The sequence below is a fragment of the Geobacillus sp. CAMR5420 genome (genome assembly GCF_000691465.1).
GTDB lineage: Bacteria > Bacillota > Bacilli > Bacillales > Anoxybacillaceae > Geobacillus > Geobacillus thermoleovorans.
In genome coordinates this window covers 57,672-115,342 of the sequence record NZ_JHUS01000056.1, presented here as the reverse complement: position 1 = coordinate 115,342, position 57,671 = coordinate 57,672, and the positions used below count along the sequence as shown (strand labels likewise).

Sequence of the window (57,671 nt, the reverse complement as noted above, 5' to 3'; positions counted from 1 at the left end):
GTCATCCGGGTCGTCCCACTCGAGCGGAAGCGCGACGGGTGAAAGCGGTTGCCAACGTTCGCGCCACTCATCCGGCAGCGGGCCGGACACATCGGCTTGTCCCGTCATCTCGAGCCAAAGGAGCGCCCATGCCCGCGGCACGACGCGCCAGATGTCATAGCCGCCGCCGCCGACGGCGATCCAGCGTCCGCCGCAATATTCATGCGCGATTTCGTGCGCGAGTTTCGGAATGGCGCGGTAGGTTTTCATCGTCACCGACAAATGGGTGAGCGGATCGTAATAGTGGGCGTCGACGCCGTTTTGCGTCACGATGACGTCCGGGCGGAAAAAGTCGGCGATTTCCCGAAGCGCGGTCGTATAGGCGGCGATCCATGATTCGTCTTCCGTGAACGCATCAACGGGAATGTTGAACGAATAGCCGTAGCCCGCGCCTAAGCCGCGCTCGTTGACATTTCCGGTCCCTGGGAACAAATAGCGCCCCGTTTCATGAATGGAAAACGTGCAAACGTTCGGATCGTCGTAAAACGCCCATTGCACCCCGTCGCCGTGGTGGGCGTCCGTGTCGACGTACAACACGCGCAGTCCGTATTTCTCCCTGATGTATTGAATGGCGACCGCGCTGTCGTTGTAGACGCAAAAGCCGGATGCTTTGCCGCGGAAGCCGTGGTGCAGACCGCCGCCAAGGTTGAGCGCATGCTCGGCCGCTCCGGAAAGAACCGCGTCGACGGCGGTGAGGGTGCTGCCGACCAAAAGAGCGCTCGCTTCGTGCATGTTTGGGAAAATCGGCGTATCCTCGGTGCCAAGGCCGTAGTTTTGCGCCGCCGCTTCCGACAGCTCGCCGCGCCCGGCCGCTTTCACCGCCTCGATGTAGGAGCGGTCGTGAATGAGCGCCAGCTCGTCATCGGTCGCCATGCGCGGGGCGACGATCTGGCGGTCTTCGAGCGCGCCGAGCGTGCAAAGCAAGTCGTATGTCATTTTGACCCGCAGCTGGTTGAACGGATGGTCGTCATGAAATTTGTACTGAAGAAATTGCTCGCTATAGACGAATGCGCAGTTTCGGCTCATGACGTAACCCCCGGCAAGTTCGGCCATAGCACGTGATAGCCGGCGTTTTGCAAATCGCGGATCAATGGAAGCGGATTCATCGTCTGCACGCGGAAAACTAAAATTTTCTCATTCGGATCCGGAGCTGGATACACCAAGACGCTGGCGATGTTCACATGGCGCTCGCTGATGATGGCCGCCGCTTTGCTTAACATGCCGGTTTCGTTCGGCACTTTGATCTCGATTTGCGACCCCGGCTGGTGAACGCCGGTCAATTCAATGAACGTGCGGAGCAAATCCGTTTGCGTGATGATGCCGACGAGTTTCCCGTGATTGACGATCGGCAGACAGCCGATTCGGTGTTCGTAAAAGAGCGCCGCCACCTCCTCGACGAAATCGAGCGGATGGCCGACGATGAGGTCGGTTTTCATAATCGTGCTGACCGGTTTTTGCAAGTCTTCAAGATGTTCATGAAGATGGAAAATGGACGGGCTCGCGTCGCGCAAATCTTGGCTCGTCACAAGCCCCAGAAGACGTCCTTCCTCGTCGACGACCGGCAGATGGCGGATGCGGTGATGTCTTAGCAGCTGCAGCGCTTCGGCGATTGTATTGGTGGCGCGAAGCGTGATAACCGGTGCTTTCATCACTTGTTCGACAAGCATCGTTCTCCTCTCCCCTTTGTGCGTGGCATTTTATGCGCGCCGCCCGCAACCGGCAAGGCGGGCGCAAACGTCCGGACAGCTGAGAATTTCAGCTAGTACATATAGCGGTTCATAAACCGAAGCCGGTCGAACCGTTGAATCGATTCGGCGTCGACCCGTTTGCCAATGCGGACCATGAGGCAGTTCGCCGGATGGGAGCAAATTTCCGGGTCGTCGGTCGCATACCAGACGAGCCCGCCGGCGTTCATCATTTTCTCCATCACTTTTCGGTACTCCCATACGTTCAGCCCCGTGCCTTTTAGATCCCAATGCCAATAATACTCCGTTGTAATGATGATATAGTCTTCCATGGCGTCGTCCATCATCGAGACGATCAATAAATTTTTTCCGACGCCAAACCCGCGGAACTCCGGAATGACTTCAATGGCGCCAAGCTCGAGCAAATTTTCCATGTTCCCTTCCGACCAACGTTCGAGAGGATCAGGATACAAAAACGTCACATACCCGACAATCACCTCGCCGCGGCGGGCGATGATGATCCGCCCTTCCGGCAGCTTGGCGATTTCGATCAACGCTTTGTGTTGTTTGGCAGGCGGGCGGAAGGAAGTGAGGTCATGGTGGAATTCATAGCTGGCCAACGCTTCCGGCGTCACCGGCCCTTCGATGAGGAGCGTTCCTTTCGGGGTTTTCAGCTCTTTGGCGTTATACGTTTTTTTATGTTCCATTCGTCCACCACCTGAATTGGTCGTTCTGCTTCCATTATACATAAAAACGGCGCCGGCTGGTGCGGTTCAAAAAAATTTCAAAAAAGTGGGGACGAGGAATATTTTAAAAATTGAGAAATGGTTTTCAATCGATTATAATAGAAATGTAATCACTTACATAAGGGGGATCGGAGAATGAACACAGAACGGCTTCCTGTCATACAAGGGGACTACAATTTGAAAAACTACGAAGAAACATATAAACAGTTTCAATGGTCGGAAGTGGAGAAAGAGTTTTCTTGGCATGAAACGGGCCGAGTCAACATGGCGTATGAGGCGATCGACCGCCATGCTGAGTCGTTCCGTAAAAATAAAGTGGCGCTCTATTACCGCGACGCGGTGCGGAACGAGAAATATACGTTCAAAGAAATGAAAGAGATGTCCAATAAGGTGGCGAACGTCTTAAAACAGGCGGCGGACATTCAGAAGGGCGACCGTGTGTTCGTGTTCATGCCGCGTTCTCCGGAACTGTACTTTGCGGTGCTTGGGATCATTAAAACCGGCGCCATCGTCGGGCCGTTGTTTGAGGCGTTCATGGAAGGAGCGGTGCGCGACCGTCTTGAAGACAGCGGGGCGAAGGCGATCATTACGACGCCGGAGCTTCTGCCGCGCGTGCCGGTCGGCGATTTGCCGGAGTTGAAGTACGTCTTTTTGGTCGGCGACGGCATTGTCGAGGAAGGGCCGTACATCGATTTGAAAAAGCGGATGAATGAGGCAAGCAAGCATTTCGACATCGAATGGGTCGACCGCCAAGACGGCTTGATTTTGCATTACACATCCGGTTCGACCGGCAAGCCGAAAGGCGTTTTGCACGTCCATAACGCGATGATTCAGCACTATCAAACGGCGAAATGGGTGCTCGACTTAAAAGAAGACGACATTTACTGGTGCACGGCTGACCCGGGGTGGGTGACCGGGACGTCGTACGGCATCTTCGGCCCGTGGCTGTGCGGAGCGTCAAGCGTCATCGTCGGCGGCCGCTTCAGCCCGGATGCTTGGTATCAAACGATCCAAGATTTCGGCGTCACCGTCTGGTACAGCGCGCCGACGGCGTTCCGCATGCTGATGGGCGCCGGCGATGAAGTCGTGAAAAAATATGATTTAAGCTCGCTCCGCCACATTTTGAGCGTCGGCGAGCCGCTCAACCCGGAAGTCATCCGCTGGGGGATGAAAGTGTTCGGCCGCCGCATCCATGATACGTGGTGGATGACGGAAACAGGCGGGCATCTCATTTGCAACTACCCGTGCATGGAAATCAAGCCGGGATCGATGGGGAAACCGATTCCGGGCGTTGAGGCGGCGATCATTGATGACCAAGGAAACGTCTTGCCGCCGTACCGGATGGGCAACTTGGCCATCAAAAAAGGCTGGCCGTCGATGATGAAAACGATTTGGAACAACCCGCAAAAATATGAATCATACTTTATCGGCGACTGGTACGTATCCGGCGATTCGGCCTACATGGATGAAGACGGCTACTTCTGGTTCCAAGGCCGTGTTGACGATGTCATCAACACATCCGGCGAACGCGTTGGGCCGTTTGAAGTCGAAAGCAAGCTCGTCGAGCATCCGGCCGTTGCCGAAGCCGGCGTCATCGGAAAGCCGGATCCGGTGCGCGGGGAAATCATCAAAGCGTTCATCGCGCTTCGCGAAGGGTACGAGCCGTCCGAGGAGCTGAAAGAAGACATCCGCCAATTTGTGAAAAAAGGGCTTGCCGCTCATGCCGCGCCGCGTGAGATCGAGTTCCGCGACAAACTGCCGAAAACGCGGAGCGGGAAAATCATGCGCCGCGTCCTAAAGGCGTGGGAGCTCAACTTGCCGACCGGCGATTTGTCGACGATGGAAGACTGATGAGCGAAAAGCGTCTGGAACATCCGCTGTTCCAGGCGCTGTTGTTCTTTTCAGGCTGGGGCCGAAGCGGGGCGGCTGCAAAGACGGTGATGGAACGGAAAACGCGGCCAACAGCGTGATTTCTCCATTTGAAAAACTTGATACATGCCCGTTTCCTCTTCGCTTAAGAACCATCCATTTGGCGAAAATCGTTGTGCTTTCCCCATCTTCACCAAACAAGAAGGGGTGTCCCAACAAGGATCGGGACACCCTCTTTTCGATCACCATATATACGCGCCAACTCTTTATTCAAAACGAATGGCATCTTCTAAAGAAAGCCAATCAAAGAAAGACAATCTTTTGGGTCAGCTCCTTGTCACTCTACGTCACCCGACGGCGGGGGAGAAGACGGCTCGCCGCTCTTTTGACGACCGGAATTGGGCGGCGAGGCGGACGGCAGCGAAACGAGGTTCGACGGCGCCGATTCCTGTCCGGCGATGTCCACAGCAGTGACGCAGTACGCGGCGCCCGGCTGCAGCGGCGAAAACGAGGCTGCCTCGTCCGCTTTAACAGCGGCGGCGAGGCGTCGTTCCCCCGTTTCGTTCACTAGATAGACGCGGTAGCCGATGACATCCGGCTCGTTATGGCGATTCCAGACGAGCTTGCCCCCTGCAAGCCGAGCGGCGGGTGGAGCCGGTGGACGGCCGTTTTCCTTTAATGTGGAGACGAGCGATGCATCGCCCGCCTGCCCTTCGCCGTTGATCCCCCAATCGGCGAGAAGCTTCGGATTCACGATCACTTCGCGAGTGACAAACTCTTCCGGCGTCGTCTCAAGCGCCACATAGCGGCGTCCGCCGATGACGACGACCCGGCTTTCCATCACTTCCTCGCCGCTTCCTTCCCGCGGTGCAAACTTCGTATTGTACAGATCGTAGCGGACGAGCCCGGCTTTTTCGCACGCGGCCGACGGGCTGAAGCCGCTCGCGGCGCAGTAAGCGCGGCGGACGATGCCGCCTGGCATGAGAAACCGCTTCGGCGGAGCGATGAGCTTCGGGTTTTCTTGATAGGCAGCATTGATCAACCGCGCCCATAACAGCTGGGTGCGCCGGCTGTAGGAAAGCCCTTTGTAGCGCGATTCAAGCGGCGCCGGCCGGTCATAGCCGATCCAAACGCCGAAGGTGACGTTCGGATTGACGGCGACAAACCAAGAATCGCGCTTGTCCTGCGATGTCCCCGTTTTGCCGGCCCAGTCCGCGGAAAATTTCAAGTAGCGTGGCACCGCCGAAGCTGTTCCGCCGCGAAGCACGTCGCGCATCATATCGATCATCAAGTACGACGTTTGCGGAGAAAACACCGGGACGGGCTTGCTTTGATGTTCGTAAACGATCTTTCCGTTCTTGTCGACAATCTTCTCAATCATGTAGGCGTCAACGAACGATCCGTAATTGGCGAACGTCGCATAGGCGTTGACGTTTTCTTCGACCGTGACGCCAATGTGCGTCCCGCCGATCGCCAAAGCTGGATTGGCCTCTTCTTGTTTGGCGACGCTCGTGACCCCCATTTTATGCAAATAGTCGATCGGATGGCGGGATCGAATTCTCATATACGTCCGAACAGCCGGAATGTTGAACGATTGCTGCAAGGCATAGCGCGCCGTGACGAGCCCGTGCGTTTTTCCGTCCGCGTTTTTCGGTGTATACGAACCGATCGAAAGCGGCAAGTCGGGAATGATCGTCGCCGGCTGGATGACGCCCATCTCCATCGCCGGCGCGTATACTAAGAGCGGTTTCATCGTTGACCCGTTGGACCGGTGCGCCTGGGTGGCGTGGTTCAACTGCTCGCGCCCATAATCGCGGCCGCCGACGAAGCTGATGATTTTTCCCGTTTTGTTTTCGATGAGCATCGCCCCGACTTCGACCGGTTGGCGATGGGGGATCATTTTTCCTGTTTTCTTGTCTTTGGTGTAATACACATTGTCGCTTCCGTAATACGGGTAGCGGGCGGCGATGCGCTGCATTTGTTCATAAATCTTTTTGTCGATCGTCGTATAAATCCGATATCCGCCTTGGCGCAACGCTTTTTCCGCCTCGCCGAGGTAGCGGCGGAAACGAGCGGGGTCGCGCTTCACCTCTTCCGGCTTATAGCCGTCGCGCTTGGCGAACGTTTCCGCCAGCACGTCTTTTGCCCGTCTCTCGATTTCCATCGTCAAAAACGGATACCGTTCAAACGGCGACGGCTTCGGGGCGGCGAAATGCTTCGCCACATCATAGGCAAGCGCTTCCTTGTACTGCCCTTCGGAAATATAGCCGGCCCGCTTCATCCGGTAAAGCACCGTTTTCATCCGCTTCAAGCCCGCCGAGATGTCCGGTTTGACGCTGCCGTCAGCGGCAAACGGGGTGTAGACGAACGGGTTTTGCGGCAGTCCGGCCAAAAACGCCGCTTGAGCGAGATTCAACTCTTTGGCGTTGACGCCAAAGACGCCCTGGGCCGCGGCTTGGATGCCGGCAATGTTGCGCCCCGAAGAATTGCGGCCGAACGGAACGACGTTTAAATACGCCTCTAAAATGTCCTCTTTGGAAAAAAATTTCTCCAGGCGAAGCGAAAGCAGCATTTCTTTCGCCTTCCGCTCGAACGACACTTCGCTTGTCAGCAGTTGATTTTTGACGAGCTGCTGCGTAAGCGTGCTCCCGCCGCTTTTGACCGGCGAGTTCGTCAGCTCTTGAAACATGGCGCGGATGACTGCCTTCGGAACGACGCCGTCATGTTCATAAAAATGTTCGTCTTCGGTCGCGATGATGGCTTGCACGACGTACGGAGACACGTCGGACAGGCGCACCGCCTCGCGGTCAAGGTCGGACCGGAACCGGCCTAAATATACGCCGTTGGCAAAGTACATGTGGCTCGTTTCGCCGTAATGGTAAATCTCCTTTTTCATCTCGTCGGGCGAGGGAACGGGCATATCTTTGACCAAAAAGGCAAAATAGCCGGCGCCGGCGCCGATGGCAAAGCAGACAAGGCAGAGTGCGGCGATGAGCAAAATTAAGATGACGTTCCAAACCACATCGTATGTAAGGGAAAAATAATGCCACGCTTTTTCAAGAGAAATGGAAAGTTGGTTTCGCTTCATGCCAGCCCCCCTATGCGGCAAGTCATTATATATCAGTATACCATAGGAAGGGGAGGCATTGTGGAATTTTGCTGATTTTTCGCTGTTTGTGCGAAAAGCGTTAGGGTTGACAGCGAGCGCATCGCTATGGTAATAAGAATGTATATATTTCATATGAGAAAGCGATGATGGGAACAAGTAGCGGCTGCCTCCCTGGTGCAGAGAGCTGGCGGACGGTGCGAGCCAGTCCACAGGCAGGCGTGAATTACCTCCCTGAGCAGCGATGGCGAACGTTTTTGGCACCTAGTAGCCATCCGCCGGCCGGCGCCGTTATCCAAATGAGTGAGAAAGCACCATGCTTTCTAAGTAGGGTGGTACCGCGACGAACACTCGCCCCTTCATCACGGGCGGGTGTTTTCTTTTGCATGACATTTATAGAGAGGTGAAGGACATGGATTTGCTTGCGGAATTGCAATGGCGCGGGCTCGTCAACCAAACGACGGATGAAGACGGGTTGCGCAAGCTGTTGAATGAGGAGCGGGTGACGCTCTACTGCGGGTTTGACCCGACGGCGGACAGTTTGCATATCGGCAACTTGGCCGCCATTTTGACGCTGCGCCGCTTCCAGCAGGCGGGGCACCGGCCGATCGCCCTAGTCGGCGGAGCGACGGGGTTGATCGGCGACCCGAGCGGGAAAAAAAGCGAGCGCACGCTCAATGCCAAAGAAACCGTCGAGGCATGGAGCGCGCGTATTAAAGAACAGCTCGGCCGCTTTTTAGATTTTGAAGCGGACGGCAATCCGGCGAAAATCAAAAACAACTACGACTGGATTGGGCCGCTTGATGTCATTACGTTTTTGCGCGACGTCGGCAAGCATTTCAGCGTCAACTACATGATGGCGAAAGAGTCGGTGCAATCGCGCATCGAGACGGGCATTTCGTTTACCGAGTTCAGTTATATGATGCTGCAGGCGTATGACTTCCTGAAGTTGTACGAGACAGAAGGCTGCCGCCTGCAAATCGGCGGAAGCGACCAATGGGGCAACATCACGGCAGGGCTTGAGCTTATTCGCAAAACGAAAGGCGAGGCGCGGGCGTTTGGCTTGACGATCCCGCTTGTGACGAAAGCGGACGGCACGAAATTCGGGAAAACGGAAAGCGGCACGATTTGGCTCGATAAAGAGAAAACATCGCCGTACGAGTTTTACCAGTTTTGGATCAACACCGATGACCGCGATGTGATCCGTTACTTGAAGTACTTTACGTTCCTGTCGAAAGAGGAAATCGAAGCGCTTGAACAAGAGCTTCGTGAGGCCCCAGAGAAGCGGGCGGCCCAAAAGGCGCTTGCCGAGGAAGTGACAAAGCTCGTGCACGGCGAAGAGGCGCTCAGGCAAGCGATTCGCATTTCTGAAGCGCTCTTTAGCGGCGACATTGCCAATTTGACAGCGGCGGAAATTGAGCAAGGGTTCAAAGATGTGCCGTCATTCGTTCATGAAGGAGGCGACGTTCCGCTTGTCGAGCTGCTCGTTTCTGCCGGCATTTCGCCATCGAAGCGGCAAGCGCGCGAAGACATCCAAAACGGCGCCATTTACGTCAACGGCGAGCGCCTTCAAGACGTCGGAGCCATATTAACGGCTGAACACCGCCTTGAGGGGCGGTTTACGGTCATCCGCCGCGGGAAGAAAAAGTATTATTTGATTCGCTACGCCTAAGAAAAAAGATCCGAAATGCATCGGCATTTCGGATCTTTTTTGCGCCTTAACGCGAGTAGAACTCGACGATGAGCGCTTCGTTGATTTCCGCCGGCAGTTCGGAACGTTCCGGCAAGCGGGTGTACGTTCCTTCCATTTTTTCCGGATTGAACGTCAAGTAATCCGGAATGTAGTTGTTCGCTTCGAGCGCTTCTTTAATCACTTGCAAGTTGCGCGATTTTTCGCGAACGGCGATCGTTTGTCCCGGTTTGACGCGGTACGACGGGATGTTGACGCGGCTGCCGTCGACCAAAATGTGGCCGTGCGTCACGAGCTGGCGGGCTTGACGGCGCGTGCGGGCCAACCCTAAGCGATAGACGAGGTTGTCTAGGCGCGATTCTAACAAAATCATGAAGTTTTCGCCGTGTTTGCCCGGCATTTTGCCCGCTTCTTCAAACGTTTTGCGGAATTGGCGTTCGTTCACGCCGTACATATGGCGCAGCTTTTGTTTTTCTTGCAGCTGCAAGCCATATTCCGACAATTTCCGCCGTTGCCCCGGACCATGTTGGCCAGGCGGATACGGACGTTTTTGCAATTCTTTCCCCGTGCCGCTCAACGAGATGCCGAGGCGGCGGGAAATTTTCCACATTGGGCCAGTATAACGAGCCATTCGTTGCTCCTCCTTACGCTTTTATTCCCGTAAAATAAAAGCAGATGTGCGCCAACAATTATGGCCATTTCGTTTTCATGCATCCTCGCTCTCGCAGCTAAGAGTTACACGATGCACCTCGGCGGGCCGAGGAACAAAATGGACCATAAAGGTGGGCACAAAGGCTGCTATATTTTACACAAAGGCTATTATATGATTTTTAGAGGATAAAGTCAACATTTTGTTTCCCTTCTTCTCTATTTGTATGATATAATAAAAGATGCAATTTTTAGAAAAAATTTGTCATCCCATTCTCTCATTTGGAATGATGATGCCGGTTTGGGTGGAAAAGGCGATGAACAAGGAAGAAATGAAGCGGTATGAATCATTTAAACAAAAATTTTTCCACTGGTTTTTAGCGTTTCAGGACGATGGGCCGTTTTCGGCGGCGGCGGGCGAGTTGCTCGCGCTGCTAAAAGAAGAGCTGGCGCTCGAGCAAGCCGTTTTTTATTTGTACGACCCGGTGCGGGCTGCCTTTTATCCGGAAGCGGCCGCGGTTGGGACGCCGGACGCTGGGCCGATCGCGGCTGATGGAGAACGGAAAGTCGCTGTTGTCGATGCCGGTGGGCCGCATATGGCGGCCCGGCTCTTTTTCATGCTTTCCGATGAGGCGCCGGCGATGGTCGAGCTGATGTATCGAAAAGACGGTGGTTTTGACGAACGGTTGTTGTGGGAGATCCGGGCGGATTTGGCGCGATTGTTTCGGAAACTTAGCGCGGTGCTGCAAGGGGCGGGCGAAGAGAAACGGTATGGACAGCTGCATCGCTTCGCCGCGAAAATTCATTCCTCGATGCGTATCGATGATGTGCTTGAAGAAATTATCCGCACGCTGCAAAACGTCTATCCATCGTTCACCTACCACCTTCTGTTGTCGCATGACAACCATCTGCGCGGAAATTTGCCGATCAAAACGCTTGTATTGGATGAAAGCGAAAAACAGACGGCGGCGTTGCGGGCGTTTTTGACTGGACAAGTGCAATGCGAGGAAATGGAGGCGCCGCCGCGCTCGATGCTGTACGCCCCGATTAAAGGGGTGCAGGCGGTGTATGGGGTGATTGAAATTATCGCTCCATACGCCGCGCCATTTCCAAAACGGGAGATTCATTTTATTTCGCTGCTGGCGAGCACGGCTGGAAGCGCGCTTGAGAACGCCAAATTGTATGAACAGTCGCGCCGGCTTGTCGCCGATTTGCAGCTCATCAACGACACGATGCGCCAATTGAACGCCCGGCCGCGGCTTCACGAAGCCATTGAGTACATGGTATCGCAAATCCAACAATCGTTCGGCGCAGACGAAGTCGGTTTTTTCTTGTTTGCCGACGGCAAGCGGGAGCTTTTGCCAGGCAGCACGCCGTTTTTTTTCGACCATCGGTCCGAGCCCTATATCGAATGGGTGGAAAAGCGACGCCAAAGCGGAAATGACATTTTATTTGCCGGCGATGTATGCGTGTCCGCTTTCGGTCCGTTTCGCTCCATCATGGCGGCGCCGATGCAGCAAAACAAAGAAACGAAAGGACTGTGCATTGCGCTCGCCAGCGAGCCATACCGATTTACGTTTGAGATGTTTAAGCTCTTGGAATCGCTCGTTCAACATTCAACGCTGGCGTTTATGAACGCGATGCTGCGCGAAGAGCTCGAGAAGCTGGTGATCACCGATTATTTGACAAAGCTGCATACGCGCCGCTACTTAGACGAGGTGATCCAAACATCCATGGAATCCGATGCATCAGGGGCGCTCATTTTGTTTGACATCGACAACTTTAAGCAAATCAACGATGTGTACGGCCATCAAACGGGCGATGGGGTGCTCGTCCAAGTGGCTGAGACGGTGCGCGCCAACATTCGCGATGGCGATGTGGCGGCGCGTTGGGGCGGGGAAGAGCTGGCGGTGTATTTGCCGAAAGTGCCGCTGTCTGAAGCCATTTCGATTGCCCGCCGCATCACAGAAAAAGTCAGAGAACAAACGATTCCGACGGTGACCGTTTCGTGCGGCGTGTCATGGTGGGAGCGCCATGGCTGCGAGGATGCAAAACAGCTGTTCAAACGAGCCGACGCCGCGCTTTATATGGCAAAAGAGACGGGAAAAAACTGCATTTTTGTGCACGATGACTGTCATTTGTATAAGGTGTAAAAAAGAGGAATCCGGGCAAGCGGATTCCTTCTTCGCGCTTGGTGCGCTTTTTTCGTCAGGCGGAAATGAGCACGCTGGCAAACTGCTCCAAGTAGCGGCGGTCGATGTCATCGAAGCGGTTTTTCACCGGGCTGTCGATGTCAAGAACGCCGATGACGCGGCCGTCTTTGATGAGCGGCACGACGATTTCCGATTGAGACGCCGCATCGCAGGCGATATGGCCCGGGAATTGGTGAACGTCAGGAACGACCACCGTCCGCCGTTTGGCGGCCGCCGTGCCGCACACCCCCTTGCCGAACGGAATGCGTACGCATGCCGGCAAGCCTTGGAACGGGCCAAGCACAAGCTCCTCGCCGTCTGCGAGATAAAAACCGACCCAGTTGATGTCGGTGAAAAACTGGTTGAGCAAGGCGGCTGCGTTCGCCAAGTTGGCGATGAAGTTGGGTTCCCCGGAAATGAGCGATTTCAGCTGTTCGATGACGAGCGCGTAATTTTCTTCGCGTGTTCCGTTGTAAGCCATGGGACGAAACATAGAACTAGCCTCCTTTTTCATCATGGTTGGAGCAGGACTCTGGCCTCAACATCCAGCAGGATGCAAGCAGGGAAATGGCTGATTCGCCTATTTTATGACGGCTGCGGGCGGTTGTCAACCGAAAGCGCCTCACGGTCCATCCTGTCCCGTCCTTGGTGCAAGTCGGCGGCGCGATGGGCGTCGGATCCATAGACGATCGGGATGCCCCGCCGCCGCGCCTCGGCGATCACGCCGCCCGGCGGATACGGCTCAAGGCAGAGCGGTTTGGCGGCGCCGGCGCCGTTGTAGTCCAATTCATAGCCGAACTGCTTGATGTCATCGAGAATGGCAACAATCCACTCATCCATTGGTTCCGAGCATGGGAAACGGCGTTGGAACTTGCGCACAAGGGTCATATGGCCGATGCGTTTCGGTTTGTAGCGGCCAAGCTCCGTGCGGATCGATTGCCGCACCGTTTCGTAGTAGGCGCGGTGGACGCGTTCGACCGATCCGAACAGGCGGACGATGTCGGCGAACATATCTTCGCTGTAATCAAGGCATACATATTGCCCCTCGTGGGCCAAAAAGTGAACCGATAAAATGCTGTCGTCAAGCAACGGGCCGACCTCGTCGAGCAGGCGGGTTGTTTCTTCCTCAAAGCCAGGAATAAAATCGACTTCGAGCCCGACACGGATGGCAATGTCGTTTCGGTAGCGGGCTTTCACCTCAGTGACGGCGTGCAAATAGCGCTCAAGCTGGCCCAGCTCCATCGAACAGTCTTGGTTGGGCGTCGGATCGATAAACCGCTCAGGAAGCGGGGCATGCTCCGTAAAGGAAATGTCGGTATAGCCCAGTTCGATCGCGCGCTCTACATAGGCCTCAAGCGGATCTTGGCTTCCATGCGGACAAAACGGCGTATGAATATGCCCGTCGCGCATGATCGATTTTCCTCCTTTCTCCCTTATGTATCATAGCAAAAATCCTGTAAAAAAAATAAAAATTTTGGTCAAAAAATGTCGTTAACATGGTATCATAAAAACATTGAAAAACATATATTTCTGCCTTCTCCGCTATTTTCGTTTGTTCGATAGAAGTAGCTTGAGTGCAAGGAGGGCATCAGCGGATGGGAATGGCATGGATCGTTCTGCTCCTCGGAGCGGGGGCAATCATATATAATCATGTGTACCGGAAGCGGATGTACCGGGAAATCGATCGGCTCGAGGAATGGAAAATCAACTTGATGAACAGGCCGGTGCCGGATGAGCTGGCGAAAGTGAAACAGCTGAATATGACAGGGGAGACGGAGCAGCTGTTTGAACGATGGCGCCAGCAATGGGACGACATTGTAGCCGTCAAGCTGCCGAATGTGGAAGAACAGCTGTTTGACGCGGAGCGGCTGCTCGACAAATACCGCTACCGGCAGGCGCGCCGGCTGCTTGGGCAGATCGCCGACGGATTGCGTCGTCTTGAGGAAGAAGTGCATGAAATCATTCATGAAGTGAATGAGTTGATCGGCAGCGAGGAACAAAGCCGGGCGGAGATCGAGGAGCTGCGTGCGGCTCACCGGGAAGCGAAAAAGGCGTTGCTTGCTTACCGTTATACGTTCGGTTCGGCTGCCGACTTGCTTGACGTCCGTTTAACGGAAGCGGAAAAGCAGTTTCAGCGGTTTGCCGAATTGACGGAAGCCGGCAACTATTTGGCGGCGCGCGATGTGGTTCTGACGCTGAAGGAAGAGCTCGGCCGGCTCACAGCTATGATGGAAGAAATTCCTAAACTGCTTGGCGAATGCCAAACGTCGTTGCCAGCTCAGCTCGCTGAGTTGGCTGATGGCTATCGAGAGATGGAAGAGCGCGGATACATCCTTGACCATTTGCACATGGAGCGCACGCTTCAGGAAAAGCGGGAAAAAATCGAGCAATGTCTGGCCATGATCCATGAGCTGCGCATCGAAGAAGCGAAGCAGATTGTCGCTGAGCTGAAAGAAGAGATCGACGCGCTCTACGATTTGCTCGGAAACGAAGTGCTCGCGCATCAATATGTGCAAACGGAAATGCCGCGCATTGGCAGCATGCTTCAGGAGCTCGCCGCCGAGGCGAAGGAAACCGAGGCCGAGGCGCTGTTCGTCCAGCAAAGCTACCATTTGGCGCCAAGCGACCTCGAAAAGTACCGGAGCATCGAAAAGCAGCTGCACCAGTTGCAAAAGCGGTTTTTTCTCATTCAAGGCCGCGTTGCCGAGGCGAAAACAGCGTATTCGCTCCTGAAAGAGGAGCTTGAGCAGCTTGTGTCCCAAATCGACCTCATGAAGGAAGAGCATGAACAGTTTCGAACGATGCTGCAGACGCTGCGCAAAGACGAATTGATCGCCCGCGAAAAGCTTGACGGCATGCGAAAAACATTGGCCGAGGCGCTCCGCCTTGTGCAAAAAAGCCGGCTGCCGGGGCTGCCTGAACCGTATGCGCTTGAATTGGCGGAAGCGAGACGCAGCTTGCAAGCCGTTGCCGCGCGTCTTGAAGAAAAGCCGCTTGACATGCCGGCGGTCGACCAAGCGTTGGAGGAGGCGAAAGCGGCTGTGGAACGGCTGTATGAGCGGACGGTGGAAATGATCGAACAGGCGACGCTGGCGGAGCGGACGATTCAATACGGCAACCGCTACCGCCGCCGCTATCCAGCGGTCCGCAAAGGGCTGGAAGAAGCCGAATTTTTATTTCGCCATTATGATTATGAGGAGGCGCTCCGGCAGGCGGTGGCGGCCGTTGAAGAAGTCGAGCCGGGCGCGTTTGACCGTGTGCAGAAATTATGGCAGGAGGATAACAGCCGGGAGCAGTGATAAACCACCCGATAAATGTCGGCTTTCACCGATATTTATCGGTTTTTTGGTGAATAATGTAAATGACTGTGTGTTTTCGTTGCCGATTGGCGCCTGTTTTGGTTAAGATGGACGATGGACAGCGATATTTTGCCGACAATGAGCGGAGGATGGAAGCGATGATTTATCTTGACAACAGTGCGACGACCAAACCATTTCCCGAGGTGGTCGATTCGTTCGTCGCCGTCGCAACGAACTATTTTGCCAATCCGTCGTCGCTCCATGGGCTGGGCATGAAGGCGGAGCGGCTTTTGGCGCAGGCGCGTGAACAAATCGCCGCCATGCTGCGCGTTAAGCCGAACGAAATCGTTTTTACCTCCGGCGGAACGGAGGCGAACAATTTCGCCATCAAAGGGGTCGCCTGGCAATATCAGCGGCGCGGCCGGCATATCATTACGACGGAAATCGAGCATCCGTCTGTCGCCGAACCGTGCCGCCAGCTTGAGGAGCTTGGTTTTGAGGTGACGTACTTGCCGGTCGACCGCGAAGGAAGGGTATCGGTTGAGCAAGTGGAACGCGCGCTGCGCGACGATACGATTCTCGTGTCGGTCATGCACGTCAATAACGAAGTTGGCACGGTGCAGCCGATCGAAGAAATCGGCGCCCTCTTGGCCCGCTATCCGAAAACATTGTTTCACGTCGATCGGGTGCAAGGGATCAGCAAAGTGCCGCTCGACTTGAAGCAAGCCGGCGTCGATTTATGCACGATATCGGCGCATAAATTTCACGGATTGCGCGGCGCCGGCTTGCTTTACGTCCGTGAAGGCGTCCGCTTGGCGCCGTTGATTGCCGGCGGCGGGCAGGAGCGGCAGCTTCGGTCCGGAACGGAAAATGTCGCCGCCATCGTCGCGATGGCGAAGGCGCTTCGCTTGGCGCTCGAGCGCTACGAGCGGGACATCGGCCGGCTTCAAGCATTGAAAGACGAGTGGCTTGAAGCGCTCTCTGCGATTCCAGACATCGAGATCAACACGCCGCGCGATGGCGCCGCTCCTCATATCATCAACTTTTCGTTAAAGCGCGGCGTGAAGCCGGAAGTGTTTGTTCACGAACTAGAAAAAAGCGGAATCTACGTTTCGACGACGTCGGCCTGTTCATCGAAAAAGAAGGCGCCGAGCAAGACGCTTTTGGCCATGGGGCTCGGCGAGGGCCGCGCCGAGCGCGGCATTCGCATCAGCTTGTCGTTTGACAATAGCCAGGAAGAAATCGCGCCAGCGGTGGCGGCGATCAAACAGGCGATCAAAACATTAAGCGAGGTAACGGAATAAGATGATGAACTATGACCGCATTTTGATCCGCTACGGAGAAATGACGACGAAAGGAAAAAACCGGAACATCTTCGTCCGGCGTCTTAAAAACAACATTGCCCGCAAACTGCAGGCGTTCGAGCGGATTCAGATTGAATATATGCGCGACCGAATGTACATTTTATTAAACGGCGAGCCGCATGAACCGATCATCGAAAAGCTGAAAACCGTTTTTGGCATTCATTCGTTCAGCCTGGCGATGAAGTGCGAAAACGATCTGGACGCCATTAAGGAAACGGCGCTCGCCGCCGTCCGCCAGCTCCCATACAAAGGAAAAACGTTTAAAGTGAGCGCCCGCCGCGTCGATAAGCAGTTTCCGTATCGAAGCGACGAGCTGAACTACGAGGTGGGGGCGCACATTTTGCGGCAGACGGACGGGCTTAGGGTCAACGTGCGCGAGCCGGATATTGACGTGCGCATTGAAGTGCGCCAAGACGGGACATATGTCACGTGCCGCGACATTTTCGGCGCCGGCGGCCTGCCGGTCGGAACGAGCGGCAAGGCGATGCTCATGCTCTCCGGCGGCATCGACAGCCCGGTTGCTGGTTATTTGGCGATGAAGCGCGGTTTGGAAATCGAGGCCGTCCACTTTTTCAGCCCGCCGTTTACAAGCGAACGGGCGAAGCAAAAAGTGATTGACCTCGTGCGCAAGTTGACGACATACGGCGGGAGAATCAAGCTTCACATCGTGCCGTTTACGGAAGTGCAGCAAGCCATTTATCAAGGAGTTCCGAACGAGTACTCGCTCATTTCCACTCGGCGGGCGATGCTTAGGATCACCGACGCGCTGCGCCGCCGCCAGCGGGCGTTGGCGATTGTCACAGGCGAAAGCCTCGGCCAAGTGGCGAGCCAGACGCTAGAAAGCATGTACGTGATCAATGAGGTGACCAACACTCCAATTTTGCGTCCGCTTGTTTCCATGGATAAGATGGAAATTATCGAGATTGCTAAACGAATCGATACTCACGATATTTCCATTCTTCCGTATGAAGACTGTTGCACCATTTTTACGCCAAGAGCGCCGAAAACGAAGCCGAAAAAAGAAAAAGTGCTCCATTATGAGAGCCAGCTCGACCTCGCTCCGCTTCTGGAAAAGGCAGTCAATGACACAGAAACGCTCGTCATTGATGAAGAAACAGGGCAGGGCGATGAGTTTGCCGAGCTGTTTTGAATCTCAAAATTTACCAAAAAGCATCGCTGCATATCGCCATCTGTTTTCACACATTCTATAGGTACAAGGAGGTGAAAACAGATGGCACGCAACAACAGCAATCAACTGCTTGTTCCGGGTGCGCAACAAGCGCTGGAGCAAATGAAATATGAGATCGCTCAAGAATTTGGCGTGAACTTAGGCGCTGACACGACTTCGCGCGCCAACGGTTCGGTCGGCGGCGAGATCACGAAACGTCTCGTAGCCATGGCGCAGCAACAATTGGGCGGCGCACGCCAATTCTAATTTCATAATGATGGCTTACGCGGCGGGGGCATTCCCCGCCGCTTTCATATGAGAAAAACGGTATTCAAAATAGAACGACTATTTTGTATAATAGAGATGCCGACCAAGGCGAAACAAGACAGAGGGGGAGAGGAACGATGAGGCGGGAAGACTTGATTGCTCCCGAGCGCTACAATTTAACATCGGAAATGGAACGGCATGCGGCCGCCGACCCGGACCGGATCGCGTTGAAATGGGAGAGCGAGCAAGGCGAAACGAAAGAGATTACATACGGCCGCTTGATGGCGCGCGCCAACCAAATTGGAAACGCTTTCTTATCACATGGGCTCGAAAAAGGCGATAAAGTGCTCGTCATGATGCCGCGCCTCATTGAAACATACGAAGTGTATATAGGGGCGCTCAAAGCCGGGCTTGTCGTCATCCCAAGCTCGGAGATGCTGCGGACAAAGGATTTGCAATATCGGCTCGTCCATAGCGAAGCGAAGGCGGTTGTCGCTTATGCGCCGTATACGGACGAATTTGCGCCGATTGACGGCATCGAACGTTTGACGAAGTTCGTCATCGGGGAACCCCGGGACGGATGGATTCCGCTTGAAGACGCCATGGCCAAAGAGAGCGAAACGCTTGAGGCGGCGGATACCTCGCGCGATGATATGGCGTTTTTGTCGTACACATCCGGCACGACCGGCAATCCGAAAGGGGTCGTCCATTGCCATGGTTGGGCGTACGCCCACTTGCGCACGGCTGCGAAAAACTGGCTGTGCATTGAAGAAGGAGACCTCGTTTGGGCGACGGCCGGACCGGGATGGCAAAAATGGATTTGGAGCCCGTTTTTATCGGTGCTCGGCTCGGGGGCGACCGGTTTCGTCTACTACGGCCGCTTTGAGCCGGAAACATATTTGCAGCTATTGGAAAAATACAACATCAATGTGCTGTGCTGCACGCCGACCGAGTATCGTTTGATGGCGAAAGTGCCGGACATCGGCCGCTATCATCTATCTCATTTGCACAGCGCCGTGTCCGCCGGAGAGCCGCTCAACCGCGAAGTGATCGACACGTTTGCCAAGCATTTCGGCGTCGAAGTGCGCGACGGCTACGGCCAGACAGAAAACACGCTGCTTGTCGGCGTCATGAAAGGAATGCCCATCAAGCCGGGTTCGATGGGGAAACCGACGCCAGGCAACCGCGTCGAAATTATCGATGAAAACGGCGAGCCGTGCCCGCCCGGACAAGTCGGCGACATCGCCGTCCATATCGAGACGCCGGCGCTGTTTAAGTATTATTACAAAGATCCGGAGCGGACAGCGATGCAGTTCCGCGGCGACTACTACATTACGGGAGACAAAGCGCGCAAAGACGAAGACGGCTATTTCTGGTTTGAAGGCCGCGGGGATGACATCATCATCAGCGCCGGCTATACGATCGGCCCGTTTGAAGTCGAAGACGCGCTTGTCAAGCACCCAGCCGTAAAAGAGTGCGCCGTCGTCGCCAGTCCGGATGAAGTGCGCGGCCATGTTGTCAAAGCGTTTGTCGTGCTGCGCGACGGGGTCGACAAAGACGATTCGTCTCTGATTCCGGCCCTGCAAGAACATGTGAAACAGTTGACGGCGCCGTACAAATACCCGCGCAAAATCGAGTTTGTCGACGATTTGCCGAAAACGGCGTCCGGAAAAATCCGCCGCGTCGAGCTGCGCGAGCGGGAAGCCCGCCTTGTCGGCCGGTCGTCGTAAGTAGAAAGAGCCGGTTGAGCTGGCCGTTGCCAGAAGCGGAGCGATGTCCGCGCGGCGACCAAACAAGAGGGTGTCTCGTTGCGAGACACCCTCTTGCCGCATGCGCGTCGAACGGATTCGCCATTTTAGATCCGGTGTTTCGCCGGGAGAACAGACACACGCTTCACAAAAAGACGCGTTTCACTTTATCCCAGAACGAATTGTCTTTTAGGCGCACCGTTTTGACCACCCGGTCGCTTAAACGAATGTCAATCCGCTCAATATGCTGGATGCTGAGCGCTTCATTGTCGAGGCCGATGATCGGAAAATGGCTTGTTTCTTCCGACATTTTCAGCGTCAACGTCCGCGAGCCGCTCAAAATGAACGGCGAGCCGAGCGTCCGATAGCGGTTGCTGTTGAGCGAGGCGAGTTCGCTCACTTGAAAGCACGGCAAGAGCGGATCGACGACCGCTCCGTGCACCGATTTATTGTAGCCGGTGCTGCCGGTCGGCGTCGAAACGATGATGCCGTCGCCGCGGAACGTCTCGAAATGCAAGTCGTCGATGAAAACGTCGATCGCCATCGTTTTAATGATTTGCGAGCGGATCGAACATTCGTTTAAGCAGAAAAACGAAGCCGCGCCGTCGATCGTCACTTCGATGATTGGGTAGCGCCGCACTTCGAGTTTCCAATTTTTCGCCGCTTCCACCATATGATCGATGTCGTCAATATGGAAATCGCAGTAAAACCCGCGCGCCGGCAAGACGGACACGCCGACGTACAAACGGTCAGGAAGAAATCCCGTCTGCCGCACCGCCTGCAAAAACGCGCCGTCATCCCCGATGCTGACGATGATGTTCGCTTCCCGATAGTCGTCGACGACAACAAACGGACCGCGCTCTGCCAGCTCAATGAGCGGCTTCACCCGTTCGATGAGCTTGTCGTCGCGCTTATAAAAAAAATAAAGACGGTTGCGTTCCATATCCATGTTTTGCGTCCTCCCGATGGCATCATCTAATCAATCGATGTACAATGAATATTGTACCACGTTTGCCAGGATTCTAAAAATATGGGCAGCCGATGCAGGGGGGAAGACGATGAATCGAAAACGATGGACCGCGTTGGCCATCGCCGCCGCCTTGTTTGTGATCTCGGTGCTTGTTCAAGCGGTTGGCGTTCTTTTGTCCGACAAGGCCGGCGGCTGGTCGGAAAGCTGGCTGGCGCTCATGGAGTCGCCATTTAGCGAAGAAGTCATCGCCGAGGGCGACCCGTTGAAAAAAATCGCTGTGTTGGAAGTGAACGGAGTTATTCAAGATGCGGGGGAAGCGGAGTCGCTTCTTTCCTCATCACAGTACAACCACCAAACGTTTTTGCAAATGATCAAACAGGCGAAAGAGGATCAAGACGTCAAAGCGATCATCTTGCGCATCAATTCGCCGGGCGGCGGTGTCGCGGAAAGCGCGGAAATTTACGATCAGCTGATGAAGCTGAAAAAGAAGACGAACAAGCCGATTTACGTATCGATGGGGGCCATGGCCGCCTCGGGCGGTTACTATATCGCTGCGGCCGGCGATAAAATTTTCGCCAGCCCGGAGACGATCACCGGCTCCATTGGCGTCATCATGCAAAGCGTCAACTATGAAGGGCTGGCAAAGAAGTACGGCGTGGAGCTTGTCACGATCAAAAGCGGGCCGTACAAAGACATCATGAATCCGGCGCGCAAAATGACCGAAGCGGAACGGGAGATTTTGCAGCGGCTGATCAATGATTCGTATGATGCGTTTGTTGATGTGGTAGCCAAAGGGAGAAAGCTGCCGGAAGACACGGTGCGCAAGCTGGCGGACGGCCGCATTTATGACGGGCGACAGGCGAAGGCGCTCCGCCTTGTCGACGAGTTCGGCTACTTGGATGACGCGATCGCTGCGCTCAAAAAAGAGCATCATTTAACCGGCGCTCAAGTCGTAAAATACGTGAACGATGCGCCGTGGAGCTCTCTCTTTGAGATGGTGTCGAACCGGATGAAGCCGGACAGCGAGGCGGCCGGGCTCATCCGCCTGTTGTCGCGCCCATCCTCGCCGCGGCTTATGTATTTATACGCCGAATAAAGGAGTGGAAACATGACGGACATGCAAATAACGGCGACGCTGGCGGATCATCTCCCGCCGGCAGAGCGCCCCCTCTGCTACGGCGGCTTTTGGCTTCGTTTTTGGGCGTATTGCCTTGATGTCATTGTTGTCTCAAGCCTCAACCGGCTCATCGTTTGGCCGCTTTTTCGCCTGTTCGATTGGCCGCTTGCGCAGGACGGTTTGTTCGCGCCAGCGGCGGTCGCGGCCGCCGTCGTCTTTTACGCCTATTTCGTGTTGATGACGAAAGCGTTTGGGCAGACGCTTGGCAAAATGGTGTTCGGCTTAAAAGTGGTCGATGAGCGCGGCGAGCCGCTCACCTGGCTGACCGTGTTGTTTCGCGAAGTCGTCGGCAAATTCATCGCGAAAAAATTGCTGTTCATCGGTTTTTTGTTTGTTGCGTTTTCCGAAAAGAAAAAAGGGATGCATGACCAGTTCGCGGATACGATCGTCGTCCGCGAGTAACAATTCGCCTGCATCAAGAACAGAACGTCAACCAATGTCCGCCTGCCGAAACGGCAGGTTTATTTTTTTTCCAGATGGCGACAATGTATGATGAAAGGGAGGGCGGACATTGAAAGCAGTCATCGCGGTCATCGCAACGGTTGTTCTTTTGCTTCTTCTCGTCGCCTGGATGAAAGTATCGGTGACGGTCGTGTTTCGCCATGTGAAAGACGACGATGAATGCAAAATCGTGGTGCGCACGCTGTTTGGCCTCCTCCGCTATACTGTCCGCATTCCGCTCATCAAGCTGGACATGGATCCGAATGCGCCGGGAGTGGCGTTTCTCCAGAAAAAAGGAGTGGAGGGAACGCGCGGGAAGGAGGAAAAGAAAGGGAAATTGACCCTAAAAAAAATCGCTGACCTGTTTCGACAGCTGAAACGGTTTCTCGAGCAAGTCGTCGACTTGCATGAAATTATGAAACAATTTTATCGCCACGTGACGATTACGAAATGGGAGTGGAAAACGAGAATCGGCACCGGCGACGCCGCGTCAACCGGCTTGCTCGTGGGGCTTGGCTGGTCGCTGAAATACATGATCATCGGCGCGGCGAGCCGCTATATGAACATGAAAACAACTCCGGCTGTCGCCATCGTTCCGGCCTACGATCGGGCCGCTTCGGAAACGGTGTTTTTATGTATGATTCAGTTTCGAATCGGGCATGCTATGGTAGCAGGATTGCGAGTGGTCAAACATTGGCGCGGACGGCGGCTGCCAAAGCGAAACCCATTGGCGGCCAAGCAGGCAAATGAAGGCTACTAGGAGGAATGACGATGACGAACCATCCGATTCAAGGGCTGATGACAACAGCGATGGAAAACTTAAAACAAATGATCGACGTCAATACGATTATCGGCGACCCGGTGGAGACGCCTGACGGCAGTGTCATTTTGACCGTTTCGAAAGTCGGGTTTGGCTTTGCCGCCGGCGGCAGCGAGTTTATGCTTGACGGTCAACAAAATGGCCACCAAGGGGCGCAAGCCGACGGGAACGGGCAGGCCCAAGGGAACGGACATCCGTTTGGCGGCGGCAGCGGCGGCGGCGTCTCGATTACGCCGATTGCGTTTCTCGTCGTCAACTCATCCGGGGTGAAGCTGCTCCATTTGGATGAAAGCACGCACTTATACGAAAAAATTCTCGATGTCGCGCCGCAGGCGTTTGAGAAGATTCAGGCGATGCTGAAGAAAAACAAGAAAGACGGCGCCGCAGGCCAAAAAGCAGACGACTTTGACATTTAGCCGGACCGTTGGCGTCCGGCCTTTTGTTTGTCTGCTGTCATGAACGGACAAAATCGTTGAAAAATTCCGTTCCGCGTTTTAGTATGGAAGTAGTACATATTTTTTCTAAAGGGGGAGAGAACCCATGGCCTATGTGACGTTTAAAGGGCAGCCGGTGACGCTTGTCGGCAACGAAGTGAAAGTCGGCGACAAAGCGCCGGATTTCACCGTGCTTGATCAAAACTTGCAGGAAGTGACGCTCGCGGATACGAAAGGGCACGTCCGCCTGATCAGCGTCGTTCCGTCGCTCGACACCGGAGTTTGCGACGCGCAAACGCGCCGGTTTAACGAGGAAGCGGCAAAGCTCGACAATGTGAAAGTGTTGACGATCAGCGTCGATTTGCCGTTTGCGCAAAAGCGGTGGTGCGGCGCCGCCGGCATTGAGAACGTTCAAGTGTTGTCCGACCATCGCGATGTTTCGTTCGGACAAGCATACGGCGTCTTGATCAAAGAACTGCGCCTGCTTGCCCGCGCCGTGTTTGTCATCGACAGCAATGACACAGTGACGTATGTCGAATACGTGCCGGAAGTGACGAACCATCCGAACTACGAAGCGGCGATTGAAGCGGCGAAAGCGGCGAAATAATGAAAAGGCCCCGACCCGTTCGGGGCCTTTTCGTTCCTATCGGCGCTTTTCTTGCGGCGCGAGGCGGACGGTCGTACAATATACAGAAGGGACGTTGGCAGAAAGGTGGGGACGTACAGATGATGACGCCAGTCGAACGGTTGTTCACGGTATTCGATGAAACGGCCCAACTTTTGCAAGAAGAATTGCAATGCACGTATTTAGAAGCCGTCGCGGAGACGGGGGAGAATTTGTTCCACGGCGACGTGCTGCAAAGCGAAGTGAGCGAGCTGAACGCGAAACGGCTGAAAAAGCAGTATCGCGAACTGATGCTGGAACGGTTTCAAAACGAAGAAATCCGCAAGGCGTTTCAGCTTGCGGTGTTAAAAGGGATGCGCAAGCATGTCCAGCCGCACCACCAAATGACTCCGGATGCGGTCAGTTTGTTTTTGGCGTATTTGGTCCGCGAGTTTACGCGCTCGCATTTGGCGCTTAAGATCCTCGACCCGGCCGTCGGCACGGCGAATTTATTGACGGCGGTGTTAAACGGCCTTCGAGGAAAACAGGCCAACAGCTACGGCAGCGATGTCGATGATCTGCTTGTCAAATTGGCGTACGTCAACGCGAACTTGCAAAAGCATCCGGTGCAGCTGTTTAACCAAGACAGCCTAAGGCCGCTGTTTGTTGAGCCGGTTGACGTCGTCGTCTGCGATCTGCCGGTCGGCTATTACCCGGATGACGACAATGCCGCCCGCTTCGCCTTAAAAGCGAAGGAAGGCCGGTCGTATGCCCATCATTTGTTCATCGAGCAAAGCTTGCGCTATACGAAAGAGGGCGGCTACTTGTTTTTCCTCATCCCGAATATGTTGTTCTCGAGCCCGCAGGCGGGGCAGCTGAACGAATTTTTAAAAGAGGCGGCCATTGTCCAAGGAGTCTTGCAGCTGCCGCTGTCGATGTTTAAAAACGATCAGGCGGCAAAAAGCGTGTTGATTTTGCAAAAGAAAGGGCCGAACGTCAAAAAGCCAAAACACGTGCTGCTTGTCGAGCTGCCGCGGTTTTCCAACAAATCGGCGATGCAGGCGATGATGGCGAAAATCGACGCCTGGATCACCGAGGAAAAAGAATGTTGACGAAAGGGTGTCCCAAACGCAACGGGACGCCCTTTTTGATCACCGTATAGGCCGTCAAGCCCCTTCACAAAACGAGAGGTTGCATCTTCCTCCCCTTGCGCTCACGCGTGGAAGTGGGGGTCTTCTCGGCTCAAGATGATAAATGTTGCTCTTTTCTTCATCGAAGAATCGCTGTTTTTCACCGACCTTTTCGGTCAGCTCCGTTTTCATTTTTCACAACATAAAAACTTTTTCTTGCAACCGGTTGCGAAACAAAGCCGCGCTTGAAACGCGAAAACGGGAGGCATACAATGAAAAAGGCATAGTGAAACAGCGCCCAATCGCGCACACTAACGGTAAGCGCGAGCGGATTTTGGCAAAAAAGGAGCTGTGTTTTCGATGGCGAAAGTGCTAGCCATTAATGCGGGAAGTTCCTCGTTGAAATTCCAGCTGTTTGAGATGCCGGCAGAAACGGTGTTGACCAAAGGGGTCGTCGAACGGATTGGCTTTGACGACGCGATTTTCACCATTGTCGTAAACGGTGAAAAACATCAAGAAGTGACGGCGATTCCGGATCATGCCGCGGCCGTTAAAATGCTGCTTGATAAGCTCATTCGCTACGGCATTATCCGTTCGTTTGACGAAATTGACGGCATCGGGCACCGCGTCGTCCACGGCGGGGAGAAGTTCAGTGATTCGGTGCTCATCACCGAGGACGTCATCAAGCAAATTGAAGAAGTGTCCGAGCTCGCCCCGCTCCATAACCCGGCCAACCTCGTCGGCATTCGGGCGTTTCAGGAAGTGCTGCCGGACGTGCCGGCCGTGGCGGTGTTTGACACGGCGTTCCACCAGTCGATGCCGGAACAGTCGTTTTTATACAGCTTGCCATATGAGTATTACACGAAATTCGGCATCCGCAAGTACGGATTCCACGGCACGTCGCACAAATACGTCACCCAGCGGGCGGCGGAGCTTCTCGGCCGGCCGATCGAACAGCTGCGCCTCATCTCGTGCCATTTAGGCAACGGGGCGAGCATCGCGGCGGTTGAGGGCGGCAAGTCGATCGACACGTCCATGGGCTTTACGCCATTAGCCGGCGTGGCGATGGGAACGCGCTCCGGCAACATCGACCCGGCGCTCATCCCGTACATTATGGAAAAAACGGGAATGACTGCGGATGAAGTGATTGAAGTGCTGAACAAAAAGAGCGGCATGCTCGGCATATCCGGCATCTCGAGCGATTTGCGCGACTTGGAAAAAGCGGCCGCCGAAGGAAATGAGCGCGCGGAACTGGCACTTGAAGTGTTTGCGAACCGCATTCATAAGTACATCGGCTCATATGCGGCGCGCATGTGCGGGGTCGATGCCATCATCTTCACCGCCGGCATCGGCGAAAACAGCGAAGTCGTGCGGGCGAAAGTGTTGCGCGGCCTCGAGTTCATGGGGGTGTACTGGGATCCCATCCTAAACAAAGTGCGCGGCAAAGAAGCGTTCATCAGCTATCCGCACTCGCCGGTCAAAGTGCTCGTCATCCCGACGAATGAAGAGGTCATGATCGCCCGCGACGTCATGCGGCTGGCGAATTTGTAGGGGTTGACGAGATTTACAAACAAAAACGTAATTTGTAACTAGCAAAAACATGCTAAAGCAACCTTTTTCATATTCGATTACGAATGTGGGAGGAGGTTGCTTTTTTCTTTGTCGATAAAAAAACGAGCATGCGTTAACAAAAAGAGAGTTTACACCATTAATGATGCGCTGAAGATTGTCCTAAAAAGAATCGTTGCAGCCATTTTGGCCAAAACAGCTGCCTCAAACAAACGGGGCAGCCATTTTTTTGTTTTGCCGCTTTGGTGCGCTTGATTCTTGTTTCAACAACTCCGGACGGAGATGTCTTGCGTTTTTCGTCTCCCCGGCAATCATCGGAATTGCCGGCGGCGTTGTTTCACGCCAAAATGAGAGTGCATACTCGGTTGAAGGGAGTGAACGGATATGGCATTGTTTCGTGATGATGCTCATGTGTATCGGGTGATCGGCGAGTTTATGCAAATTCCGTCGCGCCCAAGGACGGAAATGGAGCTGCGCAGCTGGTGGGGACAGCATCCAGCGTATCAGGAATACGGCAACGAGGTGGAGCAAATCAATCGGATTGGAGAACAAATCCGCCGTTCCCGCGCCGCGTTCGTCTTTTATTTGACCGATCCGGAGGCGGTCATCAGCATCGATGCGAGGCGGCCGGAAACCGGTGAAAACTACGCCATTTATTTCGGGCAGGCAATCGATGCGCCTGATGTTGCCATCAAGACGACCGGCGATATCGCCCACCAATTTTGGGGCGGCAACATCAACGTTCCATTGGCGCTCATGACCGGAAAAATGAAGGCAAAAGGATCGAAAGCGAAGGCGCTGCAGCTTCTGCCGCGCATCGTGCCGGCGTTTCCGCTTTATCGGCGCTATTTGGAGCTGATCGGTGAGGATGGACTTCTTCATGCCTTGTGAGCTCGGCGCTGACAGGAAGGTGATGCCCCAAACGTCATTTAGATGTTTGGTTTGATGGAAATTTTTTGTAGCCCGCTTTCATGGCCGGACAAATGTCGGGTGAAAACGCAAAAGCAAAAGGAAAAATCCGAGCATCATCGGGATGGATGAATGATTGAAAGCGGTTTATAGTAAAAGTGGGCCAAAAAATTTCTGATAGTTCAAAATATTAAGGAGGTACTGATATGCCCAGTGTGAAAGAAGTGTTTCAGATGATCGATCAACAATTGAAAGAAGACATTTCACGAGCGGAAGGAATTGTCGCCGTGTATCAATTCAATTTGAGCGGCGATGAAGCCGGCGTCTACCAAGTCGTGCTCCGGCCGGATGCAGGATTTGTCATTGAAGGGGAGCAAGAGCCTTCTGATTGCACGTTAAGCATGGACAGTGAAGATTTTAAAAAAATGGCGGAAGGGGAATTGAACGGAACGGAGGCGTTTATGAGCGGGCGGCTTCGCATTGACGGAGATATGGGGCTGGCGCTTCGCCTTCAAGAAGTGCTCGCCGCATACAACAGTGCAAAGCAGGCTTAACGGAGGAAAAGAGGGCGGTCGACAAATCGGCTGTCCTCTGACAAACCGATAGGGGAGAAGCGGACGATGCGTTTGACGGATATTTGGAAACGAAACATAGAGGAATATGGACCGTATCCGTTGCTGGTATTCGAAGGAAAAGAATATACGAACATTGAATGCGATACCCGTTCGTCTCAGCTGGCTCATGCATTGATTGAACTTGGGGTCAAGCCGGGCGACCGCGTTGTTGTAACGATGCCGAACAGCCCGGAAGTCATCATCGCCTTTAGCGGCGTCTTGAAAGCAGGAGCGGTTGTCGTGCCGGTGTTGCCGCTGTTGCAGACGCAGGAGCTCCATTACATTTTTAAAGACTGCCAACCGAAAGTGGTGCTGACGGCGGAAATGCTGTGGGCGAAAGCGAAAGAGGCCGCCAATGGCTTGCCGGCGCCTCCGATGATCGTCACGCTGGACGCTCCGGATTCTCCTCACTCTTTGCGAACGAGAATGGAACAAGCTCCTGCCAGCCTGACGACGTCGGAAGTCAATGAAAACGATCCTGCGGCTTTGCTTTACACGTCGGGAACGACCGGCCAGCCGAAAGGGGTTGTGTTGACGCACCGCAATTTGTCCACGAATGCGGAAGCGGCCGCTGAGATGGCGAAGCGGCTGCCGACCGAATTTGCACGCGTCGGCCTTGGGGTATTGCCCATCTCCCATGCGTTCGGATTTACGATGATGAACGTCGCGCTCCTTTTGGGGGATCAAGTCGTCCTTTTGCCGTATTTTGAGCCGAAAAAAGCGCTCGAAGCGATCGAGCGGCATCGGGTGACGCATACGGCGATGGTGCCGGCGATGTTTCATGCTTTATGCCATTATGCCGAGGCCGACCGGTACGACACTTCCAGCTTGGTGGCTTGCATATCCGGTTCTGCGGCGCTGCCGCCCGAACTTGCTGAGCAGTTTCAGCGCAAGTTCAACTGTCTTATTTTGGAGGGATACGGTCTGTCCGAGGCGGCGCCGATTGTGACGGCGACGGATCCGACGAAACCGATCAAGCTTGGATCAGTCGGCTTGCCGCTTCCCGGGGTTCGGGTGGCGGTCGTCGATGAATACGGAAATCCCCTGCCGCCAAACGAAGTCGGAGAACTGATTGTGTCGGGTCCAAACGTTTTTCAAGGCTACTATGGAAAAGACGAGGAGACCCGCCAGGCGCTGCGCGACGGCTGGTTGTATACCGGCGATATGGCGCGCATCGATGAGGACGGGTATGTGTTTATCGTCGATCGGAAAAAAGATGTCATCATTCGCGGTGGATTCAATATTTACCCGCGCGATATCGAGGAGCTGCTGATGTCCCATCCGGACGTGCTGGAAGCCGGCGTCGTCGGCGTCCCTTCACCGAAAATGGGCGAAGAAGTCGCCGCGTATGTCGTCGTTCGGCGCGGGGCCCAAGTGACGGAAGCGGAGCTGATCGAGTTTTGCCAAAAGCGGTTGGCGAAATACAAAACCCCGCGCTTTTTGAAAAAGGTCGGCTATTTGCCGAAAACGATGATCGGCAAAATCGACAAAAAGAAGCTGCGCGAATGGGCGAGCGAGTTCATTCCCGCTGTTCAATCGTAATGGAAAAGGAGAGGGGCAAGGTGATATCCTTTCAACCGTCGAAAGAAGAACAGGCGTTTTTTCAAGTTGCCCGCAGCCTAGCCGTTGAGAAAATTCGGCCGGTCGCAAGAGAGTGTGAAAAACATCGAACGGTTTCAGTTGATGTGAGCGAACGGGTGGATGAGCTCGGCTTGTCAACGCTCGAGCTTCCGGAATCGTGGGGAGGCTTGGAACTGCCGCTTCTGTCGCAATCGATCATCTGGCAAGCGCTCAGCTATGGCGATTTAGGCGTCATTCAAGGGCTTCCGGGGGCCGGGGAGGCGTCTTCCCTCTTTCGTCTGTCTCCCGAGCACCGCGTGTGGCACCGGTACCGGGAGATGGCGAAAGGCGGATGGCCGACTGTCGCCTGGATCGACGAAGCGGAACAAAAAGAACCGCTGAAGGAAGCGATTCGCGTGCGCCGGCGCGGCAGCGGATATATTGTGGACGGGGTGTCGTCTCCAGTCCGCTTGGCGTCGAAAGCCGACTGGGCGGTCATCGCCGCTAGGGACGAAGAAGAGGAAACGGTATTGCTCGCCTTTGATGAGCGAGTATGGGAGATCGAAGAAGGAGACATCAGGCTTGGGCTGCTGGCTGCCGGCATCGCTCGCCTTCGATTCGCAGAAGTGTACGCCGGTCCGGAACAACTCGTGGCCCGCGGCCCGGAAGCGGATGCATTGCTCAACCGCATGCGCGCCCGAAACCAAGTCATCGAAGCGGCGAAGGAAGTCGGCTTGATGGAGGCGGCGCTTGATTACACCATTGAATACACTGCGGGAAGAAAGGCGTTCGGACAGGAGATCGCCAAGTTCCAAGGGGTGTCATTTACGATCGCCGAAATGGCGTTCGAATGCCGCGGGGCGAAACTGCTTGTATGGCAAGCGGCCGCTGCGGTTGACCAAGGGGATGAACAGGCGGGCGGCTACGCCTGGAGCGCGTTGTCGCGAGCTCATCGTTCCCTGCGCTATGTCACCGATCAGGCCGTGCAAATGCTCGGCGGGCACGGGTACGTGCAAGAATACCCGGCTGAAAAATGGATGCGCGACGCCCAGGCGCAAGTGATGCTGTACGGCCGGGAAACGGATTGGCTCATCCGCCGCGGCGAACAGCTGCTGGGCAAACGGAAAGAGAGGGTGGCGCCATGATTTCCTTTGAATTCTCACCGCAGCAAAAACAAATCAAAGAACTCGTCCATTGGTTTGCTAAACATGAAGTGCGCCCGATCGCGCTGGAGGCCGACCGGCTCGGGCGGGTGCCGGACGAATGGCTGCAAAAAGTCAACAAAATGGGCATCCAGCTGAATGCGTCTTCGTTTGGCGGAGGGCGTGCTTCGGCTGATTCGGAAAAGAAAAAGGAGAAAAAAGAGCGCGAAGGCAACCGCGTGGCCGTCATCGCCGCTGAGGAGCTCGCGTGGGGATGCCCAGGCATCGCCCTTTCCCTTCCCGGCCCTGGCTTAGGCGGTCCGCCGATTCAATCGAGCGGCACGCCCGAGCAAAAGCAGCGGTTTTTGTCCATTTTCACGAAGGAGGAGCCGCGCTGGGGAGCTTACGCCTTGACGGAACCGGAAGCCGGCTCGGACGCGTCCGGCATCCGCACGACGGCGAAAAAAGTGGACGGCGGCTATCTCTTAAACGGGCAAAAAATTTTCATCACCAACGGCGCCCGCGCTTCTTGGGTCGTCGTGTTCGCCACGGTTGATCCGAAGTTGGGCCGCGCCGGGCACCGGGCGTTTGTCGTCGAAAAAGGGACGCCGGGATTTGTCGCGACCCGCACCGTCCATAAGATGGGTTTGCGCGCCAATGAAACGGCGGAGCTCTTGTTTGAAGACTGCTTTGTTCCTGATGAAAATTTGCTTGGCGGTGAAGAGCTGTACAGCGCAAACGAAAATCGCCCGTCCGGCTTCCAAGTGGCGATGAAAACGTTTGACAGCACGAGGCCGATCGTCGCGGCCATGGCCGTCGGCATCGCCCGCGCCGCCTATGAATATACGCTTGACATCGTTCGCAGCGAGTACCCGAAACAAGGACGGTTGTACTATGAAGCAGCCGCCCTGCTTGCCGAGGCGGAGCAAGAGATTGACGTTGCTCGCCTGTTGACGTGGGAAGCGGCGTGGAAAGCCGACATTGGCGAGCCGAATGCGATGGAAGCGGCTATCTGCAAGGCAGTGGCCGGGAAAATGGCGCTTCATGTATGCGCTATGTGCCTTGAACTGCTCGGGCCCGTCGGCCTTGACGGACATTTGGTCGAGAAATTGTACCGCGATGTGAAAGTGTTCGATATTTTCGAAGGCACGCAACAAATCCAACGCCTTGTCACCGCAAGGCGGTTGTATGCGCCATACGGGGTGCACGTATAGAAGAGCGAGGCGGCGACCCAAACATCTCCGCTCGCGGTGGAGAGCGATGATCATTTATGAAGTTGCCGGTTCGATCGAACGAAAGGGGGAATTCCGATGCCTTACGAAACGCTGCGCATCGAGCGGCGAAACAAAGGAGTCGCTTGGGTGATGATCGACAACCCGCCGGCGAACGCCATTAGCGAGCGGTTAATGGAAGAATTGGAGAAAGCAGCCGATGAATTGGAAGCCGACCGCGGGGTGCGCGTTGTCGTCATCGCGTCGGCCCATCCGAAAACGTTTCTCGCCGGCGCTGATTTAAAGGATATGATTCAGCGAGGAACCCAGTTTGCCGGCAATGAAGCGGGCATCGCCGAACAAAGCGCCCGCATGCAGCGCTGCTTCGACCGATTCGCGACGATGCCGAAGCCGGTCATCGCGGCCATCAACGGCTACGCGCTCGGTGGCGGCTGCGAATTGGCGTTGGCTTGCGATTTCCGCATCATGGGCGGCGGCAAAATCGGCTTGACGGAAGTCTCGCTCGGCCTGATCCCTGGCGCGGGTGGCACGCAGCGGCTGACGCGCCTCGTCGGGCGGGCGAAAGCGACGGAACTCATTTTTCTCGCCAGACGGCTTGAACCGCAAGAAGCGCTCGAACTCGGCCTCATTCATCGCATCACGCCCCCGGAGCGGTTGGAAGAAGAGGCGGCGGCGTTTGCCGAGCAACTGTCAGAAGGGGCCGTACGGGCGATGGGGCTTGCCAAGCGGGCCATCTATGCGGCCGAGGGGCTTCCAGAGGATGGATTTGGCATCGAAGCGGCATCATTTGCGGCAACGTTTAAGACAGGAGAGCCGGCGATTGGGCTGGCGGCGTTTTTCCAAAAGAAACAACCGCAATTTTTACGTTAAACGGAGGGATCACCGATGTCGTCATGGGCGGAACTGCTGAAAGGAAAAGTGGCGGTCGTCACCGGCGCCTCACGCGGCCTCGGGCGCGCGGATGCCTTGGCGCTTGCCGAAGCGGGAGCGGATGTCGTCATTACCGATATTTTGCTCGAATCGGATGAAGAAAGCAAACAGACGGCGCAAAAATATGGACCGCTCTCACAAGTGATGCAGAGTACAAAAGTGGTGTACGCCGAAAAGACAGCGGAAGACATTCGCGCCATGGGGCGGCGGGCGCTGGCTCTCAAAATGGACGTCACCGACCGTGAGCAAGTGAAAGAAGTGTTTGCCCGCGTCAAAGAAGAGTTTGGTTCCATTGATATTTTGGTCAACAACGCCGGCACGCTCGACCACGTTTCGCAAATCGAAAAGCAAAACGATGAGTTTTGGGAGCGCGATTTGCGGGTGAACCTGACCGGCACGTACAACTGTACAAAAGCGGTATGGCCGTATATGAAAGAGCAAGGATGGGGGCGGATCATCAACATGTCGTCTGTCGCCGGGACGCTTGGCGGCTTCGGCCAGGCGAGCTATTCGGCGACGAAAGGAGCGGTGCTGAGCTTTACGAAAAGCATGGCGCTTGAAGGGGCGCGCTACGGCATCACCGTCAACGCCATCGTGCCGGGCATTATCAACACGGAAGCGTTCCGCATGGGCAACCCGAAAATGAATGAGCGCATGATCCAGCGCACCGCGTTCCGCCGTCCGGGCGAGCCGGAAGACGTCGCCAATGCCATCGTGTTCCTTTGTTCCGATAAAGCGAAGTACATTACGGGGATTGGGTTGAATGTTTCAGGCGGCATCGAATTGTTTACGTTTTGACGAAACGGACGCCGCGCTTCGGGGCGTGCTGAAGGAAGTTCGATGTTCAGACAGAAAAGGAGGAGCGGCATGAGGGAAGTGGTGATTGTTGACGCCGTGCGCACGGCGATCGGCAAGAAAAAAGGGGCGCTCTCAAGCGTCCATCCGGTCGATTTGCTTGTTCCGGTGCTGCGGGCGCTTGTCGACCGAAATGGGCTGGATGCCGGCCTGGTGGAAGATGTCATCGTCGGCTGTGTGACGATGACCGGAGAGCAAGGGGGCAACATCGCCCGCCAAGCGGTGCTCGCCGCCGGCTTTCCAGTCGGAGTGCCGGCGTTTTCCTTAAACCGGATGTGCGGCTCGAGCCAACAGGCGATTCATAGCGCGGCGCAGGCGATTTTGGCCGGCGACATCGACATCGCCATCGCCGCCGGGGTCGAAAGCATGACGCGCGTTCCGATGGGAAGCGACATGGGGCGGTTCAGCCGCCAGCTGACAAGTCGGTACAACATCGTGCCGCAAGGGATTTCTGCGGAGATGATCGCGAAAAAATGGGGATTGTCGCGGGAAGAGCTTGATGCGTTTTCCTTGCAAAGCCATGAAAAAGCGGCGGCGGCAACCGACCGCGGGATGTTTGAGCGGGAAATCATTCCGCTTGACGTGCCGGGCGAGGAGGGGACGGTGTCCTTCACCCGCGACGAAGGGATTCGGCGCGACACCTCGCTCGAAAAGTTAGCAGCGTTAACGCCGTCATTCCAGCCGAAAGGCGGCGTCATCACCGCTGGGAATTCCAGCCAAGTCAGTGATGGAGCGGCCGGTGTGCTGCTCATGTCGGCAGAAAAAGCCCGGCAGCTCGGTTTGCGGCCGAGAGCCCGCATCGTCGCCCGCGCGGTCGTCGGCGAAGATCCGATTCTGATGCTCACGGGCGTCATCCCGGCCACGCGCCGCGTGCTCGAAAAAACGGGACTGCGCCTTGAGCAAATCGATGTCATCGAAATCAATGAAGCGTTCGCTTCGGTCGTCAAAGCATGGGAGCGGGAGCTCGAGCCGGATATGGCAAAAGTCAATCCGCGCGGCGGGGCGATCGCCCTCGGACACCCGCTCGGCGCGAGCGGCGCCCGGCTGATGACAACGCTGCTCCATGAGCTTGAGGACATGGACGGGAAATACGGATTGCAAGTGATGTGCATCGGCTTTGGCATGGCGACAGCCACGATCATCGAGCGGCTGTAAGCAGAAAGGAGGAAAGCGGGTTGCACGCATCACTCGAAACGGCCAAGCCAAAACCAGCGCGCGACTTTGCGGCCATTGGCGCTGCCATTGAAGAGGAGCTGGCTGCCATTACGGCGGGAAAACGGCGGCGGAAAATCATCGCTGTGCTTGTCAAAAACGGGCTTGGCATGGTGCTTGGCGACGCCATTGCCCGCAAGCTGCGAGGGAACGAGGGAGACAAACAATATTTGCACCATATCGGCCGAAGGCTGCGCCTGGCGTTTGAGGAGCTCGGCCCGACGTTCATCAAGCTCGGGCAGGTGCTTGTCACAAGGCAAGACTTATTGCCAGAGCCGATTACGCTTGAGCTGGAGAAATTGCTTGACCGGGTGCCGCCCATTGAGTTTGCCAAAATCGAATACATTTTGGAGCGGGAGCTGCCTGACGGCTTGGAGACGTTTGAATGGATTGAGGAGGAGCCGCTCGGCTCGGCGTCGCTCGCTCAAGTGTACAAAGCGAAACTCAAAGACGGGCCGGTTGTCGCGGTCAAAGTCGTGCGCCCGACGGTCGAAAAACTGTTTCAAACCGATATCGCCATCATTAAAAAAATGGCCGCCCGCCTGCAAAAGCGGCTGCCGCCCGAGCTGCAGGCCGCCCTCGATCTTGGGGGGCTCGTGCAAGATTATTACAGCAGCGCCATGGATGAGCTCGACATGACGGAAGAAGCAAGAAAAATGCAAGAAATGAAGCAAAAGTACGAAAGGAGGGCTGAACATGTCACGGTTCCGCACGTGTATGAAGCGACGAAAAGCGTCTTGATCATGGAATACATTGACGGCTGGCTCATTAAAGACTTCCCTGTCGATTTTCTCACCTTCGAAGAGCGGGTCAACATTATGATTGACCTCGTCCACCATTACGTGCAGACGATGCTCGACGGCCATTATCATGCGGATGCCCACGGTTCCAACATTATGATTGACAAGCGGACGAAAAAGGCGGTCATCATCGACTGGGGGATGACCGGGCGGATGGACAGCGTGATGGCGCAAATTTTGATGCGTGTCATTTTGCACATCCAGCTCAACCAGGCGGAAGACGCCGCCGAAGTGTTTATGGAACTGATGTCGCCCACCATTTACACCGATGTTGTCAAATTGAAAGATGAACTGCGGACGTTGACGTTAAACTATGTGTCCGCCCATCAAGGGAGCAGCCGCTACAACTACGGCCGCCTCGTCCTTGAAGCGACGGCGATCGGGCTCCGCAACTACTGCAAAGTCCCGAACGGCTTGGCGCTTTGGGCGAAAGGATTTTCCGCCACCGAAGGGACGGCGCGCTGGATTTGCCCGGAAATTTCGTACGGCGAAATCGTGGAGGCGTATGAAATTCCAATTTTAAAAAGCATCCTCGGAAAGCGCTTTAATTTTCGCGCCAACGCGAGTCTTGTCGCGGAAACGGCGGAAATGATCGCCACCTTCCCGCGCCGGTTCAACAAAGTGTTGGAGACGATGGCCGAAAACAAATGGCGCATGACCGTGCAAGTCCAAACCGACCCGGTGACGCGCAATACGCTCAACCAAATCGCCAACCGTTTGGCGCTTTCCCTCATCGCGTTTGCCATCATTATGGCCACCGGGTTTATTGTCGCCAGCATCCCGGGCGGAACGTTTCTCGGCATGGAGAAAACGACGATCGCCAACATCGGGTTGGCCGTTTCTGTCATCTTGGTCGTTTTCCTTGGCTGGCGGCTGTTCCGGACGCGCAAACAGCGGCCGCGATTTTAAAGAGGGAGGAAGGAACATGCGCGAGGAACAAGAAGAGCTGACGATGTCAAAGCGCATCGAAGCGTTTTACCGGCAAAGCGGCGGGCCGGGAAGCCCGACGATCCGGCGGTTGCTCGATAAGCATTTGCTGTATGGGAAAGACCACGGCCTGCCGGGGAAAAAGGAAGAGTTTGAGGATGTCATCCGCGATGTGTTTTTGCAAGACCATTCGACCCGGCCGCTCGTCATCGGCCTTTTCAAGCTGAAAGAAACGCTCAAGCAGGAATGGGACGCCTATTTGGATGCATTGCGGGGCCGCGGCATCCGTGAAGAGGAGGCGGATATGGCCGGCAAGCGGGTGTAATGGGCGGATGGAAAAGGAGGGAACGACATGGCAAAAGCCGCAGTATTGCACCGCTACGGGGAGCCGCTTTTCATCGAGGAAGTGGAAGTGGCAGCCCCGAAGCGCGGGGAAGTGAAAGTGAAACTGAAAGCAGCCGGCCTATGCCATAGCGATTGGCACGTCATCGACGGAACGCTCCCGCTGCCGCTGCCGATCGTGCTTGGTCATGAAGGGGCGGGCATCGTCGAAGAGGTCGGGGAGGGCGTGACGAGCGTGAAACGCGGCGACCACGTCGTCTTAAATTGGGTGCCGGCTTGCGGCCGCTGCTGCTACTGCCAAATGGGGCGGCGAGATTTGTGCGAGGAGGCGGCAAGGCTGACGGCGACCGGGACCATGCCCGACGGGACGACGCGCTTTTCTTGGCAAGGGAAGCCAGTGTATCAGTTTTTAACAACCGGCGCGTTCAGTGAATATACCGTTGTGCCTGAGCAGGCCGTCATTCCGATTCGCCGCGACGTGCCGTTTGAAGTGGCCGCCTTGATCGGCTGCAGCGTCATCACCGGCGTCGGCGCCGCCATTCACACGGCCAAGGTGAGCCCGGGCAGCACGGTCGCGGTGATCGGCGCCGGCGGCGTCGGATTCAATATCATTCAAGGAGCCGCGTTAGCGGGGGCGAAACAAATTATAGCCATTGATGTCGTCGATGAAAAATTGGCGATGACGAAAACGTTCGGGGCGACGCACACCGTCAACGCCCGCGAGGACGATGCCGTCAGCGCCGTGCTCGACTTGACCGACGGCATCGGCGTCGACTATGCGTTTGAAGCGATCGGCCGCCCGGAGACGATGGCCGACGCATACAACATGACGCGAAAAGCGGGAACGACGGTCATCGTCGGCATCGCCGCGCCGCATGAAACGGTGGAGATCAACGCCTTTTCGCTGCCGTCCCAATCCAAAACGTTGACCGGTTCGTGGCTTGGCCAAGGCAATCCGCCGGTTGACTACCCGAAGCTGCTTGATTTGTACGCGGCGGGCAAGCTGAAGCTCGAACCGCTCATCAGCGCCGTCTATTCGCTCGACCAAATCAACGACGGATTCGCCGCCTTAAAGAGCGGGCAAAACATTCGCGGCATCATTCGCTTTGAAGAATGAGACGACAAGCCGCCCCGCGTGCGTTTGGGTGAACAAACAAGAGAAGCTGTTGGGCGGTCGGAAAGAGGGCGTTCCATCCGCCCTTGGACGAAAACGGGAAGGCCGGTGTTTGGACGGGCAAACAAGGGGATCGAAAAAAACGTGGAACGATCGAGACGAGAGGGGGATTGACATGCCGGTGTTTCAAAGCGAGCAGGAAGTATACGACGTTCTTGGCCGCTTTTTTGAACGCGTGGCCGAAACGGAAGAGTCAAAAGAATTGATTGCGGCGACGGAGCTCGGGCCCGGATATGACGCGTTTGTCCAATACATTTTCCATAAGCCGGAAGCGAAAATTACATGGGCGCAGGAAAACGGGAAATTGAAAATTGTCTGCGGCGAAACAGCGCTGCGCCCGGAGCTCATTTTTGAGCAGACGGCGGATGTCGGGCATAAATTTTGGCTCGGGAAGCTCGATTTGCAGCAGGCGCTCGCCCGCCAGCAAATCAAAGTGCAAGGGCCGCTTGTGAACGCCTTGAAAGTATTGCCGCAGCTTGACGCCATTTACCCGGCGTACCGCGAATATTTGCAGGAAATCGGACGGAGCGACTTGTTGCTATAGCAGGCGAGCTTGGGAATGCATGGCGGGATGTCGCCAGGGGGCGCTGTAAGCACTTGAAAACGCGCTGTCTCCATCGGCTTTGCGCCCGATATAGCGGTTGGGAAAGGAGAAACGACGATGATTTCTATGAAAACAACAGAAGCTGGTTTATGGATTGGAGGAGAATGGCGGCCGGCGGCGGATGGCGCGATGTTTGACGTCATCGACCCGGCGACAGGCCAAGTGACGGCACGTGTGGCCAACGCCGGGGAAAAAGATGTCGACGCAGCGGTCGCCATCGCCGAAGAGGCGTTTTCGGACCGGCGTTGGCTGTCGATTCCCCCCCTTGAACGCGGGCGCATCTTGCGGCGCATCGCCGAACTGATCCGCCAGCACTACTACGAACTGGCGCAACTCATGACGCGGGAAAACGGCATGCCGATCAATCTAGCGTTGTTTGTTGAAATTCCGCTTGCCGCCGACTGCTTCGACTTTTTCGCCTCGCTCGTCGTCAAGCCGCAAGGGGAGGTGCTGCCGTTTTCCGTCGCCGGCTCGGCGCCGGATTATATGGCGTGGACGATGAAGGAGCCGATCGGGGTGGCTGGGCTCATCACCCCGTGGAACTTTCCGCTTTTGATGCCGACGTGGAAAATCGCCCCAGCGCTGGCGGCGGGCTGTACGATGGTGTTAAAACCGGCGCCGGAAACGCCGCTGACGGCGTTGAAGCTTGCTGAGATTTGCCATGAGGCCGGCGTGCCGGAAGGCGTCATCAACGTCCTGCCTGGACTCGATGAGGCCGGAAAAGCGCTCGTCAGCCACCCTGGCGTGCCGAAAATCGCGTTTACCGGCGAGACGGCGACCGGCCGCCATATTTTGCAAGCGGCCGCGCCGCACATCAAACGGGTGACGCTCGAGCTCGGCGGCAAGTCGCCGAACATCATCTTTGCCGACGCCGACTTGGAACAGGCGGCGAAAAGCGCGCTGTTTGGCGTGTTCTACAACTCCGGGCAAGTGTGCCAAGCGGGAAGCCGCATTTTAGTCGAACGGCCGGTTTACGAAACGTTTGTCGAGCTGTTGGCCAGCAAAGCGAAAAAGCTGAAAGTCGGGCCTGGCGTGGATGCGCGCAGCGACCTTGGCCCCGTCATCAGCCGGGAGCAATACGAGAAAGTATTGCGCTACATTGACATCGGCAAGCAGGAAGGGGCGAAGCTCGTTGCGGGAGGGAGCGCTTTAGATGGGCTTGGCGGCGGCTATTTCATTGAACCGACCGTCTTTGCCGATGTATCGCCATCGATGTGCATCGCCCGTGAAGAAATTTTCGGGCCGGTCGCCGCTGTCATTCCGTTTCAAGATGAAGAGGAAGCCGCCTCCATTGCCAACGATACGATGTACGGCTTGGCGGCGGCGGTTTGGACGAATGACATCAAACGGGCGCTCCGCTTAGCGCGGCGGGTGAAAAGTGGAACCGTGTGGATCAACACGTACCAAGTGCTGTCGCCGACTGCGCCGTTTGGCGGGTACAAGCAAAGCGGCCTCGGGAGAGAGCTTGGCATGCAGGCGCTCGACGCCTATCTCGAGACGAAAACAGTCATTTGCGACCTCAATGGCCGGCCGATGACGTTGTTTTAACAGCAGGGGAAAACCTTGTCGGAACGTTTTTACTTTCGAAGGACATTCGGACGGATCGATTTCATCAAAGCTGAACGATATAAGGAGGGAATAATGATGGTCCATCATGACGGCTTTCAAACTGTGAAAGCAACGATTGACTGGGAGCATCCGATGTATAAGTTGTATGAAAAAGCGAAGCGGAACGGCAAATGGAACCCAGCCGACATCGACTTCAGCCAAGATCAGAAGGATTTTGCCAGCTTGACGAGCGAAGAAAAAATTTCCGCGCTGCCGCTTGTTGCCGGTTTCTCGGCCGGCGAAGAGGCGGTGACGCTCGACATTTTGCCGATGGCCCACGCCCTCGCGCGCCAAGGGCGTCTGGAGGATGTCTTGTTTTTGACGACGTTTATGCATGATGAAGCGAAACATGTCGAGATGTTCTCCCGCTGGCAGCAAGCCGTCGGCATCGGGCAAATGGATTTGTCCGTCTTCCATAACGATGATTACAAACGCATCTTTTATGAAGCGCTGCCGGAAGCGATGAACCGTCTGTACACCGACGACTCGCCGGAAGCGGTCATCCGCGCCGCCACCGTCTACAACATGATCGTCGAAGGGACGCTTGCCGAATCAGGCTATTACACGTTCCGACAAATTTATAAACAAGCCGGGCTGTTCCCTGGCCTTTTGCAAGGGATCGATTACTTGAACATGGATGAAGGCCGCCATATCCAATTCGGCCTTTATACGATCCAGCGGCTCGTCAATGAAAATGAGCGGTATTACGAGTTGTTTATCCAGTATATGGATGAATTATGGCCGCATGTCATCGGCTATGTCGCCTATTTGACCGAGCTCGGAAAGCGCCAGCAGCAGCTCGCCCGCACATATGCGCTCGAGATCGACTATGATTTGTTGAATCGATATGTGGTGAAACAGTTCAACCTCCGCAAAAAGCAAATCAGCCGCACGAAGCGCGTCGACGTCGTTGAGGAGCTCGAAAAAACGGCTGCTGAGTCATGAGCGGACGGGCGGGTGGCCCCCCCCCGCCCGCATCTAGAAAAGGTCGGTGATTTGGAGAAAATGCACCAGCAAGGAGCAGCTTGGTCAACAGCTCTTTCGTGCATTCGGGGACCCATCTTTTTGAAGAAAACGCGGCTTTTCACCAATCTTCTAAAAAAACAGGGGAGAAAGCGTCTCATCCAGTATTTTTCCAGCTTGGGCGCGAAATAGGTGCGAGGGAGGGCGCAGCCGGTTTGTGCGGCATGTGGGCAAGACCGCTGCTGCCTTCAAGGGGAGCAAGGTATTTATTTTGGGGGGAATAGGGATGAATCAAAGCTTGTCGGATGAAGGAACACAAAGGGGGCATGAAAAAATGGGGAGCTTGTTTGCGGTCAATCCAAAACGATTTGCCATTGCGGGTGGGACGGGATTTCTCGCCGTCATCGCTTTGGTTGCCATGTTGCTTCTGTCAGGGACGGCGTTTGCGGCGTTTCCGCTTTCAGGAGTTGGGGGATTTACGATCAGCGCTGATAAAATTACGGGAACCGGGTTTAAACTGTATCCCGCCATCGGTGAAACCGAACAAAGAGGGGCTTGGGGACAGGCCGCCGTCGACTTGGCGTCGGCGAACATCACCAATTTGGTGCTGACGAAAAACATCAACACCGAATCGGCTCTCGGCGCTTACGGCATTAAAAGCATCGATGTTGTCGTTACCGGCGGCAATGTGAGCGGGCAAAATTTAAAATTGCGCGTCACCGGCATTCAAGCGGACAGCACGTCATTTGCCGGCTTGGAGACGCAAGAGCATAAAACCGACAACCCGCTCAATGTTATCGATTTGAGCGCGCCGAGCTTGACTCTTGACAAACCGAGCTTGAACACGCATTACATGTCGGCTGGGTCGATCACGATTCCGAACATGAAGTTGAAAGTGATCGCCAACATGAAGGACGGAAGCCGTGTCGGCGACTTTTAATCCGGTCTGATCATCATTTGAATGAGAGCGGTTCATCTCCTATTCCTCCCAAAATGAATTGGATGATCTGTGATCTTGTTCCTTGTGTCGAAAGTTGCATCAACTGTGGATCAAAGGGGTGACGGAAAGAGGGACGGCGGAGTGTTCAGCTTGTCCGCTGCTGTCACTTGCCGAGAGAGAAGATGAAAACGGGTAAAGGGAGGCAAGACCATGGGAAAGATGTTCGAGATTGGGCAAATTGCGGTCATAGGGGCGCTGACGGGCGCGTTTATCGGCGGAATCGTGCTCCAAGGAGGGATTGAAGGAGCGCTGTGGGGTGGACTGGCGCTGGCCGCTGTTCTCGCGGCGGCCGTTTGGCCGCTTCTCGAACGCCCAACTGCTTTGATGCGAGCGAAATATGGAGCGGCGGCTTTTTTGCCCGGCATGCTTGTTGGCGGGAGTCAATGGCTGTCGATCGGGGTTGTTGGGGCAGCGGTGGGAGGGGCGGCGAGCAGCGCGCTGGCTGCTTTTGTTGCCTCTCGCCTCATCGTGCGCCAGGAAGAACAAGGCCGTTATATCCGCACGCGTTTTCATTACGTCTGGCTGTTTTTTGGTGGATCCCTCGTGACGTTTTTCGCTTTAAACGCCCTGTTTGTCGCTGAGAGGGCGGCGCCGTGGCAAACATGGGCGCGATCGATTCCGATGGCCGTTCAGTCCTCCATCGTTCTTGCCTTCGTGTTGCTTGGATATATGATTTGCATCGGCTGGCAAAAGAGAAAGACCGAGACATGGCGGCAAGCGCGGTCGGCTGCCCGCCGGGCGGGGGGAGCGCTGCTGGTTGGAGGGTTGCTGCTTATCGCCGCCGCTTCGATGTTCCATTATGGCCTTTGGTCTGTTCACGATGCAGCCCGCTTTGTCGGGCCGCTGTTGTCGTATGCCTTAGGTTGGATGCTGCCGTGCGCCGTCGGGCTTTTGCTTGCTAAAAACCGCTATCGTCCTGTGTTAGGATCGGTGCTCGGGATGATTGGCGCGATATTCGTCTTGATCGTTGGCATTAGCGTGTTTCCGATGTTGCTGCTTCCTGGAAGCGGGCTGATGTGGGCTGGGCTGGTCACGGGGCTGGTGATGATCGTTTTGTCCATTTTAAGCATGATCAAACCGCAAAGCCATGTCACCATCGGCAGCTTTCTTATTCTTGCTTCCATTCTGTCTTTCGTCGGTGCAGCAGGAGGTCTGATCATCGGAGGGGTGATCGGGCTTTTAGGAGGTGCGCTTGTGGTCGGATGGAGCGGGAAACAGGAAGAAAAAACAAGCAGTGATTCTTCTCCCCCCGCCTCTCCGATCCCGCCGCATTCGCCAACGATGACAGGATAAAGGAGGAACCCAATGAAATCCATCAAATGGCTCAAAATGTCGTTTCTTGCGTTGCTGCTTCTCCTCTGCTTGCCGCTTGGCGGTTCGCGTTCACTCGCTGCAGGGGAGGAACAAGGATTTGTCATTCATGCTGATAAAGTCATCGGCATCCTCGATTTAGGGGGCATTATCCTTGGTTCGCCGAAAGTGATCGTCGGCAAGCTTCCGATTGCGTTCATCCAAGCAGACATCAGCGGATTGTCAATGGAACGGGCCATCGACACGCCGCAAGGAACCATCGTGCTGTCGATTCGCTCGGAAGGAACAGCGAGCGCCACTTGGATGAAGCTCGATGTGACGAAATTGAAGTTCGGGGGCCTTTGCTTGGATGGGTTTCCCATTAAGCAGTGCTTGAGAGACGTCACGTTGGTGGCGACGAAGATGACGGCCTCCCGTCTCTCCATCCCCGGCATGTCGCTGTCGGCCTCATTTTCTGGTGCAACTCTAGCGCAAGCGGAGCAAAGCGCACTCGAACAAACAGATCTCGCGCAAGAAGCGGAACGGCTCATCTGGCAGCTGGATGAACAAAAGCAAGGCGATAACAGCGCCGCCCGTATGGTTGAGACGCTGCAAGCAAACGTCCCAGCGTTGGAGAAGCGTGTCAAGGCGAGAACGGATGAATGGGGGACGCTCGCAGAAAAGCTGAACGCTGTTTCGGCTTCTCTCCAACAGCTTGAACGGGCCATGGCGGGCGGACAAACAGCTGGAAGCGAAGAAAGAGCGCAATATGAAGAAATCAAGGTTCGACTGCAGGAGTGGAACGAAATGATCGATCAACAAACGGCCGCCATCCGCCAAGATATCGAGAAATGGAAGGAACAAGACGCTCTATGGAAGAACGCAGTTTCGTATGCAACAGAAACGTTGAAGCTTGGAGAACAATCAAAAGCGATGAATCTTCTTTCGGCTTTGCGCTCGTCGCTTGATCGCGTCAAACAACAGCTTGACAAGCTGGAAACGGACGGAGCAGTTTGGCGCAAAACGGCGAACGAGCTTGAACAGCGGCTGAATGCAGTAGTTGAATGGTGGAAGTCCAAACCGGCTGCCGAAGCGAACAGCGCGGACGGACGTTCTCAGCCCCCGCTTCCTTCGCCGGGAGCAGATGAGGAAGGGAAACGGTAAAGACATAGAAGGTTGGTAATGATAGAAAAGAAATGCTCTTCTTGAACTGCGAAACTCTACAACGCTTTTTTCACTTGAAAGCGACAAGTTCGCGCAATGGTGGTTTTTTCACCAACCTTATAGAAAACAAGAGGGCAAGGCGTTTGGCTCCTTGCCCTGTTGGTGTGGACCGATTTCAGCAAGAAGCGCGCATGCCGACGCTACGGTGAACTACCCACCACCTACGCTTCGCTTAGAGATGGGGGCTTCAAGCGACTTGTGTGTGTTCGCCGAACGGAAAGCCACACACAAGAACCCTTTACGCTTCCCGTCGTTCCGAAGGTGTCCGTTCTAGCCATATTCTATCCTATTCGTTGGCTAACGCCAACCGACATTCATCTCCCACTTTCACTTCGTTTCAAAGCGGGAGACTTCTTTCGGAAAGATGTTAAATGATTCCGTCGCGAATCGCTTTGACAATGGCTTCAGTCCTGTTTTTGGCGTTCATTTTTTGCAAAATGGCAGACACATAATCGCGCACCGTGTATTCGCTCAAATGGAGACGCTTTGCCGCCTCGTACGTTGACGCCCCTTCGGCGACGAGCTTCAGCACTTCGATTTCCCGCGGCGATAAATGCGGCGTCGGCTGAACAAGATCGGAACGCCCTCCGCTGCATTTGGCCAAAATCTCCCCCGCGCTTTGTCCGAATTTCATCACCGCCGTGTAAAGATCATTGGACAATTGAAAGGACGTCTTCGGACCGCAATCCAAAATGGCGGCGCCGATAAGCCGATTTTCCGACGGCGCGTAAATGGGAGCGATGACAATCGATTCCAGTTGAAACTGCTTGACGTATTTCATCGGCAATCCTTGCGCGGCATGGCGGACATAAATGGGCGGCACGTTCGTCATCTGGCGGCCGAGCAGCTGCAGCCGCTGGATGTATTGCTTAATGAACGGAAGGCTGTCGATGTGTTCGTGAATGCTTTTGATGTCATGATTGTTCAGTTGATAACCGTACAATCCGAATCCGCTTTCATGAGTGCTTGAATAGGCGAACAGGGCACATCGTTCAAACGGCAAGTAAGCGACAAATCCGGTTGAAATGTACTCGATCGCTTCGTTCAGCGATTTGGCCCGCATAATCCATTGGTCAAACAACAAGACGGCGTCTTTCCAAAGATGTTGCTCTTTTGTGCGAATGACGGCCTTCTGGGCGGCATGAGACTGTTCGAGAGCGTGAAGAAGAAACGGGATGACGAGTTGTTCTTCCCCTTCTGCGCAAACGAGCAAAAGATCGCTCCCCCATGGGAGCGGAATCAATCGCATTCCGCCCGCGTCCATGCGGGAAAGAATGCGTTCACATAAAGCGAAAATCGTCTCTCCATACATCGCGCCTTCTGTGAGCACATCGGCCGCGCTTCCATGCCATTTGGCGACGATGAATCCACCGTCCGCTGTTCTTGCCAGCTGGGCGATCCAGGCGATCGGCAGCTGCTTGGATGAAACGATTTGCGAAAGAAACTGCTCCAAATCGAATTCGGGGCAGCCAGAAGCATTGACGGACTCATGAAGCTTCGAAAAAACGTACTGAATGGCTTGATGAACGCGAAATTCCACAATACCATCCGATTGAATGGCTTCGTGAACCGCGTTTTCCATCATCGATAAAATGGCGGTGGACTGGTTGGGTGACAGCCCGCCGTTTCGCTTTTCCCACTCGCGGCGAAATGACGCCAGCCATTCATCGATATCATTCATGGGATCAAGCCATTGCGAAGAGAACACGTCAACGGCAAGCCGCAAAGGCTGGGCCGCGGCATGCTGCTTGTCCTCCAGTTCGCGGCATTTGCCCAGCCAAGCGGATAAAATGTCGTCGCGGTGTTTCCGAATCATCTCCCATCCTTCTTTCAAAATGGCGTCCAATCGGATTGACAAGCGCAAGTCCATTCGTTTTCCCTCCTTAAGTTTTTTTCTTGTTTTTTGTCCAAACGATATCATTGCTTCCGTTTCGTGTATCGATCGTTCCATACAATTGGGCGTCATGGGCGTCGGATGTTGGTTGATGCCGGGAGAGAAAAACGAGTGCAAAGATGTTGGGAACAAGAGAAACCGGTTGCGGAAAGTCCTATGATCATCGTGGTGATATATATTAATAATATTATAACAATTCTGTCTATTATGATACAAATGGTTTGCGAACCGTATTTCCATTGTGTACGATAGAGATAAAGAAACGAAAGGGGATCATAAACGGATGAGCACGACCGAACATAAACAAGAAGCCCCCCAAACCGTCCGCTGCAAAGTCATCACCGTCAGCGACACGAGAACGGAGGAAACCGACCGAAGCGGCCGGCTGATGATCGAGCTGCTCACGGAAACCGGGCATGAGGTCGTCGGCTATGAGATCGTCAAAGACGAAGCGGACGCCATTCGCGAGGCAGTGCTTGACGGCTGCCGCCGCGCCGATGTCGATGCCGTGCTCACGAACGGCGGCACCGGCATCGCCAAGCGCGACGTGACGATCGAAACGGTCGGTGCGCTGCTTGAGAAAGAACTCGTCGGCTTTGGCGAGCTGTTCCGCTTCTTAAGCTACACCGAAGACATCGGCCCGGCCGCCATGCTGTCGCGCGCTGTCGCCGGCGTGGCGATGGACACCGCCGTCTTTTGCACTCCCGGCTCCACCGGCGCCGTGCGCCTCGCGATGACGAAGCTCATTTTGCCGGAGCTTGGGCATGTCGTGCGGGAGATTCGGAAGGATAGGGCGCCGCGTTGACGAAAAGAGAACATAAGCGAAAAAGAGGATGCCCGCTGCGGGCATCCTCTTTCATTCATCAAGCCTTGATGCATTTTTCCCGCTCTTGATTGCGCAGGATGAACCGCTGGATTTTTCCGCTTGGCGTTTTCGGCAGTTCGGCGACAAATTCGACTTCGCGCGGGTATTCATGCTTGGATAAGCGCGTTTTGACGAACAAGGACAGCTCGTCGGCCAGCTCGTCCGACGGCGCAAAGCCTTCTCTGAGCACGACAAACGCTTTGACGATTTCCCCTTTGACGGGATCCGGCTTCCCGACGGCGGCTGCTTCGACGACAGCCGGATGCTCAAGGAGGCAGCTTTCGATTTCGAAAGGCCCGATGCGGTAGCCGGCGCTCGAGATGATGTCGTCCGCCCGTCCTTGGAACCAGAAATACCCGTCTTCGTCTTTTGTCGCCAAATCGCCGGTCAAAAACCACTTGCCGACGAGCCGCTCGGCGGTTTTTTCAGGGTCTTTCCAATACCCCTTAAAGACGTTCGGGATCGAGTCGGTGTTAAAGGCAATTTGTCCGACCTCGCCGTCGGCGACTGGGGTTCCATTCTCATCGAGCAGGGCCACGTCAAAGCCCGGCAGCGGCCATCCCATCGAGCCTGGCCGGATTTCCATCTCGGCGGCGTTGAAGTTTCCGATCAGCATCAACGTTTCCGACAAGCCATAATGGTCGTGGATCGTAACGCCCACGTGCTCTTGGAAAAAGCGGATGACTTCCGGATTGAGCGGTTCGCCCGCTGAGCTCATGGCGCGCACGTTCAGTTGATAGCGGCGAATGACGTCCGCGCCGGCCGCCGCCATCGCCCGATACGCGGTCGGGGCGTACGCGAAATTGGTCACCCGGTATTTTTCCATCAAGGAATAGCACGTTTCCGGCTTAAACGGCCCTTCGTAAAAGACGATCGGCACGCCAAAGGCCATCGGCGCAAAGGTGCAAAAGACGAGCCCGTACGCCCAGCCCGGATCCGCCCCGCCGAAAAAGACATCGTCATCGCGCAGGCCAATCGCATAGCGCATATACGGATAAATGTTGATGAGCACGTTGTGCGGCCACATGGCGCCTTTTGGCATCCCGGTCGAGCCGGACGTATACTGAATCGCGAGCAGATCGTCGACCGTCGTTTCTTCGATCGAGTGCTCAGTCGGTATCGATGAAAGCGTTTCCCAAAATGGCTGGTCTTGATCATGAGACGATCCGTCAATGACAAAAATGTGCTCCAATGTCGGCATGTTGTCCCGCGGCGGCAGTTTGGCGCGCTGTTCCTTGTTCGTCAAGAGGACTTTCGCCTCGGAATGATTGATGCGATATTCAATCGCCTGCGGGCCAAACGCGGTAAAGAGCGGCACATACACGGCGCCGACTTTCCAAGCCGCCAAAATGTAGACGACAAGGGCCGGGTTTTTCGGCATCAGCGCGCAGACGCGATCCCCTTTTTTCACGCCCAGCTTGCGGAACACGTTCGCCATTTGGTTCGACCAATCGCGCAATTGCCGATAGGTGATCGTTTTTTGCTCTCCTAAAGCGTTTTCATAAAACAGCGCAATGCGGTTCGGATCCTCGGCATACCGGTCGCATACTTCGTGGGCGGCGTTGAACCGGCTGCGCGGATCGCCGTCGTAGTGGGCGAATGCCTGATCCCAAGAAAACGATTGAATGATAGAAGCGGGTGATAGATGGTTGGCCATGTCTGATCCCTCCGTTGTGTGAAAAGGAGTCAAATCAATAATAATTGAAATAAAAATAAAATTCAATATATTTTTGGCGGATAATAAATGGAAATCGTTTGAGAAAGGGGATAGAATGAAAAAAGAGGAGCTCTCCAGCTTGAGTGCTCCTCTTCAATCGCCAAGAAAGCTTTCGTTTGCGACAGCGTATCCTTTGTCATCGCAACGGAATCCGCCGCATCAATCCTCGATCTTCTCGTCAAAATTGTTGCGGCCGCATGGTTTGTCTGCCGTCTTCAAAAAGGGGACAAGCGGCATCGGCGCTCATTTGTTATGGGGTGTTATGGTTTTTCGACCCGCTTTTTTCCGTGTCGGCGATGAAACGGATGGAGCAATGCGATACCAAATCCATAAATCGTTGACGATCGAAGCGAGCTCGGCGATGTCAGCATTGAGCTGGCACGAGCGCGCAAAATCCGCTTCTTGGCCGAGCGCGTCTTGTTTTTCGTTGATTTCCCGCTCCAGTTCGGCGATGCGGTCGGGGATCAAGCCGCGGATCGTTTCCCATTCCAGTAAAATCGCCTCTTGTTCGTTTGGGCTGTAGTCCTCCCAAGGCTTGTCCAGATGCGGCAGGCGGATGCCGAGCCGTTTGTCGTCGATGAAGATGCCGTTCATTCTTGCCGCCTCCTTTTTTTCTATTATACGAAACATTTCCGCATATCGGTGAGGAATTTTTATTCTTTTTGTTGAATAAGTATTGAAAAATCACGGGAAAGCTGATAAAGTGATAATGTATTAAATTTGAATATTTATTTATGTTTAAGTATATTTATGTGACAGGAGAGGAGAACGACCATGGCAAATCCGAAATTGGTGCTGGCATACTCTGGCGGTTTAGATACATCAGTCGCGATCAAGTGGCTCCAGGAGCGCGGATATGATGTGATCGCGTGCTGCTTGGACCTTGGCGAAGGGAAAGACCTCGATTTCGTGAAAGAAAAAGCGCTCAAAGTCGGCGCGATGAAATCGTACGTGATCGACGTCAAAGACGAGTTTGCGAACGAGTATGCACTCATCGCCTTGCAGGCGAACGCGTTGTACGAAGGGAAATATCCGCTCGTTTCGGCGCTGTCGCGTCCGCTCATCGCGAAAAAACTCGTTGAAATCGCCGAGCTTGAAGGCGCGGTGGCGGTGGCCCACGGCTGCACGGGGAAAGGGAACGACCAAGTGCGCTTTGAAGTGTCGATCAAAGCGCTCAATCCAGATTTGGACGTGATCGCCCCGGTGCGCGAGTGGAGCTGGTCGCGCGAGGAAGAAATCGAATACGCGAAACAGCACGGCATTCCAATTCCGGTTGACCTTGACAGCCCGTTTTCCATCGACCAAAACTTGTGGGGACGAAGCAACGAGTGCGGCATTTTGGAAGACCCATGGGCGGCGCCGCCGGAAGAGGCGTATGAGCTGACGGCTTCGCTTGAGAACGCGCCGGATGTGCCGGATGTCATCGAGATCGGCTTTGAACAAGGCGTGCCGGTGACGTTAAACGGGAAGGCGTATCCGCTTGCGCAATTGATTTTGGAGCTGAATGCGTTGGCCGGCAAGCATGGCGTCGGCCGCATCGACCACGTCGAAAACCGCCTTGTCGGCATCAAGTCGCGCGAAGTGTACGAATGCCCGGGGGCGATCACGCTCATTAAAGCGCATAAAGAGCTCGAAGACTTGACATTGGTGAGAGAAGTCGCCCATTTCAAACCGATCATCGAACAAAAAATCGCCGAAGTCATTTACAACGGTCTTTGGTTCTCACCGCTGAAAGACGCGTTGGTCGCGTTTTTGAAAGAAACGCAGAAAAACGTCACCGGCGTCGTGCGCGTGAAGCTGTTTAAAGGCCATGCGATCGTCGAAGGGCGCAAATCGCCGTTCTCGCTCTATGATGAAAAATTGGCAACATACACGTCCGAAGATGAATTTGACCATCAAGCGGCGGTCGGATTCATTTCGCTGTACGGCCTGCCGACGAAAGTCAACAGCATCGTGAACAAGCAAAACAAGGCGTCGGTGCCGACCGGCCAATGAAGGAAAATGAAGGGAACTTCATGAAAGGAAGGAGGAAGTCGCATTCCTCTGCGGCGAGATTCGTGAAAAAGCTTTGGGGCGGACGGTTTACGAAAACAGCGGAAGAATGGGTCGACGAGTTTGGCGCGTCGATCCCATTCGACCAAGAGCTCGTTGAAGAAGACATTGAAGGCAGCCTTGCCCATGTGACGATGCTTGGCGAATGCGGCATTTTGCCGGCGGAAGATGTCGAGAAGATCAAGAGCGGACTCCTGCGGCTGCTCGAAAAAGCGAAGCGGGGGGAACTCGAGTTTTCCGTCGCGTATGAAGACATTCATTTAAACATTGAAAAAATGTTGATCGACGACATCGGCCCGGTCGGCGGCAAGTTGCACACCGGACGGAGCCGGAACGACCAAGTGGCGACCGATATGCATTTATACTTGCGCAAGCGCGTTGAAGAGATTCTCAGTCTCATCCGCGGGCTGCAGCGGGCGCTTGTCGCTCAAGCCGAAAAGCATGTCGAAACGATCATGCCCGGATATACGCATTTGCAGCGGGCGCAACCGATTTCGTTCGCCCACCATCTGCTGGCTTATTTTTGGATGCTCGAGCGCGACTATGAGCGGTTTTCCGAGTCGCAAAAGCGCATCAACCGCTCGCCGCTCGGCGCCGGGGCGCTCGCCGGGACGACGTTTCCGATCGACCGGCATCGGACGGCGGAGCTTTTGGGCTTTGCCGATATTTACGAAAACAGCCTCGATGCGGTGAGCGACCGCGACTTCATCATCGAGTTTTTAAGCAACAGTTCAATGCTCATGATGCACCTGTCGCGGTTGGCCGAGGAGTTGATTCTTTGGTCAAGCCAAGAGTTCCAGTTCATTGAGCTGGATGATGCGTTTGCGACCGGCAGCAGCATCATGCCGCAAAAGAAAAACCCGGACATGGCCGAACTCATCCGCGGCAAAACCGGCCGCGTGTACGGCCACTTGATGGCGCTCCTCACGGTGATGAAAGGGCTGCCGCTTGCTTACAATAAAGATATGCAAGAAGATAAAGAAGGCATGTTTGATACAGTAAAGACGGTCATTGGGTCGCTGAAAATTTTCACCGGTATGATTGAGACGATGAACGTGCGCACGGACGTGATGGAGCGGGCGACGAAGCAGGACTTTTCCAACGCGACCGAGCTTGCCGATTACTTGGCGGCAAAAGGCATGCCGTTCCGCGAGGCGCATGAGGTCGTCGGCAAGCTCGTGCTGCTTTGCATTGAGAAAGGCGTCTTTTTGGCCGACTTGCCGCTTGACGTGTATAAGGAGGCGTCGCCGCTCTTTGACGCAGACATTTATGACGCCTTGAACCCGCGCACGGCCGTCAACCGCCGCAACAGCGCCGGCGGCACCGGTTTTGCCGAAGTGCGGGCGGCGCTTGAAAAAGCGAAAGAAAAGCTAAACACCCCGTAACGGCGGGGTGTTCTTTTTTGACCGTCACATGTTTTCGCATCGGACAAGGAAGTTTTTCGGTCCATCTGCTTCATGTGACGAAGACATTATTCTTTCGGCGTCCTTACAACGAGCACATCGCATTTCGCATGGCGGACGATGTTTTCGGAAACGCTGCCGATCAAGAGCCGTTCGACAGCGTTTAAACCGGTCGCCCCGCAAACGATGAGATCGGCTTTGTATTTCGGAGCGACGTCTTTGGCGATTTTCACTTTCGGCGAGCCGAATTCGACCGCGATGTCCACATCGTCGAGCCCGGCGGCGATGGCTTCGTTTTTATACCGTTCCAGAAGTTCGTTCGCATATTGCTCCGACCGTTCGGCGAGGGCGTAATCGTGCGCTTCAACGGTCGTAAAGCCGCGCAAGTCAATGATGTGGGTCAAAATGAGTTTCGCTCCGTTGCGCTTGGCGATTTGAACCGCTTTTTTGAACGCCCATTCCGCCTCCTTCGAGCCATCGACAGCGACGACGATCGTTTGGTAGGTCATGGTCATGTTCTCCCCTCCCTTTGGTGAAAAATGCTATCTCTATATATGGTATACCCATCGCCCTTTGACGAGAAACTAGGCCATATATTGAGATTTTGTGAACAGGGGAGGAAGAGCAATGGAAAAGCGGTATAACGACTGGCAGTACGATGAGGAGGAAGTGCGGACGATCACCGAGCAAATTACCGAGTCGTATGAAAGCGGCATTGTTGACGAGGATGAATCGTATTACGACCCGCGCCGCGAAGTCGGCGAATAGCCATAGCGCCTGCGCGTTATGGTTATTTTTTTGTATTCGCTCCGGTTTGTAGTAAAGTAAAAATGAGACAGCAAATCGCGACGAGGAGGGAGAAGGGTGCGGCACGCCTTGATTACGGCCGGAGCGAAAGGATTGGGGAGAAAAGTGACCGAGCTGCTGCTTGATAAAGGCTACTCGGTGACGGTGAACTACCGGAGCGATGAACAGGCGGTGCGCTCGCTTGCCGAGAAGTACCGCGGCGCCGCTGACCGCCTCCAGTTTGTGCAGGGAGATGTGACGGACAAAAACGATTTAGCGGCGCTTGTGGACGCCGCCATGGAGCGGTTTGGCCGCATTGACTGCCTCATCAACAATGCAGGGCCGTACATTTTTGAGCGGAAAAAGCTGGCCGATTATACGGAAGACGAATGGTACGAAATGATTGAAGGCAATTTGAGCTCGGTCTTCCATTTAGTGAGGCGGACGATCCCGATTATGCGAAAACAACGGTTTGGCCGCATCATTACGTACGGATTTCAAGGAGCGGCGGATGCCCCGGGCTGGGTGCACCGTTCGGCGTTCGGCGCGGCGAAAGTCGGGCTTGTATCGCTGACGAAAACGATCGCCCTGGAAGAGGCGGAATATGGCATTACCGCCAATATGGTGTGCCCAGGCAATATTGTCGGCGCCATGAAAGAGGCGGGGATCGCCGACGCCCGCGCCAGGCGGGATGCGGAAACGCCGGTCGGACGCCCGGGGACTGGCGAAGATATCGCCCGCGTGATCGCGTTTTTATGCGAGGACGACTCGGATTTCATCACCGGCGCCGTCATTGACGTCACCGGCGGAGCGAACGTCATTTACCGCCACCTTTTCCGTTGAGAACAGCGCCTCCTCCTTTTTTCGTTTGCTTTTGCGCGAAACGGGGCACAATAAAAGAAGAAGCGGGAAGGAAAAAGGAGGAAAAAGTGATGAAGATCGGCATTCCAAAAGAAATCAAAAACAATGAAAACCGCGTCGCCATCACTCCGGCAGGCGTGATGACGCTCGTCAAAGCGGGGCATGACGTGTATGTGGAGACGGAAGCCGGCGCTGGGTCGGGGTTTTCTGACGCTGAATATGAAAAAGCCGGGGCAGTGATCGTGACGAAAGCGGAAGATGCCTGGGCGGCGGAGATGGTGTTGAAAGTGAAAGAACCGCTGGCTGAGGAGTTCCGCTATTTTCGCCCCGGATTGATTTTGTTTACGTATTTGCATTTAGCCGCGGCCGAAGCGCTCACGAAAGCGCTCGTCGAGCAAAAAGTGGTCGGCATCGCTTACGAGACGGTGCAGCTTGCGAACGGCTCGCTGCCGCTGTTGACGCCGATGAGTGAAGTCGCCGGCCGCATGTCGGTGCAAGTCGGCGCCCAGTTTCTCGAGAAGCCGCACGGCGGGAAAGGCATTTTGCTTGGCGGCGTGCCCGGGGTGCGGCGCGGCAAAGTGACGATCATCGGCGGCGGCACAGCGGGGACGAACGCGGCGAAAATCGCGGTCGGCCTCGGGGCGGACGTGACGATTTTGGACATTAACGCCGAGCGGCTGCGCGAGCTCGATGATTTGTTCGGCGACCAAGTGACGACGTTGATGTCCAACTCGTATCATATCGCCGAGTGCGTGCGCGAATCCGATTTGGTCGTCGGCGCCGTCTTGATCCCGGGGGCGAAAGCGCCGAAGCTTGTGACGGAAGAGATGGTGCGCTCGATGACGCCAGGCTCGGTGTTGGTCGACGTCGCCATTGACCAAGGCGGCATTTTTGAAACGACCGACCGCGTCACGACGCACGACGATCCGACATACGTCAAGCACGGCGTCGTCCATTACGCCGTCGCGAACATGCCGGGCGCGGTGCCGCGCACGTCGACATTCGCGCTTACGAACGTCACGATCCCATACGCCTTGCAAATCGCCAACAAAGGCTACCGCGCCGCGTGCTTGGATAACCCGGCGCTGTTAAAAGGGATCAACACGCTCGACGGGCATATCGTGTACGAAGCGGTCGCGGCGGCGCACAACATGCCGTATACGGATGTTCATTCGTTGCTGCAGGGATGAAATCATGAAGATGGAGCCGCCTTGATGGCGATGAGAAAACAAAGCTGTCCGAATCGGCTTGGGGATCGGGCCGGTGGACAGCTTTTGCCAATGGCCTCTCTCGGTGAACTACCCACCACCTACGCTTCGCTTAGAGATGGGGGCTTCAAGCGACTTGTGTGTGTTCGCCGAACGGTAAGCCACACACAAGAACCCTTTACGCTTCCCTTCGTTCCGAAGGTGTCCGTTCTAGCCATATTCTATCCTATTCGTTGGCTGACGCCAACCGAGATTCATCTCCCACTTTCACTTCGTTTCAAAGTGGGAGACTTCTTTCGGAAAGATGTTAAACAATGATCAACTCCTTCGAAAACGACGTCAATACCTCAACCCCATGATCCGTGACCGCGACGTCGTCTTCAATGCGCACGCCGCCGATGGATGGGACGTAAATGCCTGGTTCGATTGTAAACACCATGCCGGGGGCGAGCGGTTCGTTGTTGGCGCCATGAAGCGATGGGTATTCGTGGATCTCGATCCCTAAGCCGTGCCCGACGCGGTGGGTGAAATAGTCTCCGTAGCCGGCTTGTTCGATGACGTTTCGGGCGGCGCGGTCGATCTTCTTCATCGCGGTTTGCGGGCGGCAGGCGTCGATCGCCGCCTGCTGGGCGCGCCGAACGGTATCGTAAATGAGCCGCTGTTCGTCGCTTGCCGTCTGACAGACGACGGTGCGGGTAATGTCGGAGCAATACCCATCGACGATGACGCCCAAATCGAACAGCACGAAATCGCCTGGTGCGACCGCCGCCGTTCCCGGCACGCCGTGCGGATCGGCTGATTTTGCGCCCGTGAGCACGGTCGTGGGAAACGACATCCCTTCAACGCCGAGTTTTTTCAGCTCATATTCAATAACGGCGACAAGTTCGAGCTCTGTCACGCCCGGGCGGATGGCCGAGACGCCGATTTCGATCGCTTTGTCGGCAAGTTTTGCCGCCTGGCGCAACACCTTCATTTCCTGCTCATCCTTGATCAGGCGAAGCTGGCGCAGCTTTTCTTCGGCGTCGTGCCACTTGGCGTTTGGAAACAATGCCGAGAGACGCTCGAAACGGGCGAACGACAAATCGTTTTTCTCAACGGCAATCGAGACGGCCTTGATGCCGCGCGCTTCGAGATGGCGGCGGATCTCGTTCCACGGGTCAGTGCTGTCGTCGTAGCCGATCACCGTATACCCAAAGCCGCTCCGGCGGGCGCGCGGCGCTTCCATTTGCGGACAGACGAGCGCGGGCTCGCTGTCAGGGAAAACCAAAAGCGCCAGCAGCCGCTCGTGCGGGTCGCACCGAAATCCGCTCAAATAAAAGACGTTGGCGCTTGACGTGATGAAGGCGAATGAACTATGTTGTTGTTGAAGCCAAGAGGAAAATGCTTGCAGCCGTTGGTTCATCGTTCCCTTCCTTCCTTTTTTCGTGATCGTCCATTTTGAGCGTATCAAGAAACGGGCCGTTTGTAAATGGACAGGCGGGAAAAGAAGGAAATGGATGGGCGGCGGCGAATCATGTGTAGTGGAAAGGAGAG

At 55.2% G+C, this 57,671-nt stretch carries 51 protein-coding genes and 1 other annotated feature (1 of these 52 only partly in view); of the genes, 38 read left to right on the top strand and 13 right to left on the bottom strand.

The features are described 5' to 3' along the window. The 3 genes from DI44_RS03060 to DI44_RS03070 all read right to left on the bottom strand — a co-directional run. Window positions 1-1,065, bottom strand: partial view of an acetoin utilization protein AcuC gene (locus DI44_RS03060; protein ID WP_011232283.1) — the 5' portion only. It extends 105 nt beyond the left edge of the window; the window shows 1,065 of its 1,170 coding nt (coding positions 1-1,065); the start codon lies at window positions 1,063-1,065; its stop codon lies off the left edge, out of view. Next, on the bottom strand, window positions 1,062-1,706 hold the full coding sequence (locus tag DI44_RS03065) for an acetoin utilization AcuB family protein (protein ID WP_011232282.1): 645 nt from the start codon (window positions 1,704-1,706) through the stop codon (window positions 1,062-1,064). Before DI44_RS03065 ends, DI44_RS03060 begins: the two co-directional genes overlap by 4 nt. Window positions 1,707-1,798: 92 nt before the next feature. After that, window positions 1,799-2,431: a GNAT family N-acetyltransferase gene (locus tag DI44_RS03070; RefSeq protein ID WP_011232281.1), complete on the bottom strand. Its 633-nt coding sequence runs from the start codon at window positions 2,429-2,431 to the stop codon at window positions 1,799-1,801. A 174-nt stretch (window positions 2,432-2,605) separates the two neighbouring features. On the opposite strand from DI44_RS03070, the gene acsA reads away from it, so the two are divergent. After that, on the top strand, window positions 2,606-4,321 hold the full coding sequence (gene acsA, locus DI44_RS03075) for an acetate--CoA ligase (protein ID WP_011232280.1): 1,716 nt from the start codon (window positions 2,606-2,608) through the stop codon (window positions 4,319-4,321). Between the two features lie 355 nt (window positions 4,322-4,676). Here the strand turns inward: acsA and DI44_RS03080 are convergent, their stop codons facing one another. Then, window positions 4,677-7,427 carry a transglycosylase domain-containing protein gene (locus tag DI44_RS03080; protein WP_033025993.1) on the bottom strand — a complete coding sequence of 917 codons (2,751 nt, stop codon included), beginning with the start codon at window positions 7,425-7,427 and terminating at the stop codon, window positions 4,677-4,679. A gap of 155 nt (window positions 7,428-7,582) precedes the next feature. Beyond that, window positions 7,583-7,807, top strand: a binding site (T-box leader). A 50-nt stretch (window positions 7,808-7,857) separates the two neighbouring features. On the opposite strand from DI44_RS03080, the gene tyrS reads away from it, so the two are divergent. Then, window positions 7,858-9,117: a tyrosine--tRNA ligase gene (tyrS, locus tag DI44_RS03085; protein ID WP_033025991.1), complete on the top strand. Its 1,260-nt coding sequence runs from the start codon at window positions 7,858-7,860 to the stop codon at window positions 9,115-9,117. Window positions 9,118-9,163: 46 nt separating this feature from the next. Here the strand turns inward: tyrS and rpsD are convergent, their stop codons facing one another. After that, window positions 9,164-9,766, bottom strand: coding sequence for a 30S ribosomal protein S4 (gene rpsD / locus DI44_RS03090; protein WP_011232276.1), 603 nt, complete (start codon window positions 9,764-9,766; stop codon window positions 9,164-9,166). A gap of 310 nt (window positions 9,767-10,076) precedes the next feature. On the opposite strand from rpsD, the gene DI44_RS03095 reads away from it, so the two are divergent. Further along, entirely contained in the window at window positions 10,077-11,936 is a 1,860-nt protein-coding gene (locus DI44_RS03095; protein WP_198527202.1) for a diguanylate cyclase, read from the top strand. 55 nt (window positions 11,937-11,991) lie between these two features. On the opposite strand, the gene DI44_RS03100 is transcribed toward DI44_RS03095, so the two are convergent. Both DI44_RS03100 and hisJ read right to left on the bottom strand, forming a co-directional pair. Beyond that, window positions 11,992-12,468, bottom strand: coding sequence for a GAF domain-containing protein (locus DI44_RS03100; RefSeq protein ID WP_033025989.1), 477 nt, complete (start codon window positions 12,466-12,468; stop codon window positions 11,992-11,994). A 92-nt stretch (window positions 12,469-12,560) separates the two neighbouring features. After that, window positions 12,561-13,385, bottom strand: coding sequence for a histidinol-phosphatase HisJ (gene hisJ, locus DI44_RS03105; RefSeq protein ID WP_033025987.1), 825 nt, complete (start codon window positions 13,383-13,385; stop codon window positions 12,561-12,563). A 185-nt stretch (window positions 13,386-13,570) separates the two neighbouring features. Between hisJ and ezrA the strand changes: the two genes are divergently transcribed. The 5 genes from ezrA (at window position 13,571) to DI44_RS03130 (ending at window position 19,803) form a co-directional block, all read left to right on the top strand. Next, window positions 13,571-15,274, top strand: coding sequence for a septation ring formation regulator EzrA (gene ezrA / locus DI44_RS03110; protein ID WP_033025986.1), 1,704 nt, complete (start codon window positions 13,571-13,573; stop codon window positions 15,272-15,274). A 158-nt stretch (window positions 15,275-15,432) separates the two neighbouring features. Beyond that, complete coding sequence (locus DI44_RS03115; RefSeq protein WP_033026000.1) at window positions 15,433-16,578, top strand: cysteine desulfurase family protein; 1,146 nt, start codon at window positions 15,433-15,435, stop codon at window positions 16,576-16,578. Between the two features lie 4 nt (window positions 16,579-16,582). Then, the gene (gene thiI, locus DI44_RS03120; protein WP_033025998.1) at window positions 16,583-17,788 is read left to right on the top strand and encodes a tRNA uracil 4-sulfurtransferase ThiI; all 1,206 of its coding nucleotides are present in this window, start codon (window positions 16,583-16,585) and stop codon (window positions 17,786-17,788) included. An 81-nt stretch (window positions 17,789-17,869) separates the two neighbouring features. After that, the gene (locus DI44_RS03125) at window positions 17,870-18,073 is read left to right on the top strand and encodes an alpha/beta-type small acid-soluble spore protein (protein ID WP_011232268.1); all 204 of its coding nucleotides are present in this window, start codon (window positions 17,870-17,872) and stop codon (window positions 18,071-18,073) included. Between the two features lie 137 nt (window positions 18,074-18,210). Continuing rightward, window positions 18,211-19,803, top strand: coding sequence for an acyl--CoA ligase (locus tag DI44_RS03130; protein ID WP_014196554.1), 1,593 nt, complete (start codon window positions 18,211-18,213; stop codon window positions 19,801-19,803). 163 nt (window positions 19,804-19,966) lie between these two features. Here DI44_RS03130 and DI44_RS03135 read toward each other — a convergent pair whose 3' ends face one another. Then, window positions 19,967-20,770: an NAD kinase gene (locus DI44_RS03135; protein WP_011232266.1), complete on the bottom strand. Its 804-nt coding sequence runs from the start codon at window positions 20,768-20,770 to the stop codon at window positions 19,967-19,969. A gap of 109 nt (window positions 20,771-20,879) precedes the next feature. Here DI44_RS03135 and sppA point away from each other — a divergent pair, with 109 nt between their 5' ends. The 24 genes from sppA to DI44_RS03260 all read left to right on the top strand — a co-directional run bounded on the left by sppA (window position 20,880) and on the right by DI44_RS03260 (window position 45,292). Beyond that, window positions 20,880-21,887 carry a signal peptide peptidase SppA gene (sppA, locus tag DI44_RS03140; protein ID WP_014196553.1) on the top strand — a complete coding sequence of 336 codons (1,008 nt, stop codon included), beginning with the start codon at window positions 20,880-20,882 and terminating at the stop codon, window positions 21,885-21,887. 12 nt (window positions 21,888-21,899) lie between these two features. Continuing rightward, window positions 21,900-22,370, top strand: a complete 471-nt coding sequence (locus DI44_RS03145; RefSeq protein ID WP_013524344.1) for an RDD family protein — start codon at window positions 21,900-21,902, stop codon at window positions 22,368-22,370. Window positions 22,371-22,479: 109 nt separating this feature from the next. Continuing rightward, the gene (locus DI44_RS03150; RefSeq protein ID WP_014196552.1) at window positions 22,480-23,169 is read left to right on the top strand and encodes a DUF2953 domain-containing protein; all 690 of its coding nucleotides are present in this window, start codon (window positions 22,480-22,482) and stop codon (window positions 23,167-23,169) included. An 11-nt stretch (window positions 23,170-23,180) separates the two neighbouring features. Then, entirely contained in the window at window positions 23,181-23,645 is a 465-nt protein-coding gene (ytfJ, locus tag DI44_RS03155; protein WP_013144472.1) for a GerW family sporulation protein, read from the top strand. 124 nt (window positions 23,646-23,769) lie between these two features. Next, window positions 23,770-24,270, top strand: a complete 501-nt coding sequence (gene tpx, locus DI44_RS03160; protein WP_011232261.1) for a thiol peroxidase — start codon at window positions 23,770-23,772, stop codon at window positions 24,268-24,270. Between the two features lie 119 nt (window positions 24,271-24,389). Beyond that, the gene (locus tag DI44_RS03165) at window positions 24,390-25,379 is read left to right on the top strand and encodes a class I SAM-dependent methyltransferase (protein ID WP_014196551.1); all 990 of its coding nucleotides are present in this window, start codon (window positions 24,390-24,392) and stop codon (window positions 25,377-25,379) included. A 378-nt stretch (window positions 25,380-25,757) separates the two neighbouring features. Then, window positions 25,758-26,948: an acetate kinase gene (locus DI44_RS03170; protein ID WP_033025985.1), complete on the top strand. Its 1,191-nt coding sequence runs from the start codon at window positions 25,758-25,760 to the stop codon at window positions 26,946-26,948. Between the two features lie 402 nt (window positions 26,949-27,350). Then, a complete protein-coding gene (locus tag DI44_RS03180; protein WP_015375625.1) occupies window positions 27,351-27,857 on the top strand; it encodes a hypothetical protein in 507 nt (168 codons plus the stop codon). Window positions 27,858-28,081: 224 nt separating this feature from the next. Beyond that, a complete protein-coding gene (locus tag DI44_RS03185) occupies window positions 28,082-28,429 on the top strand; it encodes an SCP2 sterol-binding domain-containing protein (RefSeq protein WP_015375624.1) in 348 nt (115 codons plus the stop codon). A 66-nt stretch (window positions 28,430-28,495) separates the two neighbouring features. After that, entirely contained in the window at window positions 28,496-30,031 is a 1,536-nt protein-coding gene (locus tag DI44_RS03190; RefSeq protein ID WP_015375623.1) for a long-chain fatty acid--CoA ligase, read from the top strand. Between the two features lie 20 nt (window positions 30,032-30,051). Beyond that, window positions 30,052-31,194: an acyl-CoA dehydrogenase family protein gene (locus DI44_RS03195; protein WP_033025983.1), complete on the top strand. Its 1,143-nt coding sequence runs from the start codon at window positions 30,052-30,054 to the stop codon at window positions 31,192-31,194. After that, window positions 31,191-32,405 (top strand): acyl-CoA dehydrogenase family protein, encoded by a 1,215-nt coding sequence (locus DI44_RS03200; RefSeq protein ID WP_015375621.1) that lies wholly within the window; start codon window positions 31,191-31,193, stop codon window positions 32,403-32,405. The genes DI44_RS03195 and DI44_RS03200 overlap by 4 nt, the downstream gene beginning before the upstream one ends. Before the next feature lie 96 nt (window positions 32,406-32,501). Beyond that, entirely contained in the window at window positions 32,502-33,293 is a 792-nt protein-coding gene (locus tag DI44_RS03205; protein WP_015375620.1) for an enoyl-CoA hydratase/isomerase family protein, read from the top strand. 15 nt (window positions 33,294-33,308) lie between these two features. Beyond that, on the top strand, window positions 33,309-34,151 hold the full coding sequence (locus tag DI44_RS03210) for a 3-oxoacyl-ACP reductase family protein (protein ID WP_011232252.1): 843 nt from the start codon (window positions 33,309-33,311) through the stop codon (window positions 34,149-34,151). Window positions 34,152-34,220: 69 nt separating this feature from the next. Then, window positions 34,221-35,363, top strand: coding sequence for a thiolase family protein (locus DI44_RS03215; protein WP_023633825.1), 1,143 nt, complete (start codon window positions 34,221-34,223; stop codon window positions 35,361-35,363). A gap of 20 nt (window positions 35,364-35,383) precedes the next feature. Continuing rightward, entirely contained in the window at window positions 35,384-37,129 is a 1,746-nt protein-coding gene (locus DI44_RS03220; protein ID WP_033025982.1) for an AarF/UbiB family protein, read from the top strand. A gap of 16 nt (window positions 37,130-37,145) precedes the next feature. Continuing rightward, window positions 37,146-37,472, top strand: a complete 327-nt coding sequence (locus DI44_RS03225) for a hypothetical protein (RefSeq protein ID WP_015375617.1) — start codon at window positions 37,146-37,148, stop codon at window positions 37,470-37,472. A gap of 27 nt (window positions 37,473-37,499) precedes the next feature. After that, window positions 37,500-38,606, top strand: coding sequence for a Zn-dependent alcohol dehydrogenase (locus DI44_RS03230; protein WP_033025981.1), 1,107 nt, complete (start codon window positions 37,500-37,502; stop codon window positions 38,604-38,606). 172 nt (window positions 38,607-38,778) lie between these two features. Continuing rightward, window positions 38,779-39,207, top strand: coding sequence for a hypothetical protein (locus DI44_RS03235; protein ID WP_015375615.1), 429 nt, complete (start codon window positions 38,779-38,781; stop codon window positions 39,205-39,207). 117 nt (window positions 39,208-39,324) lie between these two features. After that, window positions 39,325-40,815 carry an aldehyde dehydrogenase family protein gene (locus tag DI44_RS03240; protein ID WP_033025980.1) on the top strand — a complete coding sequence of 497 codons (1,491 nt, stop codon included), beginning with the start codon at window positions 39,325-39,327 and terminating at the stop codon, window positions 40,813-40,815. A gap of 96 nt (window positions 40,816-40,911) precedes the next feature. Further along, a complete protein-coding gene (locus DI44_RS03245; RefSeq protein ID WP_033025979.1) occupies window positions 40,912-41,820 on the top strand; it encodes a R2-like ligand-binding oxidase in 909 nt (302 codons plus the stop codon). Between the two features lie 304 nt (window positions 41,821-42,124). Then, on the top strand, window positions 42,125-42,778 hold the full coding sequence (locus DI44_RS03250) for a DUF6230 family protein (protein ID WP_223810849.1): 654 nt from the start codon (window positions 42,125-42,127) through the stop codon (window positions 42,776-42,778). A gap of 210 nt (window positions 42,779-42,988) precedes the next feature. Then, complete coding sequence (locus DI44_RS03255; protein ID WP_015375611.1) at window positions 42,989-44,131, top strand: DUF6114 domain-containing protein; 1,143 nt, start codon at window positions 42,989-42,991, stop codon at window positions 44,129-44,131. Between the two features lie 12 nt (window positions 44,132-44,143). Further along, window positions 44,144-45,292, top strand: coding sequence for a hypothetical protein (locus DI44_RS03260; protein ID WP_033025978.1), 1,149 nt, complete (start codon window positions 44,144-44,146; stop codon window positions 45,290-45,292). A gap of 427 nt (window positions 45,293-45,719) precedes the next feature. On the opposite strand, the gene DI44_RS03265 is transcribed toward DI44_RS03260, so the two are convergent. Continuing rightward, window positions 45,720-47,222, bottom strand: a complete 1,503-nt coding sequence (locus DI44_RS03265) for a response regulator transcription factor (protein WP_033006571.1) — start codon at window positions 47,220-47,222, stop codon at window positions 45,720-45,722. Window positions 47,223-47,529: 307 nt separating this feature from the next. On the opposite strand from DI44_RS03265, the gene DI44_RS03270 reads away from it, so the two are divergent. Further along, a complete protein-coding gene (locus DI44_RS03270; RefSeq protein ID WP_033025977.1) occupies window positions 47,530-48,051 on the top strand; it encodes a MogA/MoaB family molybdenum cofactor biosynthesis protein in 522 nt (173 codons plus the stop codon). A 58-nt stretch (window positions 48,052-48,109) separates the two neighbouring features. Here the strand turns inward: DI44_RS03270 and DI44_RS03275 are convergent, their stop codons facing one another. Beyond that, entirely contained in the window at window positions 48,110-49,768 is a 1,659-nt protein-coding gene (locus DI44_RS03275) for an AMP-binding protein (protein ID WP_033025976.1), read from the bottom strand. 303 nt (window positions 49,769-50,071) lie between these two features. Beyond that, window positions 50,072-50,422 (bottom strand): hypothetical protein, encoded by a 351-nt coding sequence (locus tag DI44_RS03280; protein ID WP_014196539.1) that lies wholly within the window; start codon window positions 50,420-50,422, stop codon window positions 50,072-50,074. Between the two features lie 180 nt (window positions 50,423-50,602). Between DI44_RS03280 and DI44_RS03285 the strand changes: the two genes are divergently transcribed. Both DI44_RS03285 and argH read left to right on the top strand, forming a co-directional pair. After that, entirely contained in the window at window positions 50,603-51,823 is a 1,221-nt protein-coding gene (locus tag DI44_RS03285) for an argininosuccinate synthase (RefSeq protein ID WP_014196538.1), read from the top strand. A gap of 62 nt (window positions 51,824-51,885) precedes the next feature. Beyond that, window positions 51,886-53,265 carry an argininosuccinate lyase gene (gene argH, locus DI44_RS03290; protein WP_033025974.1) on the top strand — a complete coding sequence of 460 codons (1,380 nt, stop codon included), beginning with the start codon at window positions 51,886-51,888 and terminating at the stop codon, window positions 53,263-53,265. 86 nt (window positions 53,266-53,351) lie between these two features. Here the strand turns inward: argH and DI44_RS03295 are convergent, their stop codons facing one another. Next, complete coding sequence (locus DI44_RS03295; RefSeq protein WP_014196536.1) at window positions 53,352-53,798, bottom strand: universal stress protein; 447 nt, start codon at window positions 53,796-53,798, stop codon at window positions 53,352-53,354. 112 nt (window positions 53,799-53,910) lie between these two features. Between DI44_RS03295 and DI44_RS19235 the strand changes: the two genes are divergently transcribed. The 3 genes from DI44_RS19235 to ald all read left to right on the top strand — a co-directional run bounded on the left by DI44_RS19235 (window position 53,911) and on the right by ald (window position 56,120). Continuing rightward, a complete protein-coding gene (locus DI44_RS19235) occupies window positions 53,911-54,051 on the top strand; it encodes a hypothetical protein (RefSeq protein WP_011232228.1) in 141 nt (46 codons plus the stop codon). Between the two features lie 96 nt (window positions 54,052-54,147). Beyond that, the gene (locus tag DI44_RS03300; protein ID WP_013144502.1) at window positions 54,148-54,912 is read left to right on the top strand and encodes an SDR family oxidoreductase; all 765 of its coding nucleotides are present in this window, start codon (window positions 54,148-54,150) and stop codon (window positions 54,910-54,912) included. Between the two features lie 89 nt (window positions 54,913-55,001). After that, window positions 55,002-56,120, top strand: a complete 1,119-nt coding sequence (gene ald / locus DI44_RS03305; RefSeq protein ID WP_025039130.1) for an alanine dehydrogenase — start codon at window positions 55,002-55,004, stop codon at window positions 56,118-56,120. Between the two features lie 325 nt (window positions 56,121-56,445). Here ald and DI44_RS03315 read toward each other — a convergent pair whose 3' ends face one another. Next, window positions 56,446-57,540, bottom strand: a complete 1,095-nt coding sequence (locus tag DI44_RS03315) for a Xaa-Pro peptidase family protein (protein ID WP_021322124.1) — start codon at window positions 57,538-57,540, stop codon at window positions 56,446-56,448. Between the last annotated feature and the right edge of the window lie 131 nt (window positions 57,541-57,671).

What these genes read in the sequence shown, in the direction of transcription:
- DI44_RS03065 (WP_011232282.1), bottom strand. Translation starts at nt 1,706, where the DNA reads ATGCTTGTCGAACAAGTGATGAAAGCACCGGTTATCACGCTTCGCGCC.
- DI44_RS03070 (WP_011232281.1), bottom strand. Translation starts at nt 2,431, where the DNA reads ATGGAACATAAAAAAACGTATAACGCCAAAGAGCTGAAAACCCCGAAA.
- acsA (WP_011232280.1), top strand. Translation starts at nt 2,606, where the DNA reads ATGAACACAGAACGGCTTCCTGTCATACAAGGGGACTACAATTTGAAA.
- DI44_RS03080 (WP_033025993.1), bottom strand. Translation starts at nt 7,427, where the DNA reads ATGAAGCGAAACCAACTTTCCATTTCTCTTGAAAAAGCGTGGCATTAT.
- tyrS (WP_033025991.1), top strand. Translation starts at nt 7,858, where the DNA reads ATGGATTTGCTTGCGGAATTGCAATGGCGCGGGCTCGTCAACCAAACG.
- rpsD (WP_011232276.1), bottom strand. Translation starts at nt 9,766, where the DNA reads ATGGCTCGTTATACTGGCCCAATGTGGAAAATTTCCCGCCGCCTCGGC.
- DI44_RS03095 (WP_198527202.1), top strand. Translation starts at nt 10,077, where the DNA reads ATGCCGGTTTGGGTGGAAAAGGCGATGAACAAGGAAGAAATGAAGCGG.
- DI44_RS03100 (WP_033025989.1), bottom strand. Translation starts at nt 12,468, where the DNA reads ATGTTTCGTCCCATGGCTTACAACGGAACACGCGAAGAAAATTACGCG.
- hisJ (WP_033025987.1), bottom strand. Translation starts at nt 13,385, where the DNA reads ATGCGCGACGGGCATATTCATACGCCGTTTTGTCCGCATGGAAGCCAA.
- ezrA (WP_033025986.1), top strand. Translation starts at nt 13,571, where the DNA reads ATGGGAATGGCATGGATCGTTCTGCTCCTCGGAGCGGGGGCAATCATA.
- DI44_RS03115 (WP_033026000.1), top strand. Translation starts at nt 15,433, where the DNA reads ATGATTTATCTTGACAACAGTGCGACGACCAAACCATTTCCCGAGGTG.
- thiI (WP_033025998.1), top strand. Translation starts at nt 16,583, where the DNA reads ATGAACTATGACCGCATTTTGATCCGCTACGGAGAAATGACGACGAAA.
- DI44_RS03125 (WP_011232268.1), top strand. Translation starts at nt 17,870, where the DNA reads ATGGCACGCAACAACAGCAATCAACTGCTTGTTCCGGGTGCGCAACAA.
- DI44_RS03130 (WP_014196554.1), top strand. Translation starts at nt 18,211, where the DNA reads ATGAGGCGGGAAGACTTGATTGCTCCCGAGCGCTACAATTTAACATCG.
- DI44_RS03135 (WP_011232266.1), bottom strand. Translation starts at nt 20,770, where the DNA reads ATGGATATGGAACGCAACCGTCTTTATTTTTTTTATAAGCGCGACGAC.
- sppA (WP_014196553.1), top strand. Translation starts at nt 20,880, where the DNA reads ATGAATCGAAAACGATGGACCGCGTTGGCCATCGCCGCCGCCTTGTTT.
- DI44_RS03145 (WP_013524344.1), top strand. Translation starts at nt 21,900, where the DNA reads ATGACGGACATGCAAATAACGGCGACGCTGGCGGATCATCTCCCGCCG.
- ytfJ (WP_013144472.1), top strand. Translation starts at nt 23,181, where the DNA reads ATGACGAACCATCCGATTCAAGGGCTGATGACAACAGCGATGGAAAAC.
- tpx (WP_011232261.1), top strand. Translation starts at nt 23,770, where the DNA reads ATGGCCTATGTGACGTTTAAAGGGCAGCCGGTGACGCTTGTCGGCAAC.
- DI44_RS03165 (WP_014196551.1), top strand. Translation starts at nt 24,390, where the DNA reads ATGATGACGCCAGTCGAACGGTTGTTCACGGTATTCGATGAAACGGCC.
- DI44_RS03170 (WP_033025985.1), top strand. Translation starts at nt 25,758, where the DNA reads ATGGCGAAAGTGCTAGCCATTAATGCGGGAAGTTCCTCGTTGAAATTC.
- DI44_RS03180 (WP_015375625.1), top strand. Translation starts at nt 27,351, where the DNA reads ATGGCATTGTTTCGTGATGATGCTCATGTGTATCGGGTGATCGGCGAG.
- DI44_RS03185 (WP_015375624.1), top strand. Translation starts at nt 28,082, where the DNA reads ATGCCCAGTGTGAAAGAAGTGTTTCAGATGATCGATCAACAATTGAAA.
- DI44_RS03190 (WP_015375623.1), top strand. Translation starts at nt 28,496, where the DNA reads ATGCGTTTGACGGATATTTGGAAACGAAACATAGAGGAATATGGACCG.
- DI44_RS03200 (WP_015375621.1), top strand. Translation starts at nt 31,191, where the DNA reads ATGATTTCCTTTGAATTCTCACCGCAGCAAAAACAAATCAAAGAACTC.
- DI44_RS03205 (WP_015375620.1), top strand. Translation starts at nt 32,502, where the DNA reads ATGCCTTACGAAACGCTGCGCATCGAGCGGCGAAACAAAGGAGTCGCT.
- DI44_RS03210 (WP_011232252.1), top strand. Translation starts at nt 33,309, where the DNA reads ATGTCGTCATGGGCGGAACTGCTGAAAGGAAAAGTGGCGGTCGTCACC.
- DI44_RS03215 (WP_023633825.1), top strand. Translation starts at nt 34,221, where the DNA reads ATGAGGGAAGTGGTGATTGTTGACGCCGTGCGCACGGCGATCGGCAAG.
- DI44_RS03225 (WP_015375617.1), top strand. Translation starts at nt 37,146, where the DNA reads ATGCGCGAGGAACAAGAAGAGCTGACGATGTCAAAGCGCATCGAAGCG.
- DI44_RS03230 (WP_033025981.1), top strand. Translation starts at nt 37,500, where the DNA reads ATGGCAAAAGCCGCAGTATTGCACCGCTACGGGGAGCCGCTTTTCATC.
- DI44_RS03235 (WP_015375615.1), top strand. Translation starts at nt 38,779, where the DNA reads ATGCCGGTGTTTCAAAGCGAGCAGGAAGTATACGACGTTCTTGGCCGC.
- DI44_RS03240 (WP_033025980.1), top strand. Translation starts at nt 39,325, where the DNA reads ATGATTTCTATGAAAACAACAGAAGCTGGTTTATGGATTGGAGGAGAA.
- DI44_RS03245 (WP_033025979.1), top strand. Translation starts at nt 40,912, where the DNA reads ATGGTCCATCATGACGGCTTTCAAACTGTGAAAGCAACGATTGACTGG.
- DI44_RS03250 (WP_223810849.1), top strand. Translation starts at nt 42,125, where the DNA reads ATGAATCAAAGCTTGTCGGATGAAGGAACACAAAGGGGGCATGAAAAA.
- DI44_RS03255 (WP_015375611.1), top strand. Translation starts at nt 42,989, where the DNA reads ATGGGAAAGATGTTCGAGATTGGGCAAATTGCGGTCATAGGGGCGCTG.
- DI44_RS03260 (WP_033025978.1), top strand. Translation starts at nt 44,144, where the DNA reads ATGAAATCCATCAAATGGCTCAAAATGTCGTTTCTTGCGTTGCTGCTT.
- DI44_RS03265 (WP_033006571.1), bottom strand. Translation starts at nt 47,222, where the DNA reads ATGGACTTGCGCTTGTCAATCCGATTGGACGCCATTTTGAAAGAAGGA.
- DI44_RS03270 (WP_033025977.1), top strand. Translation starts at nt 47,530, where the DNA reads ATGAGCACGACCGAACATAAACAAGAAGCCCCCCAAACCGTCCGCTGC.
- DI44_RS03275 (WP_033025976.1), bottom strand. Translation starts at nt 49,768, where the DNA reads ATGGCCAACCATCTATCACCCGCTTCTATCATTCAATCGTTTTCTTGG.
- DI44_RS03280 (WP_014196539.1), bottom strand. Translation starts at nt 50,422, where the DNA reads ATGAACGGCATCTTCATCGACGACAAACGGCTCGGCATCCGCCTGCCG.
- DI44_RS03285 (WP_014196538.1), top strand. Translation starts at nt 50,603, where the DNA reads ATGGCAAATCCGAAATTGGTGCTGGCATACTCTGGCGGTTTAGATACA.
- DI44_RS03295 (WP_014196536.1), bottom strand. Translation starts at nt 53,798, where the DNA reads ATGACCATGACCTACCAAACGATCGTCGTCGCTGTCGATGGCTCGAAG.
- DI44_RS19235 (WP_011232228.1), top strand. Translation starts at nt 53,911, where the DNA reads ATGGAAAAGCGGTATAACGACTGGCAGTACGATGAGGAGGAAGTGCGG.
- ald (WP_025039130.1), top strand. Translation starts at nt 55,002, where the DNA reads ATGAAGATCGGCATTCCAAAAGAAATCAAAAACAATGAAAACCGCGTC.
- DI44_RS03315 (WP_021322124.1), bottom strand. Translation starts at nt 57,540, where the DNA reads ATGAACCAACGGCTGCAAGCATTTTCCTCTTGGCTTCAACAACAACAT.